Raw genomic sequence first — 57,671 nt, 5'->3', positions numbered from 1 at the left:
ATCATTAAAGGAAATTCAACCTTATCATTGGTATAAGGCATATGAACAATAAAGTAAAAGACATTACAAAAAATGTAATGTCTTTTTTAGCTTCGTCAATATGGCTCAGCGTCGTGTCCTTTATTCATGGCATCTTGAGGTGCTTGATCACCATGGATATTGCCAAGTGGTTTTGATGCAGAGGAATCTTTTTTAGCGTTGTGCAAACCTTCCTTGAGTAAGCGACCATATTCTTCGTCGGCTTCTTGTGCCAAAGCAATCATGGCATTTTGAATATCCTCATGACAGACCGATAGATCACGTATTAAATTTTCAAGAAGTTCTTCGCGTTCCCACTGTTCAAAGTTACGATAGGTTTCACCAGCCTGTTTCGTATTACTTTGACGATCAATCGATTCACGAACAAGGTTCCCTTCAATGTATGGTGTATATTCTTTACCAGCTTGTGTTGCTTCCTTTAATCCATTCAGCATGGATGGCTCATAATTAATATGTGGATTTTGTCCAGGTGCCAAATCACGCTTATACATCATTTGCCCACCATGTTGATTGGTCGCTACACGTTTTTTTGGTGCATTAATTGGAAGCTGTAAGTAGTTGGCGCCTACACGATGGCGTTGTGTATCAGAATAAGAGAAAGTACGACCTTGCAACATTTTATCATCAGAGAAGTCTAAGCCATCAACAAGCACCCCTGTCCCGAAAGTAGCCTGTTCCACCTCAGCAAAATAGTCTTCAGGGTTTTTGTTTAACACCATTTTGCCAACTGGATACCATGGAAATTGATCGTTTGGCCAAAGCTTTGTATCATCCAATGGATCAAAATCAAGCTCAGGGTGTGAACCATCCTCCATAATTTGAACATGTAGCTCCCATTCGGGGAAGTCTCCACGTTCGATAGCATCATATAAATCTTGTGTAGCATGATTGAAATTTTTCTGTTGGATTTCCTCTGCTTCTTTTTGTGTTAAATTTTTAATACCTTGTAGCGGTTCCCAATGATATTTGACAAGGACTGCCTTGCCTTCACTATTCACCCACTTGTACGTATTAACCCCAGAGCCCTGCATCATACGATAATTTGCTGGAATCCCCCAAGGAGAGTAAACGAATGTTACCATATGGAAGGTTTCTGGTGAGCTAGCACAAAAATCAAAAAAACGTTCAACGTTTTGAATATTAGTAATGGGATCAGGCTTAAAAGCATGAATCATATCTGGAAATTTGAGCGCATCACGAATAAAGAAGATCTTTAAATTATTGCCTACTAAATCCCAATTGCCATCCTCTGTATAAAACTTTACTGCAAAACCGCGGGGATCACGCAATGTTTCTGGGGAGTGACCACCATGTATAACAGTTGAAAAACGCACAAAGACAGGTGTTTTTTTCCCTTTATCCTGAAAGACTTTTGCACGTGTATACTTAGAGATAGGTTCATTGCCAACAACACCATAGGTTTCAAAATACCCATGTGCTCCAGCTCCACGAGCATGCACAACCCGTTCTGGAACTCGCTCTCTGTCAAAATGACTCATTTTTTCTAGAAAATCATAATTTTCCAATGTTGCAGGACCTCGATTACCGACTGTTCGCAAATTTTGATTGTTGGTAATTGGATGTCCCTGTCTGTTGGTCAATGTCATATCTTGCTCATGTGTTGCATCATCTTGCTGTGTCATAGTATGACCCCTTTCCTATAGATACTTCCATTTTGTCCTTGAAAGGGGCAAACTAGTCATCCAAATTATCCCTTTGAACTACTTAAAAAAGCTCTCCATACATAAATGTAGGAGAGCCCTGGATGGCGTTTTCAAATGGAATCAAGTTGTTTTGAGTATGGCCATTGCTTATAGTTGGTCATTAGTCATCGGTCATACAGTAACAGGTAACTTGTTATTGGTTTTTAACTAATTAGCTGAAAAGCTAGATTTGAAAACAGCACATCCAACTCGGGTTGGAGTCTCACCGTCCCGAGTCTAGAAATAACGGGAATCGTCAAAGTTAATTTGAATACTGTAATTTTTTGAATTAATAAGATTAGATAGCTTATGTGCATCTTTTTCAAGCTTTGTAGCTCGTTCTCTATATTCATCTGGCTCATACAAAGCAATTTCATATAACATTGTATTTTCGCCATAGCCAAATCTTACACTCTCTTTTTCTCGCATACTGAAATCTTTACACATATCAGCCTCGGCACGAAGTTGTGTTGCTAGTTCGATGGCCTCTACTAGTGCTAGCTTTTGACCTTTAAAGTCTACCGTGTTTTGGATGTTTGCTTCGTAAACGAGGCGGTCTAATGTACGAGTATCTAGACGAACTTGGGCTAAGTCAGCTTCAATAAGGGGGAGTGCTCGATTACTTGTTTTAGGGGCTTGTCCCTTTTCAACTGTTACAAAGGCACTGCGATGTAGTTCGTTTACTAGCTCTTGAGTTTTCTTTCCTAAAATACTTTTTAGTTTAACAGCTTCTGCAAGATTAATCACGAAAACACGTCCTTTTTATAGTGTTATAGAGGGTACATCATTTGATATAATTGCGATTTGATAATGTCCTCCATGAATTTGATTAAACATTTTCCCAGCTGACGCTAGCAGTTCATTCGCTGCATCATTTGTTAAGGAAGGGCGGAAATAAAAAATATGTAACGCATCAGTTGTTTCCTCTGTGACAGCTGTGCGTTTAGAATCAACAAAAGGTGAGCCAAATGCTCCTACCTCATCACGACTATACAGAATATTTTCTAATGTGTTAAAGCGCCCATTCAAACCTTCATAACCAATCTCGTCATGACCAAGATCAATTGTTACAAACCCTTTGATTTGAGCAACATCATATAGCCCAATTGGCATTTCATATTGAAGTGAAAAAAAATTATTTAAATCAACACCTGAATGAATTGGCGTTAAATAGTTTTGCTTACTAATTCGACGCATAAGGCTTTCTGCTGAGTGACGATAGCGGTTTGGATCAGCACCAAGCTTTTTCCAAATCTGTCGCCATTCTGCGATCCCCTCACGCTGTGTTACAGGAAGTTCCTGCATTTCAAGAAAAAGATTTTCCTGATACAATTGCATACGCCCTTTAATCATTTGAGGGGATTCTGCTACAACAATTTTGGTATAATGAATAATGCCGATTTTTAGCTCGGGATGTTGTGTTAATAGAGTTGGGTTAATGGAAATTTCCAATGAACATCACCTACTTTATCTATTTCTAATATTGTACCATGTAAGGAGTTGGAAATAAAATGAACATACACGACCTACAACGTGATTTTGTGGCATATGCGATGTCCATTGGTGTTGATAAAATAGGTTTTACAACAGCAGCTCCCTTTACAGAATTAAAAAACAGATTGCGTCGCCAGCAGGAGCTTGGCTATCAGTCTGGATTTGAAGAAAGTGATATTCAAAAACGTACAGAACCCCTTCAATTACTAGATGAAGCAGAGAGTATTGTAGCGATAGCTGTGGCTTACCCTTCACGTATGCAAAATGCACCAATTGGTAAAAGGGGTGCGAGACGTGGAATTTTCTGCCGTGCTTCATGGGGTGTCGATTATCATACAGCATTACGTGAGCGTTTAAAGCTATTATCCACTTGGCTTGAGGAACATGTCAAAGGTGTACGTATTGAATCAATGGTTGATACAGGAGCCCTTGTAGATCGGGCGGTAGCTGAACGTGCAGGCATTGGGTGGAGCGGAAAAAATTGCTCGATTATAACGCCTGAATTTGGTTCCTATGTGTATTTAGGAGAGCTCATTACAAATATTCCATTTGCGCCAGATAAGCCAATGGAGGATGAATGCGGAGATTGTCGACTGTGCTTGGATGTTTGTCCAACGGGAGCCTTAATTCAAGGTGGACAATTGGATGCACAGCGTTGTATTGCTTTTCTGACTCAAACGAAGGGTACATTACCAGATGAGTTTCGTAGTCATATCGGTAATCGACTCTATGGCTGTGATACATGCCAGACAGTATGTCCTAAAAATAAAGGGAAAATTAATTGGATTCATGAAGAATTTATACCAGATCCTGAGCTAGCCAAACCATTATTGACACCGCTTTTAACGATTACTAATCGAGATTTTAAGGGGAGATTTGGTCATGTTTCAGGCTCATGGCGTGGAAAAAAGCCTATCCAGCGTAATGCCATCTTGGCACTTGCTCATTTTAAAGAGGAAGCCGCCATACCAGATTTGATTGCTCTACTTCATAAAGATGACCGTCCTGTCATTCGAGGCACAGCCGCATGGGCTTTGGGTAAGATTGGCGGAGATACTGCACAAACTGCCTTACATGAAGCAGAAGCTACAGAGCAGGACGAAGAAGTGCGAAGTGAAATTTATAAAGGGTTGCAGTTTTTTAAGTAGTATTGGATGTAGAAGCAATTGACTAACTACAGTTTAATGTAGGGATGAAATCAATTGCTTGGAGTTCCTATGATTGAGAGCGGATCCGCTCTAATTGTGAGAAGAGTCGCTCCAAAAGAGGAAGGCTTCGTTAACTTTTTAAAGAGTCATCTTAAAGAATTTTTTAATAAGGAAGTGTGTCGTTATGCCATTGCATATCGTTTTATATCAACCAGAAATACCAGCCAATACGGGGAATATTGCACGTACCTGTGCGGGTACTAATACATCGCTCCATTTAATTCGTCCGCTAGGTTTTTCAACGGATGATAAAATGCTGAAACGGGCGGGCTTAGATTATTGGCATAGTGTAAATATTGTCTATCATGATTCACTTGAGGATTTTATAGAGTACTCTAAAAATGGAGATGTTTATTTAATCGAAACATACAGTGATGAGCCGTTTACGAAAAATGATTTTAGTGATCAAGACCGAGATATTTATTTTATGTTCGGAAAAGAAACTACAGGTTTGCCGAAGGACTTTGCTTATGAACGCCGAGATATGTGTTTACGTATTCCACAAAGTGATCATGTGCGATCACTTAATTTGTCCAATACGGCTGCAATTGTTATTTATGAGGCATTACGTCAACAAGGATATCCAGGGTTACATTAAAAAGCAGTTCTCCGCTTGTGAGAACTGCTTTTTAATATTAAAACTTTAATAACACAACATTCCCCGCAGGATCCTCTGTTTGGAACCCTCCGACGATTTCCGTAACGGGTGCACCTATACCACGAAGATTATCTTTCATAGTTGCCGCTTGTTCTTCGTTATCTAAACGCAATGAGAACGTTTTTAAGCCAACTTGATTTTTTCCAAGCTTTGGTGCATTCTCTGAGTGCCAAGTATTTAAGCCGATATGATGATGGTAACGGCCTGTAGAAATAAATAATGCTTGGGACCCGTAGCGTGTGACAATATCATAACCTAATCCCTTTGTATAAAATTGCTCGGCTTCAGCCAAGTTAGAGACCGATAAATGAATATGGCCCATTACTGTGCCAGCAGGCAGACCAAGCCAGTTGCTATCGCCCTCTTCTAAAATAGAACGAATATTGAGTGGTTCTGTCACCATATGCACCTGATTGTTATGCCATGTCCATTCACTTTCGGGACGATCTGCATAAATCTCGATTCCATTATGATCAGGATCATTTAAATAGAGTGCTTCACTTACAGCATGATCAGAAGCCCCAAGGTACACACCTTTTTCGTGAAAATGAGAAATAACATTAGCTAAGTCACGTCGACTAGGTAATAATAGGGCGAAGTGATAAAGTCCTGTCGTCATGCTAAGCTTATCTTCTACGGTTTTAGGCTGAACAAGAGTTAATAGAGCTGTTTCTCCATCGGCAGTTAACATAGCTTTATGTGAATCTTGTTGTAACACTTTAAAGCCAATAATTTCTTGATAAAAGGTTAAAGAGCGGTGTAAATCACTCACTTTTATTTCAACATTCGTTACATATGTGTTAGGTTTTTCATGAAAATGCATTTTGAATACCTCCAAATAGTTATCTTTTTTCATTAAGTTACTTTATGTAAGTTAGTTTATTTTAAAAATAAAGGAAAGTCAAGTATTTCTATTGTTCCACAAAAAAAGAAAATCACTAAGCTTTTCGAAAAGCTTAGTGATTTTCTTGAGATATTATTTGTCAGCTTTGTAGTCGCCTTCGTATCCAGCAGTGAAAATAGCTGTTAAGAAAGCAACTGTTACACCAATGATTAATAATAATTTCATGGAAGTAACCCTCCTCATGTTATAAAGAAATCTCTTTTTAGTATAGCCTATCTACTTTAAAAATGAAACGACATAGCAGAATAAAATATGTCAGAAATGGTTCAAACAGCTTGATATCGGGAAAACTAAAAGTGAGGTGATTAGTATGGAAAAAAAGGTGCCAAATATTGAAAATGGGACAATGGTGAGAGATATGAAAGAATTAAAAGATTTGGGCAAGCAGATGGAGCATTTACGTGATGGTCTAGAGCTTGCGGAGGATGAGCGAATCGCTGATCCAATTCAATTGGAAGATGTTGAACAGAAGAAAAAGTAGTATATAAACCAGCCGCTTTATTTTTCTTAAATCCAATTTTTTGTATAATGGAACGAGGATAAGAAAGGGGTTGTGCTTTTTGAATTTACAATCAACGAAAACATTATCAAATGGTGTAGAAATGCCTCGTTTTGGCTTAGGTGTTTACAAAATGACAGAACGTGAGGAAACATTACAGGCTATTGATAAAGCACTTCAATACGGTTATCGAGCTATTGATACAGCATCCTTATATGGGAATGAGGTAGAAGTAGGAGAAGCTATTCGTCATTCAGGCATTCGTCGTGAAGATATTTTTGTTACAACAAAAGTATGGAATAATGACCAAGGATATGATGCAACATTACGTGCTTTTGAGGTTTCGCTAAAGAATTTAAATATGGATTACCTAGATTTATATTTAACACATTGGGCTGTCCCTGAAACATTTGAAGAAACATATCGAGCTATTGAGCGCCTTTACGATGAAAAATTAATTCGCTCAACAGGTGTATCGAATCATCATGAGCATCATTTAGAAAAAATATTGGCTAAGGCAAATACTGCACCGATGGTTAATCAAGTGGAGGTACATCCATATTTACAACAGCAGCCATTAAGGGCATTTTGTAGTGAACACCAAATTGCTGTTACTGCATGGTCTCCACTAGGACGTGGTGGTGTACTTGCTGATCCTACCATTATTGAGATTGGGAAAGAAATCGATAAAACCCCTGCTCAGGTAGTACTGCGTTGGCATTTACAAAATGATACACTCGTTATTCCCAAATCCGTAACACCGAGCCGAATTGAGGAAAACGCACAGATTTTTGATTTTGAATTAACCCAAGATCAAATGGAGAAAATGGCAACATTAAATCGTAACCAACGATTTGGACAAGATCCTGATCATTTTAAATTTGATTTTTAAAAAAAGAATAAATCCCGCACTCCTATAGAGGCGGGATTTTTCTTATTGCTCGTCCTTGACGATAATACGTTTATTTAAAAAAGGATGGTCAAATTCTAATTGAATGGCATGTAGTTCGTAGTCATCACTTACTGTTTCTCGTGCACCATACATTGTATCCCCAATAATTGGATGGCCAATATAGGCTAAATGCACACGGATCTGATGTGTTCGCCCAGTCTCAAGTATGAGATGAACGACACAGGAATTTTTGTAACGCGCCACCACTTCATAGTGTGTTACAGCATGCTGTCCAGTTTTGGACACAACACGTCTTGTGGCATGGTGTCTGTCTTTGCCAATTGGTTCAGCAATCGTTCCAGAAGACGTTCGTAAGTTACCTTGCACCTCTGCTGCATACGTACGAATAATGGTTTTTTCCTCAATCATTCGATCGAAAATGGACTTTGCTAAAGGGTGCTTTGCTACTAGTAATAAGCCCTGTGTCCCTTTATCAAGACGATGAACATGTTCAGCATAAATGCCACCCTGTTCTTTGATATGTGCCATGACATGGTTCATACATGTATGTGTATCACGAGCATCATTAGGATGTGTTGCCATACCTTTTGGCTTTGATACGATTAAACAATGGTCATCCTCATAGACTACATCAATAGCACATACAGGTGTTGGTTTGTAGCTAGAAGTTGGAACAGGAAACGTAAATTTGATTACTGTTCCAGTTTGTAAAGGTGTATTCCATTGAACCAGCTCATCATTTGCCAATGTGATGGCTTTGGCCATACGCAATTCATGAACGAGTTTTTTACCGAGTCTCCAATGATTACGTAGCAATTCTTCCACACTTAAGTTATCTTCAGCAATTTCATAATGAAACATAGATCTTCCTCCGTAGAAAAAACCGTATTCCAAAGGTAGAACACGGTCTTCCGATTATTTTGCAGCTTTAGAAGCTTTGATTAAATAAAAGCTTGCCCCTGCGATTAAAATAAATGCAGTTAATGCTAAAAACGGAATAGTAATAAAGCCTAACCAATTAATATATTGTCCTGTACAAGAAACTGCGCCACAGGAGGGGGCATTTTCAGCTAAAAAGCTAAGCTTTTGAATTCCGTAATGGTAAAGTGAAATACAGCCGCCAACCACAGAAAATACAGCTGTTGTGACAGCAATACGTGCATTTTTTTGTATAAATGCTACTGTCGTCATTATAACAATTGGGTACATAAAAATACGTTGAATCCAACATAATTTACAAGGTTCATAATGACGAATCTCAGAAAAATATAACGAACCTAGTGTTGCTATAGCAGAAACAATCCAAATAAATAATAAGCCATTTTCTTCTTTTTTAGACATATTCAATCTTCCCTTCATAAAACCATGTCCTTGTTCGATTATAGTGGTTCTAGTTTTATATGTAAATCAACTTACACAAAATAAGGTATGTGATGAATTTCAGTCTAAAGTATGAACGGTGGAAGCAGACGCTTTCAATAGCTTAATGGTATCATTAACAATAGTAATGCTAAAGAAGAGGTGTTTTCGTGAGGGAGAATGAGCATTCCAATATCAGTATTTTAAAAGAGATTGCTGAACTATTAAATGAAGAAACTGAAATTGTCACAATGCTAAAAGGTGCTCTCATCAAATTTTTAAATGGCACCAATTTTGAAACAGGCTGGATTTTTTTTATTGATGCAAAGGGGCGTTCAGAACTAGTTGTCCATGAAAATCTACCAGAGGCATTGGAATATAACAATTGCCATTATTTAAAAAAGGGCGGTTGTTGGTGTGTATCGCGTTATCGTAATGAAGAGCTAAAAAAAGCCTCCAATATTATCGAGTGTCAGCGTATTGAAAGTGCGATAGCTGCAAATGTTGGGGATCATGAAGGAATCACACATCATGCGACAGTACCTCTTCAATCTGGACAAGAACGTTTTGGCGTATTAAATGTTGCATCTAAGGATACAGTACGCTTTTCAGAGGAGGAGCTTGCTTTATTAGAATCAGTTGCCTTTCAGATGGGTTCAGCTATTAAGCGAATTTTACTGACAAAGCAGGAGCAGGAAATGGCGCTTGTGAAGGAACGTAATCGCCTAGCTCGTGATTTACACGATTCAGTTAATCAACTACTATTCTCGGTTACGTTAACAGCTAGGGCTGGCATTGAAATGACGGATGATTGCGAAGTGAAAGAAACATTTAAAGAGATTCAGCATTTAACACAAGATGCACTTACAGAGATGCGTGCGTTAATTTGGCAATTGCGACCTAAAGGATTGGAAAATGGTTTACTTGAGGCCATGAAAGTATACGCTGAAATGCTTGGCTTAAAACTACATGTTACGGTTTCAGGCGTATTGCAATTTCCCTCACGTATTGAAGAAACATTATTTCGCGTAGCCCAAGAGGCGTTAAATAATGTACGTCGCCATGCAGGTGTATTAGAGGCAGCATTGTATATTACTGTTAAATCAACAGATATTTTGTTGGTTATTCGTGATGAGGGACGGGGCTTTGTCATTGACAACAATACAAAGTTGCTTTCAATGGGCTTACAATCTATCAAGGATCGTGCAAAATCAGTTGGTGGAACTGCCGACTGGGTAAGTGAAATTGGCAAAGGTACGGAGCTGCTAATCCGCTTGCCATATTAAGGGGGAGAGGACATGATACGTGTATTAATTGCAGACGATCATCACGTGGTGCGTAGAGGACTACTGTTTTTCTTAAAGACACAAAAGGATATTGAGGTTGTTGGAGAGGCCAAAAATGGGCACGAAGCTGTTGCATTAGCAGAAAGCATTCAACCAGATATTATCTTAATGGATTTAGTCATGCCTGAAATGGATGGCATCCAGGCGACTAAACGCATCAAAGCGAAGTTTCCACAAATAGAAATTTTAATGCTCACTAGCTTTTCTGATCGAGATCATGTGGTTCCAGCAATGGAGGCAGGAGCGGCAGGCTATCAGTTAAAAGATATTGAGCCAGATGAATTGGTCTTATCCATTCGTCGTATTATGCGTGGTGAAAACACTCTACATCCTGAAGCAACGACAACGCTTGAAATGGATCGCCAGGAGTCTCAGAATGCACCCCATTTATTAAATCCGCTGACACCTCGTGAGCAGGATGTGCTAGCAGAGCTTACAAAAGGAAAGAGTAATCGGGAAATTGCATCCTCACTATTTGTCACAGAAAAGACGGTGAAAACCCATATTTCGAATATTTTTACAAAGCTACAAGTACAAGACCGTACACAGGCAGCGCTGTATGCTGTTAAGCACGGGCTAACTGAAGGTAGTGGGATATAAATAAACGGCGAGCTTCTACTCACATAGAAGCACTCGCCGTTTTTTACATTATTTATGTTGAACAAATAATTTTTTAGATATCTCTAATAATGTAGAGCTAGGTGTTAGTGCTAAATCTTCCTCTAGTCTTTGCGTATATGTTTGGAAAATTTTGAGTGCCTGTTCATGAAGCCCTGCCTGTATTAACGTATATAAATAGTGCTCAAGTTTTTGTTCATTATAGGGATCATACTCTATTAATGCATGTAAAAATTCCATAGCTCTTTCAGTATCTGAAAAGACCGTTGTTTGAAACCCTTTTTCTAATAGCTCTATGTATGATTTCATTAATTTATCTTTATAGGCAGTTGACCATTCATAATCATCAAAAACAAATAAGCCATTCTTATAAATAGAAAGACATTGATTAATCAAAGAAATAGAAGGAAATTCAAGTCTTGAAAAATCCTCATGAAGTTTTTGAAAATCGTATAAATCACATACGATATTTGGCTTTTCGAAGATATAGTATTTATTTGAAAAGACAATACAGTTTTCGTAGCCAATTGTATTTAGAGTTTTCCTTAAATAAGATAGAGCTGTATGAAGATTTGATTTGGCTCGTACATAATCTAAATCTGGCCATAGAATTTCAATTAAATAATCTCGATGAATCGGTATATTTGGATGCAAAATAAAATAAGCAAACAATTCTTTTGTCTTTTCTGTTTTAAATGCCACTAAACTATTGTTACTATAGACGGCAAATTGATCGAAGCATTGTACAGTTAAGACAGTTTGTGTAGCCTGTTGAAGCATTTGCTGAATTGAAAATTCATGCTCAATACGGGCTACAGTTTTTTCTAAACGGGCATGACTGATAGGCTTTAATACATAGTCGAGACTGCCAATTTCATAGGCTTGTAATGCAAATTCATGATAGGCGGTAATGAAAATTACACTGACTTGTGGACGTTCCGTTTTGATAATATCAGCAACTTCAAGTCCTGATAATTCTTGAAGTTTTACTTCTAAAAAGATAGCCTCAAATTCCATAGTTGGTAGTTCATTCAGAAATACTTCTACGCTTGTAAAGGTTTGCATCACCTGTATTTGTTGAAAGGCATGTAGTTTATTTTGAAAATAGTGTAAAGCTAACGGTTCATTGTCTATTAAAACGGCTCGAATCACATCAAACTCTCCTTTATACAATTAAATTAAAAACATTAAACTCTAGTTCATTTTGGGTGAAAAGACTTCCTATATATAGTGAAGGGCAAGAAAAGTGAAAATCACTCAACTTTTCTATTAAAAATTTGATGCCAGAAAAAAGCAATTTATGGTGTAGTTCTTTCACGGGTGAGAGTCAATGAATCCCGATGTGTTTATCACATCGCGTCAAATCCATTCAAAGAAAATTTCGCCGTTCATTATATAGAAGAAAAAAGTTTTTTAGTTTGTGTTAAGAGAATTGAAATAATTGCTTAGGCGTTAAAATCAAACTATTCTTATACAAAAATGAAACAACATAGTATTGTTAATGAAAGTTGCATATGGGCATAAGCCTTGTTTTTTCTTTTATTGTTAAAATAGTATAATTGTTGTAACAATAATTAGGCGTTATTATAGTACATTTGTCTTAAAAAATACTCAAAAAGTACTTAAAAAATACTTAAAAAGATAGGTTATTAATTAAAATAGAAGTATATATAGGAAAAATGGGATGGCAAGAAAGGAGATTTTACCATGAAATTAGAAAGACTTCTAACCATGACGATGATATTAATCAACCGTAAAAAGGTTAAGGCACAGGAATTAGCAGAGTTATTTAATGTTTCGATTCGTACCATTTATCGAGATATTGAAACATTGAGCTGTGCTGGTGTACCTGTTATTAGTCAGCAAGGTGTAAATGGTGGCATTAGTTTAATCGATGGTTATCGTGTTGATAGGCAAGTGTTGACGAAGGATGAGCTCACGTCACTTTCTATTGCGATTAAAAGTGCTTTGACTACCTATGAAGATTCCCACGCTGAAGCCGTGCTCGAGAAAATAACGAGTATTGCTGATGATCATGTAAAACAATCGATGGACCATCTATTTGTTGATCTTAGTCCATGGGGACCAAACGCTCTCTTTAAAGAGCTTATTACGACGCTCAAGACAGCTATAGAGAATAATCGTTGCATAAGCTTTCATTATTCTACTACTTATGGTGAACAAACAAGCCGAATAGTCGAACCACATACAATTGTTCAAAAAGGGAAGATATGGTATTTGTATGGCTATTGTACATTAAGAAAGGACTTTCGTTTATTTAAGCTTGCGCGAATGAAACATTTGCTTCAAGCTGATTCTACCTTTGAGCGTAAGGAAGTGAATTTAAGTGAACTCCCTTGGGGTAAAGAATGGCATCGACCACAAAACGTAGTCGATTTAGTCATTTCTTTTGATAAAGACATTACAACATTAGTGGAGGAATCCTTTGGTGCAGAACATATAGACCATGAACAATCCATGATTTATATATCTATACCCGAAGATGAATGGCTTTATGGTTTCTTGTTAAGCTTTGGGCATCGCATTAAAATTATGGAACCACTTTATATAAGAGATATTATTCAAAAACGAGCTTTAGAAATTGTTCAATTATATAAAAATCTAAATAATTGATGACAGACAGTTGTCAGGTTTCCTTTGCTATAGTAAGTACAAATAAAGCGAAAGGTGGAATGACGATGCAAAGCTATTGTCAAAGCTGCGGTATGCCTTTAGTAGAAGAGGCATTATTGGGTACTGAAAAAGAAGGGGAAAAAAGTCAGGATTATTGTACATATTGTTACGAGGGGGGCGAGTTTAAACAACCCCAGTTAACAGTAGACGAAATGATTGAAATTTGTGTACCGCATCTTATGGAAGGTGGTATGCCAGAAAATGAAGCACGTAATATGCTGACTTCCTTTTTGCCAAATTTAAAGCGATGGAGAAAATGTGAGTGGCGAGAACCAAAAGTAGTTGAATTAAACTCATTTAACATCGTGGGTATTTCAACTCAAACAAGTAATGCCAATGAAATAACAGAGCAAGCTAAAATTCCGCAATTATGGGATCACTTTTATCAGCAAAATATTACGGACCAAATAGCCGAGCGAAAAAATGGTCATGTCTATGGTTTGTATTCAGACTATGAGACGGATGTGAATGGTAATTATACTCTTACACTAGGTGTAGAAGTAAATAATGATGACATTCAAGCTAATTTAGTAGTAAAAAAGATTCCAGCAGCTAAGTATCTAGTTTTTACATCTGATAAAGGCATGATGCCTGAAGTTGTCATTCAAACTTGGCAAGAGATTTGGGCTTGGTTTGCAAATTCTAAAATTGAACGAACGTATACAGGCGACTTTGAACTGTATGATGAACGATGCGCTAATCCACATGAATCACAAGTGGATATTTATATAGCTATTAAATAAGAAAAGTCTCCTACCAATCAATTGGTAGGAGACTTTTCTTCGTTTTGTGGAGGAATGATATGTGGCTCAATATGCACAAGAACCTGACAAAAGCGATTTTCACGCATAATGGTATGTTCGATTTCTTCAGTTATGCGATGACTTTCAAAGACATTTAAATAAGGATCTACTGTGACAGTTACGTCAATGAAATACATATTGCCATGGGCACGTCCTTTAAAGTCTAAAAGCTCCATTACCCCGTCCACGTTACGGATTAAGACCGATAACGTTTCAACTTCATCAATATCAAATGCATCTGTAAGACTTTGAACAGCTTCCCAAAAAATTTCTACTGCTGTTTTAATAATTAAAAGGGCAACAATGAGAGCTGTAAGTGAATCAATGATCGGAAAGCCGAAAATGGCTCCAAAAATACCAATGGCTGTACCGATGCTGACAAGTGCATCAGAGCGATTGTCAAAGGCAGCAGCTTTAACAGCGGCACTCTTAATTTTCTTTGATAGTGCCAAATTATAGCGATAAACCACATACATGACAACTGCACTACCTATTGCTACATAGGCTGTTAACAGTGAAGGTGTTGTACCAGTGGGCTCCCACAAGCTTTTTAGGGAACTAACTAATACTTGGAGACCGACAACAAGCATAATGAACGATGCGACTAAAGAGGCAACAGTCTCAGCTCGTAAATGTCCGTATTGGTGGTTGGAATCAGGTGGTCTTTGGGCAATGCGTAAACCAACCAGTACCGCGATGGAAGCAATGATATCAGTTGTGTTATTTAAACCATCTGCTTTTAGGGCCTCAGATGTACCAATGTAGCCTATTGTAAGCTTAGCAGAGCTTAGGATTAGATATGTACCAATGGATAGCCATGCACCTTTTTCCCCTTGACGTAAATTTGTATAGAGCTCCATTTTGTTTCCTCCTCGCAAAACTTTCGGACATTAGAAAACGACCCCCTTTTAAAAGGGAGTCGTTTCATCTATTTATTACGGTCGTTGCTCCCACCTATATAAGGTGTGAAGAAAAGATCATATTTATAGCCTAGATTATACAAGCGTGCTTCTAATAGTACCACGACAAGTATGGCAAATCAATTCAATTTTAGTCAATGACTGCGTCATATTCATTTGATAAATCACTGTTAGGTAATTTCAGAACTTCTAAGTATAAAATATGGTGACCATCTAATTCTTTTGCGATAAATTCAAAACCTTGCTCTTCAATACTGTCACCTTCGACTGCATCAAAACGCTTCGTCATGAACCAACCACCGATAGTATCAATATCATCATCTTCTATGTCAGTACCAAGCATATCATTTACATTTTCAAGAAGCATCTTAGCATCTAAAATAAAATGATTTTCTGCAATTTCTTGTACTTCCGGGATTTCGTCTTCATCAAATTCATCTTGAATATCGCCGACAATTTCCTCAATAATATCTTCAATCGTCACTAAACCAGATGTTCCGCCATATTCATCCATTAAAATGGCCATATGAATACGTTCACGTTGAATTTTTAGTAATAGATCGTTAATTTGCGTTGTTTCCATCACTCGAATAATAGGTTGCATATAATCAATGACTGGCTTATCACCATTTTTAGGATCTTTAATGTAAGCGGTTAATAAATGCTTCATGTTAACTAATCCAATAATATGATCTTTATCTCCATCCAGAATTGGATAACGAGTATATTGCTCAACACCCATTAAATCAAACACTTCTTTAATTGTTAGCTCTTTTTCTATGCCGACAATTTCAGTTCGAGGAACCATAATTTCTTTTGCAAGACGATCAGAGAACTCGAAAATACTGTTAACATATTCATATTCTGAGTTATTAATTTCTCCACCTTTTAAACTATCCGACAAAATCATACGCAGCTCTTCCTCTGTATGAGCAACTTCTGATTCTGACATCATTTTTAAGCCGAAAAGACCTGTTAAACCACGGGCAGAGCCATTTAATAGCTTAATGATGGGATAGGTAATATTGTGGAAGATAATTAATGGGCCAGAAAAGTTTAATGTGACAAATTCTGCTTTTTGGATGGCTAATGTTTTTGGCGCCAATTCCCCAATAACAACATGCATAAACGTAACGATTGAGAATGCAAGTATGAATGAAAGGATAGATGTAATACTACCATTCAAATTTAGAAATTCAAACACTGGGTGTAAAATGATTTCAAATGTAGGTTCACCTAACCAACCTAAACCAAGTGCAGTGATGGTAATACCTAACTGGCATGCAGATAAGTACTCATCTAAATCTGAAACAACACGTTTTGCATTTTTCGCTTTTTTATGCCCTTCCGCGAGCAATTGATCAATGCGGGTAGATCTCACTTTTACGATTGCAAATTCAGTTGCAACGAAAAATCCAGTCATTATAATTAGTAGGGCGAATGCCGCCAACCTAATGGTTATCTCCAATATGTCTCCGTCCAAATAATTCCTTTGTTCCCGCCCGAATGAGGGAAGTAAACAAAGTGTACACCTCCTATGATTTAAAAAATTGTTGGATGTTTCAATCATAAATTATTTAAAAGAAAAACACAAATATTGACAACAACTTTTTCACTTGTTTTTCATGGATCTTTTGAAAAAATGCAACTAGATTCAAATACCAAAAGATTGTAATTACCATGGCTATATGCTAACTTTAGAAAGATCAAAGATAGTTTGTTTAGGGAAAGAAGCATTTTGCATCTCATATAATACGACACGTCAAAAATCTCAAGAGTGCTTTAGCTTGCGGATTTTTTTAAATGAATTATTTTTTATAGAAAGGGGGGAGTCTCAATCATCATTTGAGACTCCCCCTTTCTAAATGTTTGACCTATTTATTCTTGCTGGAAGCGTAATTTTAAACACGCTTTTTCAACATCATGAACCGTTTCCTTTAAAGGTATTTCACCTGTAAACGGAGCGATAGATACAGGTGCTTTTTCCGTTATGCCTTGCTGTGTTAAAACATAGTTCTTGTTATTATACGTTAAATAGAACGTTTTAATCGATTTCTTGCCGAAAGAGCTAGTAGAAGAATCAAAGAAGCCCTTTAGTTGACTGCAATACTCATTGTAAAAGTCGCTTTTATAGCCAGAAAGTTCCTCGAATTTCTTACTATTAACAGCACCCGCTTCATCCACTAATTCGAATATTTTAGCGGAAAATTCTGAAAAAAATTCTTTTACTTTTACACGAATTAACGCTTTTGAATTATAGCTATTTAAGTCATCCGAAAGTGTGACTTTACTCATTGAAATGGCCCCCTGCATAAAAAACATTTACTATTAAGCTGATATCATAAATGTATAAGAAAAATATACAAATTTCAACAGGATTCAACATAATTAGCTTAAATGGCGTGCTATTAATAGTAAATATAGGTATTTTTATACGGGATCACAACGAAAAATTGACTATCAAATTCAATCGTATACATGAAACAGCATAAGTTCATGTATCATTTTTTTAACAACCTCCTCGTCTGATGGAATGGCTCCTATCCACTCAATCGTACCGTCCTTTAAATATTCCGCTTGGTATCGTTCTCGTTGATAAAAAAACGAAATAGACCACCCAGGTAGTTGCGTGTTTTCAAATAGTGGTTTAAAACTGAAATGTTGAATCATCATCAAACCTCGCTTCTTATAGTATGTAGTCATATTATTCAAGTATAAAGGTATTTTTGCAACTATTCACTTTTCATAGAAGTAAATAGGATGAGATTGAAATTCTAAAGGGGTATTTCTTTCGTTGAAAATCATTGCTCTGCTATAATGAGTGCAGAAGGCGACAAAATACGCCAATCTTGAATACAATTGAAATGAGAGGATACTAATGGATAATTTTATAGTGACATTACTTTTTATGGCTATCATTGGGGCTGCAATTGGGGGCGTTACAAATCACTTAGCCATTAAAATGCTTTTTCGTCCATATAAAGCGATATATATTAAAAATTGGCGTGTACCGTTTACACCAGGCCTTATACCCAAACGACGTGATGAATTAGCTAAACAGCTGGGTCTTACAGTAGTAAATTATTTACTAACGCCTGAAACATTTAGAAAAAAGTTTTTCTCTAAGGATATTCAAGACAAAGTAGAACACTTTGTGCAAACAAAAGTTGAAGAAACAATCTTTACAAACGACAAAACAATTCAGGATTGGCTAAACTTAGCTGGGTTTGCTCATCTACCTACTACCATTGAACAGAAGGTTGAAGCAATTGTTGAGGGACAATTTTCGTCGGTAAAGAATACACTATCAACAAAATCAATTCGTACGCTGCTATCAGATGATATCCAAAATACAATTGATGCTAAAATTCCAGTAGCAGTTCAGCACATTTTAGAAAAAGGCGAGGATTATTTTTTATCACCAGAAGGTGAAATGACGATTAAGGCAATGATTGATGACTTTTTATCATCAAAAGGGTCTCTAGGCGGCATGATCAATATGTTCTTAGGTGATTCCTCTTCATTAGTTGGGAAAGTTCAACGTGAGCTTGTGAAGTTTTTACAAGCACCAGGAACAACAACATTACTAACAAAAATATTTTCACAGGAATGGGAAAAACTTAAAGATCGACCCGCTATGGACTTTTTGCAAGATGTTCAATTTGACCCCATTTTATCGAAATTACAAGTGTACGTGAAAGAACAATTAGCAATCTCTGAACGTTTAAATCAACCGATTTCTTATTATTGGCCAGAAGGAAATGACTGGGCGAAGTATACCGTGATTCCACAAGCTATAGAAAAAGCTTTTGTGAAGGCAGAGGAAAAACTTGAAGATGTACTAAAACGTTTAAACTTACAAGAGGTTGTGCGAGAGCAGGTTGACTCATTCCCAGTAGAGAAATTAGAGGAGCTTGTATTAGGTATTTCAAAACGTGAGTTTAAAATGATTACTGTATTAGGTGCAGTGCTTGGTGGATTGATTGGGATTGTGCAAGGCTTGATTGTTTACTTTATTTAAAAGGAGATTGTATGAATGATTAATATTTATAATGACATTAATGCGCTAGAAGCAACTTTCCGTAAGATTCCAGAATTTGAAGCGTTAAAAGCTGCTGTTGAAGTTGTTAAAAATGATGAAGAGGCATTAAATGTCTTTAAAAACTTCCGTAAAATCCAAATCGAATTACAGAAAAAGCAATTAGCTGGTGAGGATATTTTGGAGGATGAGCTTGTCTATGCACAAAAAGCGGCACAGCTTGCACAGCAAAATGAAAAAATTTCAACGATGCTTGAGGCAGAAATGAAGGTAAGTAAAGTAATCGAAGAAGTAAATCGCATTTTAATAAAACCTATCCAAGGTTTATATGAAGGAATTCAATAATAGGTATCGCAATTTAAAAAGGAATAATTTTTCTAGGAATTGCACATATAACAAGTGAGAGGAAAACGTGTATCCGCTATTGGTCGGTACACGTTTTTGCTTTATGTACCAGTTAAAGAGTATGGGAGGTTATGAATATGCATGTCATCATTGAATGGACCTATAAAACACCAAAAGGAGCAACAACAGTTTTACGTTCAGCTGAAATGCCTGCAGCTCAAGCACTTTTACTTGCAGAGGATATGGAAAGAACGGGAAGGGTAAAATCGCTACATTGTATGGATCGGCAAGATACAAATTGGTCACTTAAAGAGCTAAAAGCATATTTAAAGGAAATTGATACAGAGCCTCATAATATTACGCTCTATTTTGATGGAGGTTTTGATCGTGGGACAAGGCAAGCAGGACTAGGCTGCGCCATTTATTACGAACAAAATGGTAAACCTTTACGATTGAGAAGGAATGCCTTTTCGTCTGAATTGAAATCAAATAACGAGGCAGAGTATGCAGCGCTTTATTTAGCCTTAGTAGAACTAGAACTTTTAAATGTCCACCATTTGCCTGTGCGTATTATAGGAGATTCACAAGTGGTCATCAATCAACTGAATGGGGAATGGCCAGCATTGGAAAAAGAACTAGCAAGCTGGGCAGATAAAATTGATGCTAAGCTGGAGCAACTTCACATTCAAGCCGAATACCAGCTTGTTTCACGTAAGGATAATTCGGAAGCAGATCGCCTTGCTACTCAAGCTTTAAATGGCATCGATATTACTGGTTTGAGCGAGATTGTTAAAGAATAGGAATAAGAGGTGGCAGTAGATACTGCCACCTCTTTCTCATAAAATCCTCGGTTTGCACTGAAACTTTTTCCATTTTAAAACTACTACTACTATGAATCCAAACAATAAGGAGAGATTTTATGAACATGAAAAAAATAGCACCTGCAGCTATGTCTGCATTATTATTTGGAAGTGCCCTTGTACCGGTAGCTTCAGCAAATGAGCAGCAATCTACAGAAGCAGAGGTACCACAAATACAAATTGATCCCGTACACATTTTTAATGATACTCGTGGTACTGTGGAAGATGTTCGTGTTGGGGAAAATATTACATATTACACAGTAAAAGAAGGCGAGCAAACAAATGTATTAGAAATTACTAAAGATACTCTCGTGTTCGACAATACTGGGAAGAAAGTGGAGCTACAAAAGGGTGATAAAGTATTAGCTTATACCTTTGCTAACAAACCGCAAAAATATATTTATCCACCACAATTCAATCCAGAGGTTGTCATCGTTGAAACAGAAGAAGTTGGTTTTGTAGAAGTGGATTATTTCTTTGAAGATTTAACTAATACGTATGATATTTTAAAATTAAATATTGGGAAAGAAACAGAGCTATTCAATGAAAAAGGTGAAAAGGTGGACGCTAAAGATTTAGCAGAGAAGCATCTGATTGTTTTCTATACGGCCTCTACTAAAAGTATCCCAGCTCAAACAACACCATCTAAAGTAATTGTACTGGACGATGATTCCTCAACTACTAAGAATCCAATAAATGAAGAAATTGATAATATTATCGCATCAGATTCTTATGAAGTAGCTGGTACAAAAATGGTGCCATTACGTGTGATCGCTGAAAAGCTTGGCTTCAAAGTGGATTCTACAGGCAAGGGGGCAATCCTTTCAAAAGGGAATATGTCTTACACAATTACTCGCGGTGAAAAAACATTTGGCTATAATAAGGCATTACGTACACTAACAGTCGCACCGACTTTAAAAAATACAAAGACATATGTACCTGTTGAATTTGTGGATGAATTTTTAAAATAATTAAGAAAATAGTATGCCAACAATGCTTGGCATACTATTTTTATTTGTGGTTACTCAGCCATTGCTAGAGCGTAATGGTTCTTTGAGGAAATAAAGGCTGGATACTTTTTCGCAAATTGTTGGAGACATTGTTTAAAGGATATTGTACTCATGAAGTTTTTAGCTAATACCATTTCATCTGAATACAATAAAAATTGCTGAAAATGCTGTTGAATAAATACCCTTGTCTTTTCATAATGCTTGTTAATTGAAATAGCGCCATAGATTTCTTGTTGATCAATAATATAAATAAAATCACAAAGTACTTTATGTGTGCCGTAATTAAGTTTTACCGTGACATATAATGTTTTTTCGTCACAGCGCTCTAAATCAAAATGGTGGAATGCTACTTTTACTTGATGAATAAAGCTCGAAACAGATGTATAATTGTCATTTTTTAAAATAAACATTCTCGACACCACCTTTTCTGAAAATTATAATGACAAAAAAATAGTTTGTCTATATTTAAACAGAATATTCTGTTATTTTATAGATTCTAATTGTTATTTTGCTTATAGTCATAGAAATTTGTTAAACTTAAATCTGCAATATATAAAAGAAGAGAGCGAAACGAAATGAAAATTATTCATATAGATCAAAAATATCCTGAAGATTGGATTCGCGTATTAAATCATATTGCGAATTTATTTTTTGAGGATTCCAAGCTGAAGGCTGAACCAATGGGAGCAGATATGTCTGCTTCATTTGACTATCAGACTGGAGACGATTTTTCCATTTCTACAAAAGCAAACTTGATTGTAGATGGTAAGCAATACACAAATGAGTACAGTATTCAATATGAGTCCCCAGCAACAGATCGTGAGCTAAATATTCGCATAAAACGTGCATTGTCACATGTATTTTTAGATGTTCTTGAACAGCATACTGGAGTGCATCAGCAATGGGGGATTTTAACGGGTGTACGCCCAACAAAGCTGTATCATAAATTTAGAAAAGAAGGTAAAAGTGAGCAAGAAATTGCTGATCTATTAATTCGAGATTTCCGCTTATCAAAGGAAAAAGTTGGACTATTAAAGGAAATTGTGGACCGACAACTAGTGACCATTCCTGATCTTGATGCCATTGGACAAGAAATCAGTGTTTATATTGGTATTCCATTCTGCCCTACCAAATGTGCATATTGCACTTTCCCAGCCTATGCGATTGGTAGTAATCGTAAGCAAGGGCGTGTTACGACTTTTTTAGATGGCTTGCATATTGAATTGCGCGAAATGGGCAAATGGCTGAAGGACAATGATATGAAAATCACCTCCATTTATTGGGGTGGTGGTACACCGACTTCAATTGAGGCCGATGAAATGGATGCCTTATATCAAACGATGTATGAATCATTCCCTAACCCTGAAACAATTCGAGAGGTGACAGTTGAAGCAGGAAGACCTGATACCATCACACCAGAAAAATTAGAAGTACTAAAAAAATGGGGTATTGATCGTATTAGTGTAAATCCACAATCTTATACTGATGAAACATTAAAAGCAATTGGTCGTCATCACACAGTCCAGGAAACCATTGATAAGTTTTGGCTTGCAAGAGAATCAGGTATGAACAATATCAATATGGATCTTATAATTGGGCTACCGAATGAAGGGATTGAAGAATTCCAACATTCATTAGAGGAATCGGCAAAAATGCAGCCAGAGTCTTTAACTGTTCATACGCTATCATTTAAACGTGCTTCAGAGATGACGCGTAATAAGGATAAATACAAAGTAGCCGACCGTGATACGGTAGCTGAAATGATGGAAATGGCACGAATTTGGACAAAAGAAAATGATTATGTTCCATACTATTTATATCGTCAGAAAAATATTTTAGGTAATTTAGAAAATGTCGGCTATAGTAAAGCGGGAGAAGAAAGTATTTATAATATCGTTATTATGGAAGAAGTGCAGACAATCTTAGGAATTGGCTGTGGGGCATCCTCAAAATTTGTTCATCCCGAAACAGGGAGAATTACACAATTCCATAATCCGAAAGATCCTGCTGCCTATATCATGACCTTTGAAGAGGCTATTGGGAAGAAAATAGAATTTTTAAATGAATTATATAAGGCTTAATGATGAAGGCAATCTGATCTGTTCAGATTGCCTTCATTGTTTGTAGTGTTCGTAATGTACAGGCCATTTTTAGCAGAACAGCATCCTCAAAGTATTGCGGATCATAGCCTGTTAATTCCCTTATTTTATTTAAACGATAAGTAAGTGTATGTCGATGAATATTCAATTGCTGAGCACAATGCTTTAGCTGTAAATTACAATCAAAAAACGATTGTAATGTTTCCAATTGTTTAGCGTCTAAATTTTTGAGTACACGACGGTAAAATGCTTGTACCTCCTCCGATTCACGATGTTTAAAAAGGGAATATAACTCGACATCTTCAAAAAAAGTCAATTCATTATTGATTGCAGCAAATTTTAGAGCTGTTTTGGCACCTTGGTAGCTATAGGGAAGCTGAGATAAATGTTGAACCACAGGCCCTACACCAATTTGAAGGGAGGGAAGTTTCTGCTTCTGCTTACGCAGTGCTTTTATAATAGGACGGCAATTTTGCTCCATACAACTTGTTAGTAGGATATAGTATTCCTGTAATTGGCTATGACCAGCAAGAATAGGCTGTTTGTAAAATAGATCCTCAAAAAAGAAGGGTATTGTATTTTCTGCGTAGGATGCTTCATTTAAGCTCACTAAAATCACCTGAAAAGGGCCAGAAAGAGCAAATGGTAATTTCTGAATCCGTTCAGTTAAGGTTCCGTCTAGCTTACTTCCATGAACGAGTGCTTCAAATATGTAATCGTTATTCTTTCGTTGCCATTCGCTTTTAGATTCAACAATCGCTTGATGGGCCATAATCTCTGTTGTGAGTTGAACGAGATTAGCAATTTCAAGCATATCCTCTGAATCTCCTGTAATACCTATAACACCTACAACCTCATCTTGGTACATAATTGGCATATTGATGCCTGGTTTTGTGTTTGGATAAAGTGCTATATTTTCCTCATTTATAATTAGAGTCTCTTTTGTCTGTGCTACGTATAGTGCACCTTCATGAATATTTTCCACCCTCATTTTATCCCCAGAAGCTAAAATGACTCCACTTGGGCTGATAACATTAATATTGTGACGCAAGCGCAACATCGTTTGATGGACGATGTCTTCTGCTAACTTTTTTGTCAACATGTTTATACACCTCGCATAAAAAACAGCCTGTTATATGACAGATAAATTGTACACCTATTATAATGTTTTCTGAATTTATTGTCATTATAATAAATTGTAAGCGCTTAACTTAGGGATATGAAAATTTACGTAAATGTCAATGGACGACATAAGTGGAGGTATATCATGAAAGTTATCATTAGTCCAGATTCCTACAAGGGTACTCTGTCAGCAGTTGAAGTAGCAAAGGCAATGCAAAAAGGAATCTTAGATGTGGATCATTCAATTGAAACAATTATACTACCAGTGGCAGATGGTGGTGAAGGTACACTGCACTCACTTATTGCCTCTACAGATGGCCGATATTGCTCAGCAACTGTGCTTGATCCATTGGGAAGAGCTATCCAGGCTCAATATGGTGTACTGGGCGATCAAGTAACCTGTGTAATAGAGATGGCTCAAGCATCTGGTATTATGCTGTTACAAGAAAATGAGAAAAATCCTGAACTTGCTACATCTTATGGCACAGGACAATTAATTAAAGCCGCACTTGATCAAGGTTTTAGAAAATTTATTATTGGCATTGGTGGGAGTGCTACAAATGATGCGGGTACTGGTATGTTACAAGCATTAGGTGTGCGGTTATTATCAGCGGAAGGGGTGGAACTTGAGGCTGGTGTTTCTAACCTTATGCAATTAGATGTCATAGATATGAGTCTACTAGATACTAGATTAGCAGAAGCAACATTTACGATTGCCTGTGATGTGGATAATCCGCTTATTGGTGAACGAGGAGCCACTGCTATCTTTGGTCCACAAAAGGGTGTTCAAAAACACCAGGTCGCTGAATTTGATCGTTGTTTAAAGCATTTTGCAGATATTGTTGAAGCTCAATTTGCTATACGATTACATGACTATAAAGGTGCTGGAGCCGCTGGGGGAATGGGGGGCGCATTAATCGCTTTTTTAAAAGGAACCTTCCATGCAGGAATTGACCTTGTGCTGGACGCTGTACAACTTCAGGCTCATTTAGCAGAAGCACAGTTAGTGATAACGGGTGAAGGAAAATCTGATCTTCAAACATTACATGGTAAGGCACCATTAGGTGTAGCAAAAGCTGCAAAGCAAGCGAATGTAGAGGCGATGCTGCTGTCTGGAGGAATTGATACCAAGGCAAATGCAGCATTACAAGCGTATTTTACAGTTGTTGAGTCATTGGTAGATGAGGAGATTGATGTGCAGCAGGCAATGCAAGAACCTGCACACTTTATTCGGTTAAAAACTAAAAGAATGATAGAGCGTTACTTACAAAAGGGGGATGTCTAGATGTTGTTCATTATTATATTAATAGGGGTATTATTTGTTGTCTTAGGAACAGCTAAGTTAAAGCTTCATCCGTTTTTAGCTTTATTAATCAGTGCTTTCTTCGTTGGAATTGCTTCAGGTATGCCATTGTTGACAGTAGTGGAAAGCATTAATACTGGATTTGGAGGCTTAATGACAAGTATTGGTTTAGTCATTATTGCTGGTACTATTATAGGCTTAATATTAGAAAAATCAGGTGCTGCTTATCGAATGGCAGAAGTAGTGTTAAGAATTGTAGGACCTAAACGTCCACAATTAGCGATGTCTTTAATTGGCTATATCGTATCCATACCAGTATTTTGTGATTCTGGCTTTATTATTTTATCCAGCTTGCAAAAATCATTAGCAAAGCGAGCAAATGTTACGATTGCATCTATGGCAGTAGCTTTAGCAACTGGCTTATTTGCGACGCATGTATTAGTACCACCAACTCCAGGTCCTATTGCAGCAGCAGGAAATATTGGCGCAGCAGATTATTTAGGAACAGTCATTGTCATTGGTTTATTAGTCGCGATACCAGCGACATTCGTAGGTTATCTATGGTCAGTAAAAGTTGCGACAAAAATTCGCGTTCCTGAAGATGAGGTAGAGGCATTAGATTATGAGGAAGTCATTAAATCCTTTGGTAAAATGCCCTCAACATTTAAAGCATTTTTACCAATCGTTCTGCCGATTGTGTTAATTGGTTTGGGTTCTATAGCAGCATTAGTTGGTGATACGGAAGCGACTTTCAATACCATCTTTAAATTCTTAGGTTCTCCAACAGTGGCCTTATTTTTAGGTGTAGCAGCAGCCTTTTTATTATTACCTGAAATCAATGAAACGACATTAACAGGTTGGATTGGCGAAAGTCTAAAAGAAGCAGCACCAATTTTACTTATAACAGGGGCTGGTGGTTCGTTTGGAACTGTTATAAAAAATGCTGGTGTTGGAGAAATGCTTCAAGAAATGGATTTAGGTATGTTTGCCTCAGGTACATTATTCCTTCTTGTGCCGTTTATAGTAGCAGCAGCGTTGAAAACGGCTCAAGGTTCTTCTACAACAGCTCTTGTGATTACATCTACTTTAGTAGCCCCAATGCTTGTGACATTGGGAATTGATGGAGCGGTACCATTAGCATTAGTGGTGATGGCAATAGGTGCAGGAGCAATGACAGTTAGCCATGTGAATGATAGCTTCTTTTGGGTGATTACGCAGTATAGTGGTATGGAAGTAACACAAGCCTATAAAGCCCAAACGGTGGCCACATTACTTCAAGGGCTTGTGACTATTATTATTACGATGATTTTATGGTGGATATTTGTTTAAAGTAAAAGGAGAGCAGCCCATGGCTAGCTCTCTTTTTGTATAATAGGAAAATAGAAAGGAAGTTAGTAGATGAAAAAAATAATAAAGGTATTACTCCTTTGTCTTTTTTTATTAGCCGGCTGTAACGAGGCAGTCAAGACAGAGAAAATTCCTGTAACAGCTGGTCATGAAATGCAGGTTCATTTTATTGATGTAGGACAAGGGGATTCTATACTGATCGAATCACCAAGTGGTAAAACGATGCTTATAGATGGGGGAGTGAAGGGCGCAGGGCAACAGATTGTCTCTTATTTAAAAGAACTTGGGATAAATAAGCTTGATATTGTAGTAGCAACACACCCAGATGCTGATCATATTGGAGGGCTTATTCCTGTATTAGATAACATGACGATTGAGCAATTTTATGATTCGGGAAAAGTACATACATCGCAAACCTTTGAAGAGATGCTGACACGTATCGATGAAAAAAATATTCCTTATCATGTGCCAAAAATCGGCGATGATATCGAATTTGATAAGGATGTAAATGTGAAAGTTTTAAATGCCAATGATCAGGCTACAGACAATAACGATGCCTCCATTGTCTTAAAAATGACTTATGGGAATGTCTCTTTTTTATTGACAGGAGATGCGGGAGTGGCATTAGAAAAGGAAATGTTGCAGTATGATGTGAAAGCAACAGTTTTAAAAGCTGGACATCATGGCTCTAACACAAGTAGCTCAGAGGAGTTCATTCAGGCTGTAAAACCAGAGGTCACGATATTAAGTTATGGAGAGGATAATAAGTATGGACATCCACATGCAGAAATTGTGGACCGTTTGCAGGCTATTGGTAGTAAAATATATGCCACCGCGGATTTAGGAACGATTACGGTGTCCACAGATGGGGTAAACTATACGGTGAACGGTAAGGAAACTTCTAGTGTAGAAACTGGTAATATACTATCTAAAGAAGAACCGACAACAGCTATTGAAATCGTTAGCAAGGATCTTGTTACTGAAATTGTAGGAATTAAAAATAGTGGACAACACGCAGTATCTTTAAAAGATTGGCAGCTTATTTCAATTGAAGGGCATCAAGTTTATAACTTCCCTAATCTTTCTTTACAGCCAGGGAAAACGATTTATATTACTAGTGGAACCAATGCACGGGAAGGGCAAAATTATTTGAAATGGACAACTAAACAAATTTGGTTAAATGCTGGAGATGCTGCGCAATTACGGAATGAGAAAGGGGAACTTGTAAGTGAGCTTGAGTAAATACACATTGGACCGTATTGAAGATGGCTATGCGGTTTTCTTAAAGTTTCCAGCAGAAGAGGAACAACTCATTATTTCACAGTCAGCCATGAACAAGCCTGTGCAAGTAGGTGATCGTGTTCAGATAGAAGAAAAAGATGGTATTTACCATATTGAAATTTTAAAAGAAGAAACACAGCAAAAAAGAGCAGACCTTCAGAGTTTAATGAATCGTTTACGAAATAAAAATAATTAATACATGACAAGCTGTAAGATTTGACGTACAGCTTGTTTTTAGATACAGGAATTGTACTTAAATTGTTATCCTAAATATTTTGAAAATATGCTAAAATAGTAGTATTAATCGGGAGCTAGGAGCGGACAAAAATGTCGATAAATACAATTATTTTTGATTTAGATGATACACTACTATGGGATAAAAAATCAGTCAAAACTGCATTTGAAAAAACATGTGACTATGCAGCAACAGTACATAATGTGAATCCTACTGAGCTAGAGGAAGCTGTTCGCCGAGAGGCACGTGCTTTATATGAGGGTTATGAAACATATGATTATACGGTATTAATTGGTATCAATCCATTTGAAGGACTTTGGGGAACGTTTGACGACTCGACAGACTCCTTCCAAAAAATGAAGGAAATTGTTCCTAGCTATCGTGCAGCGGCTTGGACAAAAGGGTTAGCTGCTCTTGGTATTGAAGATACAGCGTTTGGAGAGGAGCTAGGAGAGCGCTTTGTAGCCGAGCGTAAAGTAGCGCCATTTTTATACGAAGATACTTTTGCAGTGTTAGATGAATTAAAAGGAAAATATCAGCTTGTATTGCTTACAAATGGCGCACCAAGTTTGCAAAATTTAAAGCTAGAAATCACACCAGAAATTGCCCCATATTTTGATCATATTATTATTTCAGGTGACTTTGGTAAAGGTAAGCCGGACGCATCTATTTTTGAGTTTGTGATGGAGAAAGCAGGTATTACAGCGGACGAGGCAATTATGGTTGGCGACAATCTTAATACTGATATTTTAGGATCATCTCGTGTGGGAATGCGCAATGTATGGATTAATCGTGAAAGCAATATCGCCAACGGGGCTGTGACACCTACCTATGAAGTGGATTCTTTGACAGCGTTGTTGGAGCTTGTAAATAAGCTATAGTATAAAAATGTACTGACCCTTCATGGAGTCAGTACATTTTTTTATTAAAAATAGACATTCAGTCCAAGGTATAAACATGTAAAAGCTATCGCTATACAAAGCTGAACAAGAGCGCTAGCAATTAAGTAACCCTTAGGTTCACCAGCCTTTTTACGATAATAGATTTGCATAAAGGAGTAGAGTGAGAAAAGGCCATAAATAATTGTTGCATGAATTGTATGGTGGACAAGATAGATACCAAATGAAATACCTCCAAACAACACGAGCATGATGGCATTGGCAATAGCATGCTCAACTGTCGCAGCGAAAAAGCGACGTTCTGTATAAGGCATTCTTTTTTTAGCAATCCATAGGATGAAATGCATAAGTAGGATGAAAATGTTCCCTAAAATAAGTTTCGTCGACCGCTTCTCATCATAAAAATAGCGTAGAGAGTCAATTGATTCTTCAATCAGAAAGGCTTGCTGGGTTTCAATATTGAAGAAAATCTTGTTATTGAGTACCTTCCATTTCTCTTGTGTACGGTCATTATAGAGAATCAAAATATCATAGATAGTACCACTTTTCCATTGACTAGCGGATATTGTTATAGGAGAAGCGTTGTCCCAATTCTGTTGTAGCTGTGTGATAGCCTTTGAATGAGCATAGCATTGCTGAGGAACATAAAGGCAAGAATCCTTTGCTATAAAGGTATCCTTGTTCAGATTCTCCTTTAAGTAGACACGTTGGATGGCTTTGGAGGAATCCATTGTCATAGGAGAATCAGTCGGACGTTGAACAAAAGTTAAAATTAATAAAGAAAGAACTACTATAAATAGCACTGACACAGACGGAATATTCCATCCGTTTCCAGTAGTTTGTTTACTAATTACTGAGGGCTCTGTCATATTGCGTAATAATTTTTTTTGCTGCTGATCAGATAACATTAAATCATCTAAGTGTTGCCATGTCTTCTTATCATTCTTCATCCATCTCACCTCCTAACTGTTTTTTTAATGCGATGAGTGCTCGTTTTAATGTGTTTTTTACTTTCCCCTCATTCCAGCCAAGAATAGCGCAAGTTTCTTCGATGGAAAGCCCCTCTATTTTGCGCAGAATGATCACATCACGATAGGTAATTTTTAGTTTTCGAATTGCAAGATACAGTATCTTGGCATCTTCTCGTTGCATCAGCCATTGATGAGGAGAAGGTGACGCTTGTTCTTCATGCTGTTGTAAAAAAGGGACAAACTGAATAATCCTTTTCCGACGATAATGATCATAGGCAAGGTTACGTGCAGTGCACCGCAACCAAGCGAGATCGGCTCCTTCTTTTATTGTTTGGTGATGGTTCAAATAACGGACAAAGGTTTCCTGTGTATAATCCTCCGCTAATTTTTCATCATTTAGTAAGTAATATAAGTATTTAAAAATGGTGTTATTATGTAAGTAAAATATTTCTTCTATGTTCAAGCTGAACACCTCCTTTTCTTTAAAGACGAAGAACTCATAGAAAAGTATCATTTTCCCAAAATAAAAAGCAGAGAGTAGAGACTCCCTGCTTCTTGCTATTATTAATTATAGGTTAATGGCTTTTACCTCATCAATGTTTTCAAGCTGTGCCACAAAAACTAAATCTTCTTCTGTTACAACATTATCAACCGTTAACATCATAACCGCTGTACCACCAACCTGTGCACGACCAACCTGCATTGTTGCAATATTGATTTCTTTTTCTGCAAGCTTTGTTGCTACACGGCCAATTGCACCTGGTTTGTCAGTATTTTTAATGTAAAGAAGGTGGCCTTGTGGAATGACATCTACAACATAGTCCTCTACTTTTACAATACGTGCACCTAAACCATTTAATAGTGTACCCGCTACAGTATGTGTTTCGTTAGCAGTAATAATTTCAATCGTAATTAAGCTAGTAAAGCCTTTTGCTGTTGTTGTTTTGTGCTCATTAATTTTCATACCAATACGTTCAGATAAGTAACGAGCATTCACATCATTGACATGATTACCGTGATTTTTAGACAGTAAACCTTTTAATGCATTTGAAGTTAATGGACGAACATCATAGTTTGCTACTTCTCCAGCATAAGATAGGTTGATTTCTTTGACTGGCTCTGTTGTCACTTGTGATAGGAATGAACCAAGTTTTTCAGCTAATTCAAAGAAAGGCTCAACTTGTGCAAGAAGCTCTTTAGGTATAGATGGCATGTTTACTGGATTTGTTACAGTACCTGTTTTGTAAAATTTAATGATGTCATTTGATACGTCAACCGCTACAGATTCCTGTGCCTCGATTGTAGATGCTCCTAAGTGAGGCGTTGCGATAACTTGTGGTAAAGTCAGTAGCTTATGATCTGTTGCTGGTTCAGAAACAAATACATCAAGAGCTGCTCCAGCCACTTTACCTGCTACGATTGCATCATATAAATCGTCTTCATTGATGATACCGCCACGTGCACAGTTAATAATACGTACGCCATCTTTCATCATCGCAAATTTATCTTTATTAATAAGGTTGCGAGTTTCAGGTAAAAGTGGTGTATGAACTGTAATGAAATCTGCAGCTACACAGATTTCTTCAACCGTTGCTTTTGTTACACCTAATTCTTTGGCACGTTCATCTGTTAGGAAAGGATCGTATGCCATAACATTCATACGTTGACCCTTAGCACGATAAGCTACTTCAACACCAATTCGACCAAAACCTACAACGCCTAAAGTTTTATTTTTTAGCTCCACGCCAACAAAAGATTTGCGATCCCATTTGCCATTTTTTAATGTATTAAAAGCTTGTGGAATATGACGGGCAAGTGAAGTCATCATCGCAATTGTATGTTCGGCAGCTGAGTTAGTATTACCATCTGGTGCGTTTACCACGATAATGCCGTGTTCTGTAGCAGCAGCAAGATCAATATTATCGACACCAACACCAGCACGACCAATTAATTTTAAGCTTTTTGCTGCTTCAATTACTTCACGTGTTACCGTTGTTTGAGAACGAACAAGTAATACATCTACATCAGCAATTTTAGCGATTAATTCTTCCGGTGCTAAACCTGTGTCTACAATAATGTTTAAATCTAAATCTTGTTCCTGGCGTAATGGGAAAATACCATCCTCACTTAGTGGATCAGCGATAAATACGTTAATAGTTCTTGTTTTTGTTGCAGTAGTCATTATAATTAGCTCCTTTTTTATCATTATTGGCTATGGCTTTATCTACGATAGTCTGAAATTTGTAAAATTCGAACATCTTACAGCATACAAACAATCTCCTTTCTAAATCGAAGACAATATAAAAAGCCTTCCACGCCTTACAAACACAGTTAGTGTGTTGTAAGGGGCGAAAGGCTGTATAAACTTTGGTTCGCGGTACCACCCTTAATCACTGCTGGAAAATTTATTCTGGCAGTCTTAGCTATATGCGTAACGTGCATGAGACGGATAAGCATACTTTTAAGTTGTTCAGCCTATCTATTCAGGAGTGGAACTATTATCGTAGAAATCACTGATTTGCACCAACCATCAGCTCTCTTTGGATTTTCTTGCGACTAGTGTGTCTCCGTCATTATATTTTTTGTGATTAAATTTGTTAACATCATAATCCCTATTGTTCACCTTTGTCAACGATATTTCTTAAAAACTTTAAAAATACTGACTTCAAAAGTCTGAAAAATAACTAAAAACGAATATTATTTATATAATAATGTTGTATTGTTCGTCTTTTTGGGGAATACAATGAAAGCGCTAACGATATTTGAAAAGTCCGATAGTATCAGGTTTCTGTGTAGTTTTAGCATGAAAAATTATATGGGAATTAAATGGAATAAAATAGAGGGTTTATGCTAATTATCCATGGATTTGTTCTAAGAAAGCGAACGTTTTTGTTTGTCACATTTTAGACAAAAATATAAAAAGTAGAAGGTAAACAGACTGTGAGAGAAGAATGTTAGTTAAGGATGATTGATTTGGGGGTGTAAGAATGAAGTACGATGTTGCAATAGTCGGTGCTGGTCTTGCAGGATTAGTCGCAGCTTGTGAATTAATCGATGCAAAGAAAAAAGTTCTTTTAGTAGATCAAGAGCCTGAAAATTCAATCGGAGGACAGGCATATTGGTCTTTTGGAGGAATATTTTTAGTAAATTCTCCAGAGCAAAGAAGGCTTGGAATTAAAGATAGTAAGGAGCTTGCATGGCAGGATTGGCAAGGAACTGCAGGCTTTGATCGTTTAGAAGATGAGGATTCCTGGGCGTATAAATGGGCAAGAGCATATGTCGATTTTGCTGCAGGTGAAAAATACGACTGGTTAAAGTCAAAAGGTATAAAGTTTTTCCCTGTTGTTGGATGGGCAGAGCGGGGAGGCTCATTGGCAGGAGGGCATGGCAATTCAGTACCTAGATTTCATATTGTCTGGGGAACAGGCCCTGGCATTGTAAAGCCATTTGTAGATAAAGTAAAACAGGCTATGAAAGAAGGATTCATTGACTTCAAGCCAAGACATCGTGTGGATGAATTTGTGCAGCAAGAAGGGAAGATTATAGGAATTAGCGGAACGGTGCTAGCTGAAACCTTTATTAATCGAGGTGAAAAGAGTTCGAGATTAGGAATCGGTGAATTTTCCTACGAAGCTAAAGCTGTGATTGTGGCAAGTGGTGGTATTGGGGCAAATTTTGATTTAGTGAGAAAAAATTGGCCTGCTCGATTAGGAACCCCTCCCAAAAATATGGTATGTGGTGTACCAGCTTACGTTGACGGAAGAATGCTAGAGATCACGGAACATGCTGGGGGACGCATTGTAAACCGTGATCGCATGTGGCATTACACAGAGGGTTTAAGAAATTGGGATCCAATATGGCCCAACCATGGAATTCGGATATTGCCTGGTCCCTCCTCCCTGTGGTTTGACGCAGAGGGGAATCGTTTTCATGCACCCAACTTTCCAGGGTTTGATACACTCAGTACGTTAGAGGCGATTCAAAAAACAGGTTATGACTATTCCTGGTTTATTTTAACGGAGAAAATTATTGAGAAAGAATTTGCTTTATCTGGCTCGGAGCAAAACCCAGATTTAACAAACAAAAGCATTGGCGATGTTCTAAAACGCATTTTACCAGGCCCACCTGCTCCTATCCAAGCTTTTAAAAATCACGGAGAGGATTTTGTGATTGCACATGATCTAAAGGAACTTGTAGATGGAATGAATAAACTTGCTGGGAATGAGCTACTTGATTTCATGAAGATTAAAGAGCAAATCTTGGCAAGAGATCGGGAAATGGACAATAAGTTTACAAAGGATTTGCAAGTAAACGCTATTCATGGAGCAAGAAATTATATTGGGGATAAATGGGTGCGTGTTGCCAAGCCACATAAAATTTTAGATACCAAAAATTGGCCTTTAATTGCTGTTCGCTTAAACATTCTAACAAGGAAAACTTTAGGTGGCTTACAAACAAATTTAAATGGCGCTGTTTTGGGCATGGACGGTCAGCCAATTCCTGGGTTATTTGCTGCTGGTGAAGTAAGTGGTTTCGGTGGCGGTGGCGTCCATGGCTACCGCGCTTTAGAAGGGACATTTGTTGGTGGTTGTTTATTTAGTGGACGCCAGGTAGGGCGTTATTTAGGGCAAGGATAAAGTGCATAAATGAATGAAGAGCATCGTTTTGATGAACGATGCTCTTTTTAAATGGATTGATAATGTTGGAGTAGATCACTATGCTGAAGTTTTGAGCAGAAATCCAACAGCAATGCGCACCTTGATTAAATTATGAAATGGATTAACAATTTGATTGTTGGACCTCTGCAATCTTAGCAATTTGTTCTTCAACCTGTTCCTTTGTCCAACCGTTTTCCTCCACGAAAAAGTTGCGTTCTGCACGGCGACAATCATCTGAACAGCTTCGCATGTAAAATGCCTCATGTTTTTCTTCACAAAGCATTAACTTATGACACGCTGGGTTTGCACAGTTTGTGTATCGTTCAGAAGGCTCCCCGGTGAAATAATCCTTCCCAACAATAACATGTTCCACCTGATTAATCGGTACACTTCGACGGCGGTCAAAAACAAACATTTGACCATCCCATAATTTACCTTTTACCTCAGGATCCTTCGCATATGTAGCAATACCGCCGTGTAATTGACCTACGCTCTTACCATAGCCCTCGCGTTTTAGCCAACCAGAGAATTTTTCGCAGCGAATACCACCTGTACAATAAGTTAAGATTTTTTTATCTGCAAAATCTTCTTTATGCGCCTCCATCCAAGCAGGTAGGTCACGGAAGTTTTCAATATCTGGTCGAACAGCCCCTCGGAAATGACCGAGATCATATTCATAGTCATTACGGGCATCGATAACCACGGTGTTGTCATCTTGCATCTGTTCCATAAATTCTTTAGGTGTTAAATAATCACCTGTGATTTCTAACGGATTGATATCCTGTTCTAAACCGAGGTGAACAATTTCTCGACGAGGACGTACATGCATTTTTCTAAAGGTATGCCCTTCAGTCTCATCAATTTTCCACATCATATCGCTAAAACGAGCATCTGCCTTCATATGATTCATGTAAGCATCTGTTTGCTCAATGGTACCTGATACAGTTCCGTTAATACCTTCGTAACCTACTAAAATACGACCAAGAAGCCCTATCTCTTTACACAATGCTAAATGTTCTTCTGCGAACGCTTCAGGATCTTCAATCGTAATATATTTATAATAAAGTAATACACGATAGTCTTTTTGTGTCAAAATACATTACCACCTTTATCTCGATATTCGTCCTTTAATATAGCATAACAGGAGCAATTTTGCTTAGAGAGAAGGAGTTTTCTAAAAAAACACGAATTATACATAGTGAATGACTATTCATATTTGGGGGTTATAGAGATGGAATTTTCAACGATTACATTAGAAAAATTAGAGCGTCGAGCAACCTTAACATTGAATCGTCCACAGGCGATGAATGCAATGGATGATGTCATGATGCGTGAACTTGCAGAATGCTTTGAGGCTCTACAGCAGGAAAAAGATATTCAGGTGCTTGTTATTCGTGGAGAAGGAAAGGTCTTTTCTGCGGGTGGTGATATAAAAGCAATGCTAGATGAAAGCAAACCACTGAATATTGATGAGGCAATGGTTTATCTGACACGTATCGTGAAGGCATATTATCAGCTACCAATGATTGTGATTGCAGCGGTTCATGGTGCATCAGCAGGTTTAGGATTTAGTCTAACACTAGGGGCAGATATTATTGTAGCCTGTGAAAATAGTAAACTTGCTATGAATTTCATTGGAATTGGACTGATCCCAGATGGGGGCGGTCATTTCTTCATGAAGGAGCGTGTAGGTACTGTTAAAGCGAAACAAATGATATGGGAGGGAAAGGTATTAACAGCAAAAGAAGCATTAGATGCAGGGTTAATTGATTATATTGCACCAGAGGGCACTGTATTTGCAATGGCAGATCAGGTGGTGGGGAAAATGCTTGCATCCCCGATTTCTTCCATGATTACAACGAAAAAAATTCTACATGCACAAAATATGCCACAGCTAGAAAATATCTTAGCATTAGAGGCTGAGGGCCAGTCTGCAATGCGTAAAACAACAGATCATGTCGAGGGCATTCATGCATTTGTAGAGAAAAGAACGCCTGTCTTTGTAGGCAAATAAAAATAATAAAAGGCGCGTAGCAAACCATTGACTACGTGCCTTTTATTAGCCACTAAACATGGAATAAAATTAATTTACCTGAAGCGTTTACAAGACGATGAGTTTTATCGGCAACACCTTTTTCCTCAATTTGTTGTTGTCCATTTAGTTTAGCAGCCTCATCATTTTCAAAAGTCCAAGTTTCATCAAACAATGTTTCCCCTGTTTTTTCAAAAGCTGTAAAACGATAATTCTCCATACAGACCCCACCCTTTTACTTGAATATATTTCTATTATACATAGAAGATTTATAAACTTCACGGTAAAACTAGTGAATTTTTTGATAAATTACGAAAATTGTGGAAAAAGTAAGGCAATGTTGTTTTTTTCCGTAATAGCATTTTTCATCAAACATGAGTTATGATAAAATAGAACAAATATTCGGTTTTGAATAAACAACATATTATTACTTTGGTTTTGTACTAAAGAGAGAATTATCTACTATTTGAGGTGATTGGATGTCAGCAATTCGTTTTTTCCATATGGCAGATTTACATTTAGATAGTCCATTTAAGGGCTTATTTGGTCTACCCGAACCCATTTTAAAGAAAATACGGTCAAGCACTTTTGAAGCGTTTGATAAAATTATCCTTAAAGCGATTCAGGAAAAACCTGATTTTTTACTAATTGTTGGGGATATTTATGATGGTGAAAATCGTAGCTTGCAAGCACAACGAAGATTTCAAGATGCAATGGAGAAGCTTTTTCAACACAATATCCCTGTCATTGTGAGCTACGGAAATCATGATCATTTAAATGGTACATGGACACGCTTTTCTTTACCAAGTAATGTCTATGAATTACCAGCTGAAACGAGTGTAGTTCAATTAAAAATACGGGGTCAACAAGTGAATATATATGGTTTTAGCTATCCTGAACGTCATTTAAAGGAATCTGTTATTGAAAGCTATCCAACTGCACATGATCAGCATGCCATTCATATTGGTATGCTTCATGGCAGTGAGGCAGGCAATACAACACATGATGTGTATGCCCCTTTTACAAAACAACAGTTACTTGAAAAGAACTATCATTATTGGGCGCTTGGCCATATTCATAAACGACAGCTTTTACATCAAAACCCTCCAATTGTTTATCCAGGCAATATTCAAAGTCGACATCGTAAAGAACAAGGAATGAAAGGCTTTTATGATGTTACGCTATCCAAAACATCGACTGAGCTTGATTTTATCTCTACCTCTGCTGTTGTTTATAGCACCATTGAGGTGGATTGTACGAATGTGGTACACGCCAATGAATTATTGAAGAGATGTGCAGAAGCTATTACAGCTAATAGGAAGAAGTATGGCGCATCGGTAGTAGAGCTTCATTTGCAAAATATTGACGAACAAACGGAAGCTTTATTTGAACATGCAACAGTAGATGCATGGTTAGAGACTATTCGAGAGGCTGAGGAAGGTATTGACCCAATGTGTTGGGTACAAAAAATGGTGTTGCAAAAGGCAGCGAGATTTTATGAGCATACAGCAACAACTCAATCCGTTGTGAGCTTAATGGAACAATGGAACAGTAATGAATGGAAGGATATTCTAAAAGATTTGTACCAATATGCTGGTGGTGCGAGGCTGATAGAGCCACTTAGTGAAAAGGATATTGAGAACTTAACCCATCGTGCACAGACATTATTAGCAGAAGAAATTCAAAGGGCGTGATTACATGCTGACAATACAGAAAATCCAAATTTATGGCTTTGGTAAGCATGAAAATATCTCCATTTCGTTAAATGATGGTGTCACTATTTTTTATGGATTAAATGAAGCAGGAAAAACGACGATACAGCAGTTTATACTACAAATGCTTTTTGGTTTCCCAACAAGGCAGCAGATACAGCGCAAATATGAGCCGAAAATTTCAACGAAATATGGAGGTCAGCTGACACTTTTACACCCTATTTATGGTCAATGTACAGTTGAACGTGTGAAAGGAAAGGCTGCTGGTGATGTTACTGTCTACCTAGAGGATGGAACGACGGGGCAAGATGAGTTGTTAGTAAAGCTTTTATATGGATATTCTAGCGCATCCTTTGAAGCCATTTTTTCTTTTTCGCTGCATGAACTACAAGGTATTGAAAAAATGTCTGAAGAGGAGCTAACCCATTTGCTACTTGCCTCAGGTACAACAGGTATTCAGTATTTATCCGCACTTGAAAAGAAAATGGATAAAGAGGCTAGTGAGCTGTTTAAAAAGACAGGTAAAGTGCCATTGATTAATCAAAAGATTGAACAACTAAAGCAGCTTGAGCGGACAATTAAACAGGAACAGGTGAAGATTCAAACCTTTGAGGATAAATTACAGCAATTACAATTACTTGAGCAAAATTTACAACAGCTATTTGGTACGCAAAAACGGCAACAGCAACAATGGCAGCAATTAACTATTCAAAAGCAAGCACTCCCTCTCCTTAAGCAGCAACAGACATTGCAACAGACAATGACCAATTTTCAACATGTTCAGTTTCCATCAGAGGGTATCAGACGGTATGAGCAGGTAAAGGATCGTCTGTTACATGAAAGTCAGCAACTGATGCAATTAAAGGAGCAGCATCAAATATTGCAGGAGAAAATACTTGCAACAGTGGATGAGCAAAAGGTCAATGAAATGGCTTACCTTATGCAAAAAGAGGCAACATGGCACCAGCTAATGGTGAAAGAGCAAAATTTACAGGATGATCTATTTTTGCTCGAACAAGAAATTGAAGCACAGTTTCGTTTACTAGGTGTAACAGAGAAAGAAGCACAAGAAAATCTTTTGAACGAAACAGTTTCACTTCAACAGGAGCAACAATTTCAGCTTCAATTAAGTAAATTAGACGAGGCGGAGGAAGAGCTAAAATTTCATCTACGTTCACTAGAGCAAGTACACCTAGAATTAGATGCAATAGCCAAACAGAAGCAACAGCTAATGCGTGAGTCATTAACAAGTGAGGAAGAACATATTTTAGCACAATGGCCTCAACAAAAGCGGAGGCTTGAGCAACTACGTTCTGCCAAATCGCAACGCAGTAAGCAGAAGCAGCCTCATGACTTTATCTGGCTTGTACTACTGATTTGCTTCATGTCGTTTGCTTATGGTGTATTTGAAAAAAACATAGTTGTAATTCTAATTGGAGCAGTTTTATCATTGCTAACTTTTTTGTTTATTCGATATGTTAAGCAAGCAAATGAACCTACTAATAAAGAGCATAGCATCCTCCTACGGGAGTTAGAGCAAGAGGAATTGACAGTACAAGCAGTTCTTGCAAAGAAGCAAAGATATGAAGATCGCTGGTTGCACATCAATGAACAGCAGAAAGAGAAGGAGCAGCAATATACTTCTCTTGAATATAAAATTCAACTAACGGAGGTAGAGAGTGAAGAGGCCACTCAAACGCTCCAACATTTTTTAAAGCGTTATCGCTTACAAGGAACGATAGCCAGATCGCTAATGCCCGAATTATTTATGCGTATTCGTGGTGTACAAGAATTAGCAGCTAAAAGAAACAGTACCTCAAGTCTGTTGCAAGAAACGCAGGTAGAAAAGAACAACATTTATGAGCAGCTTCAACGGGTTTTAGAGGGAGCCTATAATGAACATGAAATTTATATGCATTTACGAACAGCCTACCTTGAAGCACAACAGCAACAGCAACAAGCACAGCATGCAAAAGATCAGCTAGCCAGCGTTCAAATAAAAATAGAAGGTGGACAATCAAGAATGGATCGTTATACTGCTGAAATGTACGAGCTATTCAAAGAAGCAAAGATCCAAAATGAACAGGCTTATTATGAAATGCATGAGCAATTTGAACAGAGAAGAAAAATTGAGACAGAATTGCAAACCGTCCAGGCTCAATTATCTTCACTCGATCTTCAACAGAAGGAAAATCTGATTGAGGACTCTGTTAGCGAACGCATATGTGCTTTAGAACAAGAGCAGCAATCATTGCAACTAGAAATTGATCAATGTCTGGAACAACGTGCTGCTTTGCTAATGGAAAAAGAACAGCTATTAAATGATGAAAAGTATGGTCAATTACTTCAACAGTTTGAGCAGGAGAAAACGGAATTGCAGCAGTTAATTGAGCAGTGGGCAACTAAAAAAGCTGTGGCGACAGCTATTCATGAAACCCTATTCCGTCTTCGTGAAGAAAAATTACCTCATGTCCTTGAAGAGGTAAATGCTATATTCCGTTTACTAACAGGAGGAAACTATGACAAAATTTCGATTCATGAGGATGGTTATTTTGTAGCGCAGGATGCTGCTGGGATACGTTATCAAATGGTGGAGTTGTCCCAGGCTACCAAAGAGCAAGCTTATATTGCATTGAGAATGGCTCTAGCAAAAACCCTAGTGAGCGCTGCACCATTTCCAATGATTATGGACGATCCTTTTGTCCATTTTGATCGAAACCGCACAGACAAAATGGTACAATTAATGAAAGAAGTAGGATATGAACGTCAAATTTTATATTTTACTTGTCATGACACAATGCTCAACTATTGGCAAAAAAACCAGATTGTCGATATAGGAGCATTAGCAAATGAAAGGGGAGTGGCGTCAACATGAAAGGGATTACGACGCTCCAAGTTGGAGAAGTAGTTGATCAATTTTTATTAATAAAACAAGCGACAAAAGGGGTTACAACCGTTGGGAAGCCATTTATGTCGCTAATATTACAAGATAAGAGTGGGGATATAGAGGCAAAGCTATGGGATACGAATGAGGATCATGAAAAGATGTACCATGCGGAAGCCATTGTACGTGTTGGCGGAGAGATTCATGACTATAGAGGAAAGAATCAATTGCGTATTAAATCTATCCGTGTTGCTAAGCCAGAGGAAGGAATTGCTATTCACGATTTAGTGCCATCCTCTGCAACACCAAAAGAACAACTATATGAAGAATTAACGCAATTTTTCTTTGACATTAAAAACCCTAATATCTCACGGATTACAAGAGCAGCAATTAAAAAACATCAAGAGGCTATTTTAGTTTTTCCAGCAGCGACTAAAAATCATCATGACTATGCATCAGGTTTATTAGATCATATGGTCTCCATGCTCAAACTAGGTAAAGCCATTGCTGACCTATATCCAACATTAAATCGTGACTTATTATATGCTGGAATTATTTTACATGATGTAGGCAAGGTTGTAGAGTTATCAGGCCCAGTTGCCACAATGTATACAGTGGAGGGCAATTTATTAGGTCATATTACGATTATGGTAAATGAAATTGCTAAGATTGCTAGTGAGCTTGAAATTGAAGGTGAAGAAGTCATGCTGTTGCAGCATATGGTATTGTCACACCATGGGAAAGAAGAGTGGGGTAGCCCGAAAAAACCTATGATTCAGGAAGCAGAAATTTTGCATTATATCGATAACATTGATGCAAAGATGAATATGTTAACAAGGGCATTAGGTAAAACGACACCGGGCGAATTTACAGAGAGACTCTTCCCACTTGATAATCGTTCATTCTATAAGCCTACTATTTAAAAAGCAATATCAATCGTCCCATAAACTAACGTTGCTGTCTAGCTATTCGATATTAATTTCTCTGAGTCTAAGTATTCATATATTTAATTGTAGTGCCTAACTATTGTACCAATGTGAATATTTAATTTAGAATAGAGAGAGAAATTATAGGAATGGGGAAAAGTAATGGATACAGAGGGACTTTTTTCACGGAAAATTAAGTTTTGGAAAAGTTTAATTTTCAAAATGATACTAGCTATCGGCATAAGTTTATTTATTAGCTCCCATATTTCAGAATTTGTTAGTCGTCAATTCGAGAAGGTAGTGCATTTGAATGGAAGTGCTGGGGTTGCCATTAATACATTTATTTCGTTATTTATTGGCACAGTAATTATTTCGTTATGTACAAGGTATATTGTCTTAAGGCGTGTAAAGCGTGTGTTAAATGCTATGACCCAGGCTGCTGATGGCGATTTAACTGTTCGTATTGATGATCGATTAAAAGATGAAATTGGTCAATTATCGACTGAATTTAATCATATGCTAGAACAAATTGGGACGGTCATTGAAAAGACGAATAAAGCATCGACAGATGTATCAACCTTTACAAAGGAATTTACAACGATTACCGAACAAAGCAGTCAAACAGTTGAAACTATTTCGGGTGCCATTGGGGAAATTGCCTCCAGTGCAGAAGGACAATTAAGGCAAATGGATTTATTATCTGAATCAGCACATTTAATTACTAAAGATATGGATCATGCATCTTCTGCTATACAGGAAGTTGCCTCAATAGCAAATGAAACGAACCAAAAGGCTGATTTAGGATTACAGTTAATTGAGCAAACGATTGCAAAAATGAATACCATTAATGAATCTGTTCATCAGTCAACTGCAGTTGTAAATGCTTTAGGCGAAAAATCGAAGGAAATCAGTACGATTGTAGCGTTGATTACAAGTATTACAGATCAAACAAACTTGCTTGCATTAAATGCATCTATTGAAGCAGCTCGTGCAGGAGAGGCTGGAAAAGGCTTTGCAGTAGTAGCAGATGAAGTAAGAAAGCTAGCAGAGGAATCTGGAAAGGCTGCAGATAATATTCGAACATTGGTGGATGATATCTTAAACCAAACCTCCAGTGCTGTTTATGCTATTAATAGCGGTACACAGTTTGTGGAGGAAGGCCGTGAGTCTGTTGAACAGACAGGCGATACCTTTAAAAATATAGTCGTATATTTGCAACAGATAAGTCATCGTACAACGGAGGTAAAGGATATTGTCTTGCGTGTCAATGAGAAAGCTAGTCAAACAGATGAGGCTGTAAAAGAAGTCGTTGGCATAGCAAATGGTACATCTTCGGGCATACAGCATATTGCTTTATCTATCGAGCAACAAAGTGCTTCTAATGAGGAAATAGCAAGTGCTGCAAATGTTCTTCAGACAATGTCAAATGACCTACAAACTGAAATTAGCCAATTTAAAGTAAAATAGAGTAAAAAAGAGAAGCATCTGATGTATCAGGGTGCTTCTCTTTTGTTATATACTAGACTCTAATTATTTAGATTCCTTGTCAGTATCTTCTGCTTTATCTTCGGAATCCTCTTTTGGCGCATTTTCTTCAGCTTTTTTAGCTGCTTCTTCAGCTGCTTTTGCTTGTTCTTCACTTGTTGTTGTAAAGAATTTAAGCGGTTCTTTTAAATCTTTATCAGATGTTTTCACATCGGCATCTTTAGCCATTTTTGCAACGATATCTTTAAGAATCGTTTGAGCTTCACCAGTTTGGTTCAGTTTACTTAACATAGTTGAACGAATGTTTTCTTCTTCGTCTTTAAATGAACCAACACCTTTTACATCACGCTTGTCCGTAATTTCAATTACATGGTAACCAAAGCTAGATTTTACTGGTTCACTTAATGTATTTAATTCAAGAGCATAAGCGGCATCGTTAAATTCATCTACCATTGAACCTACAGAGAACCATCCAAGCTCTCCACCTTTTTGAGCAGAGCCAGTATCTGTTGAGTACTCTTTTGCAACGTCCTCAAACTTAGCGCCACCCTTAATTTTTTCAATTACTTCTTTTGCTGTTTTTTCATCTGCTACTAAAATATGACGACCATTTAATTCTGTTTTCATTTGCTCGTAGTATTTTTTCACATCTTCTTCTTTAATGGCTTGATCTTTTAAAGCTTTTTCTTGAAGAAGTTGAACACGTAAAGAATCTTTAAAGCCCTGTTCTGTTAAACCACTTTCAGCAAGCGCTTGTGTAAAGCCATCACCAAATTGTGATGCAGTTGTGTCATACGCTTCTTTGATTTCTTTATCTGTTACTTCATATTTGTCAGCTAAAACTTTTTCAGTCACCATTTGCTGCATTACATATGAGCCTGTTAAAGCTTTTGCCTTTTCATTAAAATCAGCTACTGAAATATCGCCCACTTTAGAAGTAACGATTGCTTTGCTGTCTCCGCCGCTACAAGCACCAAGCGCTAATACAGATGCAGCTAAAGTTAAAGATAAAACTGTCTTTTTCATAGTGGATATTCTCTCCTAACATGGTTTCGTCCATTTTTTACTATAACATAAACGTTTTAAAAACAAAATGGTTCCCCCTTGAGTATTGCCTATATTTCAAATTTTGAAGCGCATAGGATATAGAAAAGAAAGGGGGTGAAGTTATGGGCAACGGAGGATACGGTGGCGGTGGCTACGGCTCAGGCTTTGCTTTATTAGTTGTGTTATTTATTTTATTAATTATCGTTGGTGCAGCGTTCCTATACTAATTAATAAAACAGCGAAAAGCTAAGAGCTTTAACTCTTAGCTTTTCTTAACAATGTTAGACATTCGCGCCGCACGCCTTGGTTCTAAACAATTTATTTGTTTAGTAAAAGTTGTTGCATGGGGGGCTCGACTTATCTTCAAGCGTGCGGACGGGCGCGGATGGTGCACATGTTTTGAAAGGGGCTTTTCAAAAAAGCCCGAAAAAATTTAGATTCCATTACGCCGAGGCGTAATGGAATTTTCTGTTAAACTGCATATAAAATTTCAATGTAGAATGAGACAAGTAGGATAGTAATAAGTATATTTATAGTTCGGAATATTTTTGGTTGGTTTTCTTCGGGAATTTCACGTCGCATGCATAGAGCATATGTCATGCGGTTAATTTGAAATAAATAGAATACCGAGAATAGAACTACAATCATTAATAGCAAGTCTATTCCTCCCCTCTTTCAATAGTAATAGCATAACAAAGAACGTCAATAAAAAACAAGTACAAGCAATTTAGTGAACGGTCGGTGGAACTAAAATTTCATAGCCTTTAGGTGTTTCCTCTATTTGTGAATTTTTAGGTGAATTCAAGAGATACTTTACGTAAAGGATATCAATCAGGCATAGACTACAGTGATAGGCTAACAGCAATGTCCCATAATGGGTATAGGCTGGTAAAAGCCATGTTCCAACTATAATACTAGTATTTAGAACGATAAAAGGCGTAAGTAATGCTAAGATGTATCGATTTTTAGATAATGGCTCTCGAATTCGCATGTGTAAAACAGGAATTATATAAAACTGACTACGTACACGTAATTTTAAATGTTGGCGTAAATCAAATAGGGCCACAAAGTGCAAAAATTTGTGAATGGGATAAAGTGTTAGCACAGCTATCACAAAGAGCCAGAATAGTCGATCTGTATAATGCTCTTCATTAAATAAATTAAACGTTACATACGAAACAGAAAAGACCAATAAAAAAGTAATGACACCCATTATAATAATACGCGTAGTACCGTAATGATGTTCTAAATTTAAAATTTTCCAGCAATGCATGGTTTTTTATCAACTCCGAATAGGAAGTGTCCTATTTAATGTAAATTGAATTATGTTAGAATGCAAGAAAAAGGAGGTACTTCAGAAATATTTCTGAAATACCTCCTTTCACATGACTCATTCCTGAATGAACAGTAGTATAACTCATTTTTGTTCAACTTATAAATAATTGCAGGAAAAATTATGTGCAGTTTGAAGCTTCGTCTTATCCTTTTACAGGTGTGCGTTCTTCTAGTGTGTCAAAGGAATCACGGAAATGTTGGAAAGAGCGTTCGAAAATATCGATGAAATCTTCACCATAGATATTACGAATAACAGCCATTACATCTAAAAAATCAGGGAAACGGCCATATAAATCTTTTAATGCTAATGATCCTTCCAGTACGGAATGATACGTATTATGGTAGTTTTTATTCATCTCTATAATGAGCTCTGTGCCAGCTTCTGTAAGTTCAACATACGTATTACGTTTATCGTCATCACGCTTGGAAAACTTAAGAAAGCCACGCTCTTCTAATTTTTTGGAGAAATTAAATGCTGTAGAAACATGCATCACGCCAAATTTCGCAACATCAGAAATGGAAGCGCCTTTTAAATGGTATGAAATCCATAAAATATGGTGTTCATTAATATTTAAATCATAAGGTTTAATCCATTGTTGCCAATCCTTTTCAACCGCTTTCCACAGCGCTTTTGATAACTGTGCGATTCTTTGACTATAAAGCATCGCTTCTTTTTGTGTATATAATTCCTCTGACAAAGCCATCACCTACTGCTTTCTTTCACATTTTTAAAAATATTATAGCAGTAAAGGAAAAAAGTTTAAAGTTAGAAAAATTAAAAAATTGAAAAGTGGCTAAAAAATAATATTATAGCAATAGTTTTTGATAAAAATACAGATTATCTAACTATCGATAAGGACTTTAGTCGCTAACTTTTTCTTGAGGTTTTTTCTTATTTTCTGTAATTTGTGCAATGTTTTTCTCGATTTCGCTTATCGAATTCTGTAAAGCATCTAATTCTTGTTGTAAATTATTTTTCGTTGGTTCGATTTCTTCAGTAAAAGTCGTAATTGTTTGCTTTAAATCATTTATTATTTGTGGGATATTATTTTTTACTTCATTTGTTAATGTATTAACAGATTGTTTAACAGTTCCTACTTGTTGTTTTACATCAAGGAGCATACCCTTTGTTTGGTCAACATTTTGTTTAACAGAAGCACGTAGCTGTTGCCCAGATTGTGGCGTGGAGAAAAGCACAGCGATTGTCCCACCGATAATTCCTGTCGTTAGTCCAAGTAAAAATGGTTTTGCTTTCATATTAGATACCTCATTTCTAGTCATGTTTATTTACTATTAAACCATGAAATGCACCAATACAAAAAGAAAAAGAAACTAAACGAGTGATTTGACCGTCACAGTTTAGTTTCTTTTGATTATTTAAAGTGTTTATTTATGAAATTTGAGAAATAGCTGTATTGAATTTAGAGCGCTTCACTAATTTTGAAACAATTGGATAAATAATGGCAAACGCAACAACGTTAAATACGACAGCTGGAAGGACAACGCCAATAAATAGCATCGCAAACGTCGCGCCAACATTTGCATTAAACACAAAAAGCGCTACTGCTAAGAAGACAGTTCCTGAAAGAATTGTTCCCAAGCCAACTAAGACAGCAGATACGGCGAAATGACCTGCCAGTTTTTTGAGAATGATTAAAGCAGCTAAAAATACAAAACCAGTAACAGCTTTATCAATAATATTTGGAACTAGACCTGCTGGGAATGTTGTAAATAAACCTGAAAGCACCCCTGTTGAAAGAGAAAGTAGGAACGTTTCTTTCACTGTTGGGAATAATAGAATACCAATAAACATCATGGTTAACATAAAATCAGGCTTCATCCCATTCACCATTCCTGGTGTAACCACATAAAGTGCAGCACCGACACCTACTAACAGTGCCATTAATACTAAATTCTTTGTATTCATTTGAATCTCTCCTCGACTATGCTAATCTATTTGTCTCCTAACGTGTCCTCTTGACCGCTAGCGAAACTTATTTGTGATTGTACGCTAAATTTTAAAAATTTGCAATACAGCATTCTGAACATTCAGATGTTAATATATTACAAATGGCTTATAGATTGGCTTTAATACTTTCTGCTACTTCTGACAACTGCTCTGGTGAGTACTTTTGTGTTTGCCAAATTAAGCCTAGCCCTTCTTTTTCATCGTAACGCGGAATAAAATGTAAGTGGTAGTGGAAAACAGTTTGTCCAGCTGCAGCACCGTTGTTATTAATGGTATTCAAACCAATCGGCTGAAATGCTGCTTTAATTGCATTTGCAATTTTTGGTGCCACAGCATATAGATTACGAGCCACTTCCTCTGGCATTTCAAATAAATCTTTGCAGTGATGCTTTGGAATTAATAGTGTATGGCCTTTTGCAACAGGTGAAATGTCTGTGAATGCATAGACATGATCGTCTTCATAAATTTTTGTACTTGGAATGGAACCATCAATAATTTTGCAAAATAGGCAATCGCTCATAAGAATTTCCCCCTTAACGTATATGTAAGTACATTCTATCATACTCAAACCTGTATCATTTGCTAATTTTTGATAAAATATAATACAAGAAGAGGAGTGAGAATATGTCAGTATTAGAGGTACAGCATGTGACAGGTGGTTATACAAGAAAACCTGTTATTAAAGATCTATCTTTTACGATTGGAGAAGGTGAACTAGTTGGCTTAATCGGCTTAAATGGAGCTGGGAAAAGTACAACGATTAAACATATTATAGGAACAATGTTGCCAAAGGAAGGGGACATACGTCTAAATGGTGTAACATTAAAGGAAGATACGGACAAGTATCGTACAGCCTTTTCCTATATTCCTGAAACCCCTGTATTATACGATGAGCTAACATTAAGAGAGCATTTAGAATTAACTGCAATGGCTTACGGTATTGACAAAGCAACACTCGATGCTCGTTCTGATGTACTGTTAAAAGAATTTCGAATGGAGAAAAGATTAAATTGGTTCCCTTCACATTTTTCAAAGGGAATGCGTCAAAAAGTTATGATTATGTGTGCCTTTTTAGTGAATCCAAGTTTATATATTATTGATGAACCTTTTGTGGGATTGGATCCATTAGGTATTCAATCGTTATTAGATCAAATGGATGAAAAGAAAAAAGAAGGCGCTTCTATATTAATGTCTACACATATTCTATCAACAGCTGAAAAGCATTGTGATCGCATTATCTTATTGCATGAAGGAAGAGTTCGAGCACAAGGAACAATGGCTGATTTACGTCAATCATTTGCTATGCCGTATGCGACATTAGATGACCTCTATATTGCTATGACAAAGGAGCGGGACCATGAAGAACTTGCGTGATGTATGGTCCTCTCGCTTCATGCATTATATAGGAGAAGTACAAAAATATATGCAATTTATTTTTACAGGGCATATTGCTATCGTACTTGTATTTCTAATAGGAGCAGGGGGCTATCAATATAGCGAATGGCTGAAAGTTGTTCAAACAGACTTTCCAGCAGAAGTCCTGATAGCTGTTATCATCGGGATTTTATTGGCCTTTAGCCGTCCGACTACATTGTTGAGAGAGCCAGATCAAGTATACTTATTACCTTTAGAATCAAAGATGTCTTTGTACTTCAGCAAGGCGTTGGCTTGGACGTTTTGGTCTCAGGTGTGGATTGTAGCGATTGTCTATATTGTTAGTATCCCTTTATTAAAAGCCGTGACTGAATTAACAACGGTCGAAATATGGACAATATTTTTACTTACTATTGTGTTGAAATATCTAAGTGTTCGAGGAGAATTCAGCTATCGTTATAGTGAACGAGGGCAGATGGTTTGGGTGGATAGGTTTATTCGAGCTGTCATTTTTGCAGCTGCTATTTATATGGGGCTCCATGCACAGTTGTTATTAGCAGTAATCGCGACAGTTATTAGTGTTATTTATATGATAGTCTTTAGTAAAAAATCAGTTGGTGAACCAGTGCCGTATGAGCATTTTGTCAAGCTTGAACAGAATCGTATGATGAGCTTCTATCGTTTTGCAAATTATTTTACAGACGTACCTCATTTACACGGTAGCATTCGGCGTCGAAGCTGGATGGACTGGCTCTATAAATTTGTACCATATGGTAAGGAAAATGCTCAAAAGTACTTGGTATTTCGTACCTTTATTCGAACAGATGACCATTTCTATTTATGGGTACGCCTTACTGCTATTTCAGCAATCATTGCAGCATTTGTAGATATTCCTGTCGTTACATGGATTGTAGCAGGTGCACTCAGCTTTGCGACAACTATTCAGTTAAAACAAGCTCTGTTATCCAGCGGCGAATTTCGAATGGACATGCTCTATCCGTTACCAGATCATGCTCGTCAACTAGCTGTGAAGCAAATTGTGCGTTTAGCCATGATTACACAAGCTATTGTTGTGGGCTTATGTGCTATGACACAACCAATGTTTTATATTGCCTTTATCATTGTTTTGGTAATTAGTGAATTAACGTCGAAGGTTTCAAAGTAGAATAGAATACTAAAAAGCTCATTTACCAATGATATTGTTGGATAAATGAGCTTTTAATTATTTAAACTTATTGTGAATCTTCTTCTTTCGGTATAGCACTATAGGTTGTTACATAAGAAGCTGCTGAGAAGATGTTTTGCTGGCGTATCCCAGTTGAATCATCTCTTCTAGCATGGGCAGTTTCATAGGCTTTAGAGCTCTTCCATGCGTCAAATGAATGAGGTCCATGCCATTGAGTCATGACAATGTAAGTATCACTCTTGATAGGCCTTAATAAACGGAAGGCAACAAAGCCAGGCTCGTTTTCAATAGCGCGTGAACGTTCTAAAAAGCGATGCTCGAAAACTGGTCTTCCTTCATCTGTTACAGGAATATTGTTGAAAACAAAGAAACCGTGTTCCTCTAAATCATTTACTGAATCTAGCACTTCAAATTTACGAGGTGTCGCAAATACTGTTTTTCCTTCTGTTTCATGTATCAGTACAGAGTTACCTTCCCCATGAATTAAAATCATATGTTCATTAGGATACTTATTTTTTACCTGTTCCAAAAAATCGCCAGTACCAGAAGTTAAATAAATATACATGAATTTATCCTCCTTATGAATCTTACTAATATAGCGTGATTATACCCTTTCTGGCGTAAGTCTAACGCTCCGCTCAAAAAGAATATGCCGAGAAAGAACAATTTTATGACATTTCACTAGGAAAACTATACAATAACAGAGGAAGCGTTTACTATTGGAAACGGATATCAATAATAAAGGAATAAACATGCGATTTTTTATAGTAAGAATTTAACGAGGGGAAGGAACTATTCATGACAACTTTTAATGATACACTTCTACGTGCTGCACGTGGAGAAAGGACCGCACATACACCAGTTTGGTATATGCGTCAGGCAGGACGTTCTCAGCCAGAATACCGTGCCATTAAAGAAAAGTATTCCTTAGAGGAAATTACACATCAACCTGAGCTATGTGCGTATGTCACTCGTCTACCTGTAGAAAATTACAATGTAGATGCTGCTATTTTATATAAAGATATTGTCACACCTCTCCCTGGAATTGGGATAGATGTGAAAATCAAGGCAGGTGTTGGTCCTGTTATTTCAAATCCTATTCGTTCAGTAGCGGATGTAGAAAAATTAGGTGAATTCAATGCTAAAGAGCATACACCATTTGTATTAGAAACAATCAAGTTACTTGCAGAAGAGCAATTAAATGTACCTCTAATCGGTTTTGCTGGAGCCCCATTCACACTTGCAAGCTACATGATTGAAGGTGGTCCTTCAAGAAACTATAATAAAACAAAATCATTTATGGTATCTGAACCTCAAGCTTGGTTTGCTTTAATGGATAAACTCGCTGACATGATTATTGCAGATGTAACGGCTCAAATTAAAGCTGGTGCAAAAGCTATCCAAGTGTTCGACTCATGGGTTGGAGCCTTAAATGTAGAGGATTACCGTGTATTTATTAAACCGATTATGACTCGTATTTTTGCAGAGTTGCAAAAAGAAAATGTACCATTAATTCAATTTGGAGTGGGTGCTAGCCATTTAGCAAAGGAATGGAATGATTTACCGATAGATGTTGTGGGCTTAGATTGGCGTTTACCGATTAAAGATGCACGTGCCAATGGTATTACCAAGCCTGTACAAGGAAACTTAGATCCATCCCTATTACTTGCAGATTGGTCAGTTATTGAAAAACGAACGAAAGATATTATTGATCAAGGTCTAGAAATGCCAGGTCATATCTTTAATCTTGGTCATGGTGTTTTCCCAGAGGTTGACCCAGATGTCTTAAAACGTCTTACAACACTTATTCATGAATATAGTGCTCAACAAATTCAAGCTCGTTCTTAATGGAAGTCAATCAAGCGTGAATAATATGTCCTTTTCTACATAGGGAATTTTAATTTCAATGTAGAAAAGGAGCTGTCCAGCAATCAAGATTGGGCAGCTTCTTTTTATCACATAATGTATGAAAAACATAAAACAATTTTAGAGGTGAAAAGGGTAATGAAAGAAGTTAAAGGCTTACTAGTAATGGCATATGGAACACCTTATAAAGAAGAAGATATTGAACCTTACTATACGCATATTCGTCATGGACGTAAACCTTCTGCAGAGCATTTAGAAGATTTGCGTAGCCGCTATGAAGCAATCGGTGGTTTATCCCCATTAGCTGCGGCAACACAAGCACAAGCTGAAGCATTATGTACACGTTTGAACGAAGTACAGGATGCTGTAGAATATAAATTGTTTATTGGTTTAAAACATATTCATCCATTTATAGAAGATGCAGTAGAGCAAATGGTGGAGGAGGGCATAAAAGAAGCGGTTTCTATTGTTTTAGCTCCTCATTTCTCTACTTTCTCAATTAAGTCTTATAATGGTCGTGCTGAAGAGGCCGCAGGAGGTCGCTTAAAGATAACTTCTGTGGAATCTTGGTATGACGAGCCAAAATTCATAGAATACTGGAAACAACAAGTGAATGAGACATTCAATGCAATGTCAGAAGAAGAACGTGAGACAGCTTGTCTAATTGTATCAGCACATTCATTGCCTGAAAAAATTAAAAACTTAGGTGATCCATATGAAGATCAACTAATTGAAACAGCTCGTCTTATTCAAGCTGCGACCGGTTTAAAAAATGTAGAGGTTGGCTGGCAATCAGCAGGCCAAACACCAGAGCCTTGGATTGGTCCAGATGTTCAAGACTTAACACGTGAGCTATTCGAAGAAAAAGGTTTCCGTTCATTTGTTTATACACCAGTAGGTTTCGTAACAGAGCATTTAGAAGTGTTGTATGACAACGATTTTGAATGTAAAGTTGTTTGTGATGAACTTGGTGCAAAATACTATCGTCCAGCGATGCCAAATACACATCCTTTATTTATTGATGCGATGGTAGAGGCGATTCATAAAAAATTAAGCTAAGCGAAAAGAAAGTGATGATGTTGGTGACTCAGAAAAGACGAAAGGTAGTTGTCGTAGGCGGTGGCATTACAGGCCTTACAGCTGCGTTCTATATGCAAAAAGAAGCAAGCGCAAAAGAATTGCCATTAGATATCGTACTTGTCGAGTCGTCATTACGTCTTGGCGGAAAAATTCAAACTCTAAGAAAAGATGGCTTTATTATTGAGCGTGGGCCAGAATCTTTTTTTGATCGTGAAAACTATGTCAATGATTTAGCAAAGGATCTTGGGATCGAACAGAAACTATTAACAAGTAATGCGGGTCCAAACTATATAGCTGTTGGTAGTCAGTTATATCCAATACCTAGTCATCTCTTATCTGGAGAGACACCACATATCTCTTCATTCATAACTTCAGGCTTGTTTTCACTAAGTGGTAAAGTTCGTGCGGCGGGGGACTTTTTCATTCCCCGTTCTACACAGGATGACGATCAACCGTTAGGCGCTTTTTTTAGAAGAAGATTTGGTGCTGAGATAGTGGAAAATCTAGTAGAGCCCCTACTAGCAGGTACATTTGCAGGGGATATTGAGCAGTTAAGTATGAGCTCAACCTTCCCACAGCTTTATAGTTTAGAACAACAATATCGTAGTTTGCTGATTGGTATGAAGAAGTCAGGCACGAATTTCTTAAGCAATCATCACATAGCTGAAAATAAAGGTATCTTTCAAACCTTTAGCAATGGCCTTGAAACACTCATTGAAAGTATAGAAGAATCACTACTACCGGGGACAGTGATGAAGGGTGTCAAAGTAGAGGAAATAGAGCATGGCAAGGATGGTTCAGTTCAGGTAATGCTCAATAATTTTTCACATATCAAAGCAGATGCTGTTATTATTGCCACCCCCTTTAATATGGCTGAAAAAATGTTTAGTAAGTTAAGTCTATTACATGAATTGGGCACAATGAAGGCTGCTACTATTGCAACCGTTACAATGGCCTTTAAAAAGGAACAACTAGGGGATTTAGATGCACTTTCTTTTTATGTCTCTCGAAATAGTGATTTTTCAATTACTTCCTGCACTTGGATGAATCGAAAATGGCCAGGTACTTCACCAAAGGATTTTGTATTATTACGCAGTTATATTGGTCGAGTGGGCGACGAAGCGATTGTGGCTTTATCGGATACGGAGATCGAAAAAACCGTGCTACAGGATTTACAGAAAACGATTGGTATCGATGGCGCACCTGTCACAACGGTTGTAACACGTTGGAAAAATGCGATGCCACAATATACAGTTGGCCACGAGGCGAAAGTCCTTCGTATCAAACAAGAATTACAAGAACATTTTCCAACTGTAAAGCTTGCAGGAAGCTCGTTTGAAGGAATATCAATTCCAGAATGTGTACAGCAAGGTAAACAGGTTGCGAATGAAGTATTAATGGAAATGTTCAAGTAATGCAAATCAGATAGTACAAACATTTATTATCAATGTTTGTACTATTTTTTATATTGTTACATGAAAAAGAAATAGCAAACCACAAATAGTGGTTTGCTATTTCTACTAAGAGCTGTATTGCTGATTAATGTCCTAACTCTAAGAAATTCGATGACATGACCAAACAATACCACCAGAGTTAGCGCCGCCTAGTGTAAGAGAGATAGTCAATCCATTTGCTTCATAGAACAAATCAATCGTATCTCCAGCATTTAAATTCACTTCTCCTGCTAAAGTGATTGTGCCATTTCCAAGAACTGCGCGTAAAGTTAATACAAGCGCCACATTGACATTTAGTACAGGGAACAAGCCACTAATTAAATTTGTAGTAGCATTTTGTCTAATTGCAAATGAAGGGTTTATTCCTGCTCCTAAAGTAACGGTAATAGCCGCAGCAGTGGAGTAGTTAATGGTTGCTTCAAAGGAATACCTACCTGTAGTTGGTACAGTGAATATCCCAGTTGTTGGATTGAAAGCAGGTGTTGTAAAGTATGGTGAAGCAACACTCCAGTTAGTGATTGAAGTAGATCCACTAACAGCCAACGTGTTTTTAAAGGCAGAGAATCCTTCAGTAAACGCAGGCCCAGTAGCACCCGTAGCGCCAGTTACACCAGTAACGCCGGTAGCGCCAGTTACACCAGTAACGCCGGTAGCCCCGGTTACACCAGTAACGCCAGTAGGTCCGATTGCGCCAGTCGCGCCCGTAGAACCAGCAACACCGGTAGCCCCAGTTACCCCAGTAGCGCCAGTAGGTCCGATTGCACCAGTAACGCCAGTAGTGCCCGTAGAACCAGTAACGCCGGTAGCCCCAGTCTCACCCGTAGAACCAGTCACGCCGGTAGCCCCGGTTACACCAGTAACGCCGGTAGCGCCGGTAGAACCAGTAGCGCCAGTAGGTCCGATTGCGCCAGTAACGCCAGTAGCCCCAGTCTCACCCGTAGAACCAGTAACGCCGGTAGCCCCGGTTACCCCAGTAGCGCCGGTAGCCCCAGTTACCCCAGTAACGCCAGTAGCCCCGGTTACTCCAGTAGCGCCAGTAGGTCCGATTGCACCAGTCAAGCCAGTAGCCCCAGTAACGCCGGTAGCCCCGGTTACACCAGTAGCGCCTGTAGCCCCAGTTACCCCAGTAACGCCAGTAGCGCCGGTAGAACCAGTAGCGCCAGTAGCGCCAGTAGGTCCGATTGCACCAGTAACGCCAGTAGTGCCCGTAGAACCAGTAACGCCGGTAGCCCCGGTTACTCCAGTAACGCCGGTAGCCCCGGTTACACCAGTAACGCCGGTAGCCCCGGTTACTCCAGTAGCGCCGGTAGCCCCGGTTACCCCAGTAGCGCCGGTAGCCCCAGTTACCCCAGTAACGCCGGTAGCGCCGGTAGAACCAGTAGCGCCAGTAGGTCCGATTGCGCCAGTAACGCCAGTAGCCCCAGTCTCACCCGTAGAACCAGTAACGCCGGTAGCCCCGGTTACCCCAGTAACGCCGGTAGCCCCGGTTACTCCAGTAGCGCCAGTAGGTCCGATTGCACCAGTCAAGCCGGTAGCCCCAGTTACCCCAGTTACCCCAGTAGCCCCAGTAACGCCGGTAGCCCCGGTTACTCCAGTAGCGCCAGTAGGTCCGATTGCACCAGTCAAGCCAGTAGCGCCGGTTACCCCAGTAGCGCCAGTAGGTCCTATTGCACCAGTCAAGCCAGTAGCGCCGGTTACCCCAGTAGCACCAGTAGGTCCGATTGCACCAGTAGCTCCAGTTACCCCAGTAACGCCGGTAGCCCCGGTTACACCCGTAGAACCAGTAACACCCGTAGCGCCGGTCTCACCCGTAGCCCCAGCAACGCCAGTAGCACCAGTAACGCCAGTAACGCCGGTAGCGCCAGTAGAACCAGCAACACCAGTAGCGCCGGTTACTCCAGTAGCGCCGCTTACCCCAGTAGCCCCAGTCTCACCCGTAGAACCAGTAACGCCGGTTACCCCAGTAGAACCGGTTACCCCAGTAGAACCAGTTA

General features: G+C 37.8%; 57 protein-coding genes, 1 pseudogene and 1 other annotated feature (1 of these 59 running past the window's edge). Of the genes and pseudogenes, 32 read left to right on the top strand and 26 right to left on the bottom strand.

What is annotated here, in order from left to right; translation table 11 throughout:
* Window positions 1–52: the 3' end of a cytidine deaminase gene (locus tag VK91_RS06410; protein ID WP_048391850.1), read on the top strand. It extends 350 nt beyond the left edge of the window; only the last 52 of its 402 coding nucleotides appear in the window; the start codon falls outside the window, past its left edge; its stop codon occupies window positions 50–52.
* 43 nt (window positions 53–95) lie between these two features.
* Here VK91_RS06410 and VK91_RS06405 read toward each other — a convergent pair whose 3' ends face one another.
* The 3 genes from VK91_RS06405 to VK91_RS06395 all read right to left on the bottom strand — a co-directional run bounded on the left by VK91_RS06405 (window position 96) and on the right by VK91_RS06395 (window position 3,194).
* Entirely contained in the window at window positions 96–1,682 is a 1,587-nt protein-coding gene (locus tag VK91_RS06405; protein WP_048391822.1) for a catalase, read from the bottom strand.
* A gap of 297 nt (window positions 1,683–1,979) precedes the next feature.
* Window positions 1,980–2,489 (bottom strand): hypothetical protein, encoded by a 510-nt coding sequence (locus VK91_RS06400; RefSeq protein ID WP_048391820.1) that lies wholly within the window; start codon window positions 2,487–2,489, stop codon window positions 1,980–1,982.
* A 15-nt stretch (window positions 2,490–2,504) separates the two neighbouring features.
* Window positions 2,505–3,194: a B3/4 domain-containing protein gene (locus VK91_RS06395; protein WP_048391818.1), complete on the bottom strand. Its 690-nt coding sequence runs from the start codon at window positions 3,192–3,194 to the stop codon at window positions 2,505–2,507.
* Between the two features lie 59 nt (window positions 3,195–3,253).
* Between VK91_RS06395 and queG the strand changes: the two genes are divergently transcribed.
* Both queG and trmL read left to right on the top strand, forming a co-directional pair.
* Window positions 3,254–4,384: a tRNA epoxyqueuosine(34) reductase QueG gene (gene queG, locus VK91_RS06390; protein WP_048391816.1), complete on the top strand. Its 1,131-nt coding sequence runs from the start codon at window positions 3,254–3,256 to the stop codon at window positions 4,382–4,384.
* A 184-nt stretch (window positions 4,385–4,568) separates the two neighbouring features.
* Complete coding sequence (gene trmL, locus VK91_RS06385) at window positions 4,569–5,042, top strand: tRNA (uridine(34)/cytosine(34)/5-carboxymethylaminomethyluridine(34)-2'-O)-methyltransferase TrmL (RefSeq protein ID WP_004230835.1); 474 nt, start codon at window positions 4,569–4,571, stop codon at window positions 5,040–5,042.
* A 37-nt stretch (window positions 5,043–5,079) separates the two neighbouring features.
* Here trmL and VK91_RS06380 read toward each other — a convergent pair whose 3' ends face one another.
* Window positions 5,080–5,925 (bottom strand): VOC family protein, encoded by an 846-nt coding sequence (locus VK91_RS06380; protein ID WP_048391814.1) that lies wholly within the window; start codon window positions 5,923–5,925, stop codon window positions 5,080–5,082.
* A 391-nt stretch (window positions 5,926–6,316) separates the two neighbouring features.
* Here VK91_RS06380 and VK91_RS22825 point away from each other — a divergent pair, with 391 nt between their 5' ends.
* Window positions 6,317–6,487 (top strand): hypothetical protein, encoded by a 171-nt coding sequence (locus tag VK91_RS22825; RefSeq protein WP_004230831.1) that lies wholly within the window; start codon window positions 6,317–6,319, stop codon window positions 6,485–6,487.
* Window positions 6,488–6,566: 79 nt separating this feature from the next.
* On the top strand, window positions 6,567–7,397 hold the full coding sequence (locus VK91_RS06375; protein WP_048391812.1) for an aldo/keto reductase: 831 nt from the start codon (window positions 6,567–6,569) through the stop codon (window positions 7,395–7,397).
* Window positions 7,398–7,439: 42 nt separating this feature from the next.
* Here the strand turns inward: VK91_RS06375 and VK91_RS06370 are convergent, their stop codons facing one another.
* Window positions 7,440–8,279, bottom strand: a complete 840-nt coding sequence (locus tag VK91_RS06370) for an RluA family pseudouridine synthase (protein ID WP_048391809.1) — start codon at window positions 8,277–8,279, stop codon at window positions 7,440–7,442.
* Between the two features lie 54 nt (window positions 8,280–8,333).
* Window positions 8,334–8,759: a disulfide oxidoreductase gene (locus tag VK91_RS06365; protein WP_048391807.1), complete on the bottom strand. Its 426-nt coding sequence runs from the start codon at window positions 8,757–8,759 to the stop codon at window positions 8,334–8,336.
* A gap of 188 nt (window positions 8,760–8,947) precedes the next feature.
* Here VK91_RS06365 and VK91_RS06360 point away from each other — a divergent pair, with 188 nt between their 5' ends.
* Together VK91_RS06360 and VK91_RS06355 are read left to right on the top strand one after the other, a co-directional pair.
* Window positions 8,948–10,063, top strand: a complete 1,116-nt coding sequence (locus VK91_RS06360; RefSeq protein WP_048391805.1) for a GAF domain-containing sensor histidine kinase — start codon at window positions 8,948–8,950, stop codon at window positions 10,061–10,063.
* A 12-nt stretch (window positions 10,064–10,075) separates the two neighbouring features.
* Window positions 10,076–10,723: a response regulator transcription factor gene (locus tag VK91_RS06355; RefSeq protein WP_048391803.1), complete on the top strand. Its 648-nt coding sequence runs from the start codon at window positions 10,076–10,078 to the stop codon at window positions 10,721–10,723.
* Window positions 10,724–10,771: 48 nt separating this feature from the next.
* Here the strand turns inward: VK91_RS06355 and VK91_RS06350 are convergent, their stop codons facing one another.
* On the bottom strand, window positions 10,772–11,893 hold the full coding sequence (locus tag VK91_RS06350) for a response regulator (protein WP_048391801.1): 1,122 nt from the start codon (window positions 11,891–11,893) through the stop codon (window positions 10,772–10,774).
* 555 nt (window positions 11,894–12,448) lie between these two features.
* Between VK91_RS06350 and VK91_RS06345 the strand changes: the two genes are divergently transcribed.
* Together VK91_RS06345 and VK91_RS06340 are read left to right on the top strand one after the other, a co-directional pair.
* Window positions 12,449–13,375: a YafY family protein gene (locus tag VK91_RS06345; protein WP_048391799.1), complete on the top strand. Its 927-nt coding sequence runs from the start codon at window positions 12,449–12,451 to the stop codon at window positions 13,373–13,375.
* Between the two features lie 65 nt (window positions 13,376–13,440).
* Entirely contained in the window at window positions 13,441–14,178 is a 738-nt protein-coding gene (locus VK91_RS06340) for an effector binding domain-containing protein (RefSeq protein ID WP_048391797.1), read from the top strand.
* Between the two features lie 17 nt (window positions 14,179–14,195).
* Here the strand turns inward: VK91_RS06340 and VK91_RS06335 are convergent, their stop codons facing one another.
* The 4 genes from VK91_RS06335 to VK91_RS06320 form a co-directional block, all read right to left on the bottom strand.
* Complete coding sequence (locus VK91_RS06335; RefSeq protein ID WP_048391796.1) at window positions 14,196–15,098, bottom strand: cation diffusion facilitator family transporter; 903 nt, start codon at window positions 15,096–15,098, stop codon at window positions 14,196–14,198.
* 190 nt (window positions 15,099–15,288) lie between these two features.
* A complete protein-coding gene (locus VK91_RS06330) occupies window positions 15,289–16,608 on the bottom strand; it encodes a hemolysin family protein (RefSeq protein WP_004230815.1) in 1,320 nt (439 codons plus the stop codon).
* Window positions 16,609–17,036: 428 nt separating this feature from the next.
* Window positions 17,037–17,453, bottom strand: coding sequence for a hypothetical protein (locus VK91_RS06325; RefSeq protein WP_048391793.1), 417 nt, complete (start codon window positions 17,451–17,453; stop codon window positions 17,037–17,039).
* A 171-nt stretch (window positions 17,454–17,624) separates the two neighbouring features.
* Window positions 17,625–17,828: a YheE family protein gene (locus VK91_RS06320; protein ID WP_048391848.1), complete on the bottom strand. Its 204-nt coding sequence runs from the start codon at window positions 17,826–17,828 to the stop codon at window positions 17,625–17,627.
* Between the two features lie 208 nt (window positions 17,829–18,036).
* Between VK91_RS06320 and VK91_RS06315 the strand changes: the two genes are divergently transcribed.
* The 4 genes from VK91_RS06315 to VK91_RS06300 all read left to right on the top strand — a co-directional run bounded on the left by VK91_RS06315 (window position 18,037) and on the right by VK91_RS06300 (window position 21,373).
* Window positions 18,037–19,179 (top strand): DUF445 domain-containing protein, encoded by a 1,143-nt coding sequence (locus VK91_RS06315; RefSeq protein WP_048391791.1) that lies wholly within the window; start codon window positions 18,037–18,039, stop codon window positions 19,177–19,179.
* A gap of 15 nt (window positions 19,180–19,194) precedes the next feature.
* Entirely contained in the window at window positions 19,195–19,542 is a 348-nt protein-coding gene (locus VK91_RS06310; protein ID WP_004230811.1) for a YlbF family regulator, read from the top strand.
* Window positions 19,543–19,679: 137 nt separating this feature from the next.
* Complete coding sequence (locus VK91_RS06305; RefSeq protein WP_048391789.1) at window positions 19,680–20,342, top strand: ribonuclease H family protein; 663 nt, start codon at window positions 19,680–19,682, stop codon at window positions 20,340–20,342.
* Window positions 20,343–20,461: 119 nt separating this feature from the next.
* A complete protein-coding gene (locus VK91_RS06300; protein WP_081010923.1) occupies window positions 20,462–21,373 on the top strand; it encodes a copper amine oxidase N-terminal domain-containing protein in 912 nt (303 codons plus the stop codon).
* Between the two features lie 50 nt (window positions 21,374–21,423).
* Here the strand turns inward: VK91_RS06300 and VK91_RS06295 are convergent, their stop codons facing one another.
* Window positions 21,424–21,822, bottom strand: a complete 399-nt coding sequence (locus tag VK91_RS06295) for a hypothetical protein (RefSeq protein ID WP_048391788.1) — start codon at window positions 21,820–21,822, stop codon at window positions 21,424–21,426.
* Window positions 21,823–21,987: 165 nt separating this feature from the next.
* On the opposite strand from VK91_RS06295, the gene VK91_RS06290 reads away from it, so the two are divergent.
* Window positions 21,988–23,493, top strand: coding sequence for a coproporphyrinogen III oxidase (locus tag VK91_RS06290; protein ID WP_048391787.1), 1,506 nt, complete (start codon window positions 21,988–21,990; stop codon window positions 23,491–23,493).
* Window positions 23,494–23,515: 22 nt separating this feature from the next.
* Here VK91_RS06290 and VK91_RS06285 read toward each other — a convergent pair whose 3' ends face one another.
* Window positions 23,516–24,613 (bottom strand): sugar diacid recognition domain-containing protein, encoded by a 1,098-nt coding sequence (locus VK91_RS06285; RefSeq protein WP_048391786.1) that lies wholly within the window; start codon window positions 24,611–24,613, stop codon window positions 23,516–23,518.
* Window positions 24,614–24,778: 165 nt separating this feature from the next.
* Here VK91_RS06285 and VK91_RS06280 point away from each other — a divergent pair, with 165 nt between their 5' ends.
* From VK91_RS06280 to VK91_RS06260, 5 genes are all read left to right on the top strand, one after another.
* Complete coding sequence (locus tag VK91_RS06280; protein ID WP_048391783.1) at window positions 24,779–25,918, top strand: glycerate kinase; 1,140 nt, start codon at window positions 24,779–24,781, stop codon at window positions 25,916–25,918.
* Window positions 25,919–27,265, top strand: a complete 1,347-nt coding sequence (locus tag VK91_RS06275; RefSeq protein WP_048391781.1) for a GntP family permease — start codon at window positions 25,919–25,921, stop codon at window positions 27,263–27,265.
* 69 nt (window positions 27,266–27,334) lie between these two features.
* Complete coding sequence (locus VK91_RS06270; RefSeq protein WP_048391779.1) at window positions 27,335–28,525, top strand: MBL fold metallo-hydrolase; 1,191 nt, start codon at window positions 27,335–27,337, stop codon at window positions 28,523–28,525.
* Window positions 28,512–28,760: a DUF3006 domain-containing protein gene (locus tag VK91_RS06265; RefSeq protein ID WP_048391776.1), complete on the top strand. Its 249-nt coding sequence runs from the start codon at window positions 28,512–28,514 to the stop codon at window positions 28,758–28,760. Before VK91_RS06270 ends, VK91_RS06265 begins: the two co-directional genes overlap by 14 nt.
* A gap of 131 nt (window positions 28,761–28,891) precedes the next feature.
* Window positions 28,892–29,680, top strand: a complete 789-nt coding sequence (locus tag VK91_RS06260) for an HAD family hydrolase (protein ID WP_048391774.1) — start codon at window positions 28,892–28,894, stop codon at window positions 29,678–29,680.
* A gap of 44 nt (window positions 29,681–29,724) precedes the next feature.
* On the opposite strand, the gene VK91_RS06255 is transcribed toward VK91_RS06260, so the two are convergent.
* From VK91_RS06255 to serA, 3 genes are all read right to left on the bottom strand, one after another.
* On the bottom strand, window positions 29,725–30,648 hold the full coding sequence (locus VK91_RS06255) for a hypothetical protein (RefSeq protein WP_048391771.1): 924 nt from the start codon (window positions 30,646–30,648) through the stop codon (window positions 29,725–29,727).
* On the bottom strand, window positions 30,638–31,141 hold the full coding sequence (locus VK91_RS06250; RefSeq protein WP_231595599.1) for an RNA polymerase sigma factor: 504 nt from the start codon (window positions 31,139–31,141) through the stop codon (window positions 30,638–30,640). The genes VK91_RS06255 and VK91_RS06250 overlap by 11 nt, the downstream gene beginning before the upstream one ends.
* Before the next feature lie 96 nt (window positions 31,142–31,237).
* On the bottom strand, window positions 31,238–32,851 hold the full coding sequence (serA, locus tag VK91_RS06245) for a phosphoglycerate dehydrogenase (RefSeq protein ID WP_016992109.1): 1,614 nt from the start codon (window positions 32,849–32,851) through the stop codon (window positions 31,238–31,240).
* A gap of 159 nt (window positions 32,852–33,010) precedes the next feature.
* Window positions 33,011–33,252, bottom strand: a binding site (T-box leader).
* Window positions 33,253–33,656: 404 nt separating this feature from the next.
* On the opposite strand from serA, the gene VK91_RS06240 reads away from it, so the two are divergent.
* Together VK91_RS06240 and VK91_RS23185 are read left to right on the top strand one after the other, a co-directional pair.
* Window positions 33,657–35,306, top strand: coding sequence for an FAD-binding dehydrogenase (locus VK91_RS06240; protein ID WP_048391767.1), 1,650 nt, complete (start codon window positions 33,657–33,659; stop codon window positions 35,304–35,306).
* A gap of 13 nt (window positions 35,307–35,319) precedes the next feature.
* Window positions 35,320–35,442: a hypothetical protein gene (locus VK91_RS23185; protein ID WP_255349860.1), complete on the top strand. Its 123-nt coding sequence runs from the start codon at window positions 35,320–35,322 to the stop codon at window positions 35,440–35,442.
* 6 nt (window positions 35,443–35,448) lie between these two features.
* Here VK91_RS23185 and VK91_RS06235 read toward each other — a convergent pair whose 3' ends face one another.
* Window positions 35,449–36,420 carry a rhodanese-related sulfurtransferase gene (locus VK91_RS06235; RefSeq protein ID WP_048391765.1) on the bottom strand — a complete coding sequence of 324 codons (972 nt, stop codon included), beginning with the start codon at window positions 36,418–36,420 and terminating at the stop codon, window positions 35,449–35,451.
* Window positions 36,421–36,558: 138 nt separating this feature from the next.
* On the opposite strand from VK91_RS06235, the gene VK91_RS06230 reads away from it, so the two are divergent.
* The gene (locus VK91_RS06230) at window positions 36,559–37,341 is read left to right on the top strand and encodes an enoyl-CoA hydratase (RefSeq protein ID WP_048391764.1); all 783 of its coding nucleotides are present in this window, start codon (window positions 36,559–36,561) and stop codon (window positions 37,339–37,341) included.
* Window positions 37,342–37,393: 52 nt separating this feature from the next.
* Here the strand turns inward: VK91_RS06230 and VK91_RS06225 are convergent, their stop codons facing one another.
* The gene (locus VK91_RS06225; RefSeq protein WP_036075853.1) at window positions 37,394–37,579 is read right to left on the bottom strand and encodes a YhzD family protein; all 186 of its coding nucleotides are present in this window, start codon (window positions 37,577–37,579) and stop codon (window positions 37,394–37,396) included.
* A gap of 259 nt (window positions 37,580–37,838) precedes the next feature.
* Between VK91_RS06225 and VK91_RS06220 the strand changes: the two genes are divergently transcribed.
* From VK91_RS06220 to VK91_RS06205, 4 genes are all read left to right on the top strand, one after another.
* Window positions 37,839–39,053, top strand: a complete 1,215-nt coding sequence (locus tag VK91_RS06220; RefSeq protein ID WP_048391762.1) for a DNA repair exonuclease — start codon at window positions 37,839–37,841, stop codon at window positions 39,051–39,053.
* A gap of 4 nt (window positions 39,054–39,057) precedes the next feature.
* A complete protein-coding gene (locus VK91_RS06215) occupies window positions 39,058–41,946 on the top strand; it encodes an AAA family ATPase (protein WP_048391760.1) in 2,889 nt (962 codons plus the stop codon).
* Window positions 41,943–42,878 carry a 3'-5' exoribonuclease YhaM gene (yhaM, locus tag VK91_RS06210; RefSeq protein WP_048391758.1) on the top strand — a complete coding sequence of 312 codons (936 nt, stop codon included), beginning with the start codon at window positions 41,943–41,945 and terminating at the stop codon, window positions 42,876–42,878. The genes VK91_RS06215 and yhaM overlap by 4 nt, the downstream gene beginning before the upstream one ends.
* 165 nt (window positions 42,879–43,043) lie before the next feature.
* Window positions 43,044–44,348, top strand: coding sequence for a methyl-accepting chemotaxis protein (locus VK91_RS06205; RefSeq protein ID WP_048391756.1), 1,305 nt, complete (start codon window positions 43,044–43,046; stop codon window positions 44,346–44,348).
* Window positions 44,349–44,411: 63 nt separating this feature from the next.
* On the opposite strand, the gene VK91_RS06200 is transcribed toward VK91_RS06205, so the two are convergent.
* Window positions 44,412–45,392 carry a peptidylprolyl isomerase gene (locus VK91_RS06200; RefSeq protein WP_048391754.1) on the bottom strand — a complete coding sequence of 327 codons (981 nt, stop codon included), beginning with the start codon at window positions 45,390–45,392 and terminating at the stop codon, window positions 44,412–44,414.
* A 143-nt stretch (window positions 45,393–45,535) separates the two neighbouring features.
* On the opposite strand from VK91_RS06200, the gene VK91_RS22385 reads away from it, so the two are divergent.
* Entirely contained in the window at window positions 45,536–45,640 is a 105-nt protein-coding gene (locus tag VK91_RS22385; protein ID WP_004230765.1) for a YjcZ family sporulation protein, read from the top strand.
* Between the two features lie 500 nt (window positions 45,641–46,140).
* On the opposite strand, the gene VK91_RS06195 is transcribed toward VK91_RS22385, so the two are convergent.
* From VK91_RS06195 to VK91_RS06175, 5 genes are all read right to left on the bottom strand, one after another.
* Window positions 46,141–46,686 carry a DUF3267 domain-containing protein gene (locus VK91_RS06195; protein ID WP_016992098.1) on the bottom strand — a complete coding sequence of 182 codons (546 nt, stop codon included), beginning with the start codon at window positions 46,684–46,686 and terminating at the stop codon, window positions 46,141–46,143.
* Window positions 46,687–46,891: 205 nt separating this feature from the next.
* A complete protein-coding gene (locus VK91_RS06190) occupies window positions 46,892–47,452 on the bottom strand; it encodes an HTH-type transcriptional regulator Hpr (protein ID WP_004230760.1) in 561 nt (186 codons plus the stop codon).
* Between the two features lie 157 nt (window positions 47,453–47,609).
* Window positions 47,610–48,005: a YtxH domain-containing protein gene (locus VK91_RS06185; RefSeq protein ID WP_048391751.1), complete on the bottom strand. Its 396-nt coding sequence runs from the start codon at window positions 48,003–48,005 to the stop codon at window positions 47,610–47,612.
* Between the two features lie 133 nt (window positions 48,006–48,138).
* A complete protein-coding gene (locus VK91_RS06180; RefSeq protein WP_048391749.1) occupies window positions 48,139–48,675 on the bottom strand; it encodes a tryptophan transporter in 537 nt (178 codons plus the stop codon).
* 148 nt (window positions 48,676–48,823) lie between these two features.
* Window positions 48,824–49,237, bottom strand: coding sequence for an HIT family protein (locus VK91_RS06175; protein ID WP_048391747.1), 414 nt, complete (start codon window positions 49,235–49,237; stop codon window positions 48,824–48,826).
* 104 nt (window positions 49,238–49,341) lie between these two features.
* Between VK91_RS06175 and VK91_RS06170 the strand changes: the two genes are divergently transcribed.
* On the top strand, window positions 49,342–50,091 hold the full coding sequence (locus tag VK91_RS06170) for an ABC transporter ATP-binding protein (protein ID WP_048391745.1): 750 nt from the start codon (window positions 49,342–49,344) through the stop codon (window positions 50,089–50,091).
* Window positions 50,075–51,256 carry an ABC transporter permease gene (locus VK91_RS06165; RefSeq protein WP_048391743.1) on the top strand — a complete coding sequence of 394 codons (1,182 nt, stop codon included), beginning with the start codon at window positions 50,075–50,077 and terminating at the stop codon, window positions 51,254–51,256. Before VK91_RS06170 ends, VK91_RS06165 begins: the two co-directional genes overlap by 17 nt.
* A 67-nt stretch (window positions 51,257–51,323) precedes the next feature.
* Here the strand turns inward: VK91_RS06165 and VK91_RS06160 are convergent, their stop codons facing one another.
* The gene (locus VK91_RS06160; RefSeq protein WP_048391740.1) at window positions 51,324–51,842 is read right to left on the bottom strand and encodes an antibiotic biosynthesis monooxygenase; all 519 of its coding nucleotides are present in this window, start codon (window positions 51,840–51,842) and stop codon (window positions 51,324–51,326) included.
* 233 nt (window positions 51,843–52,075) lie between these two features.
* Here VK91_RS06160 and hemE point away from each other — a divergent pair, with 233 nt between their 5' ends.
* From hemE to hemY, 3 genes are all read left to right on the top strand, one after another.
* Entirely contained in the window at window positions 52,076–53,125 is a 1,050-nt protein-coding gene (gene hemE, locus VK91_RS06155) for a uroporphyrinogen decarboxylase (protein WP_048391738.1), read from the top strand.
* A gap of 156 nt (window positions 53,126–53,281) precedes the next feature.
* The gene (hemH, locus tag VK91_RS06150; RefSeq protein WP_048391736.1) at window positions 53,282–54,202 is read left to right on the top strand and encodes a ferrochelatase; all 921 of its coding nucleotides are present in this window, start codon (window positions 53,282–53,284) and stop codon (window positions 54,200–54,202) included.
* A gap of 14 nt (window positions 54,203–54,216) precedes the next feature.
* Complete coding sequence (gene hemY / locus VK91_RS06145) at window positions 54,217–55,638, top strand: protoporphyrinogen oxidase (RefSeq protein ID WP_048391734.1); 1,422 nt, start codon at window positions 54,217–54,219, stop codon at window positions 55,636–55,638.
* Window positions 55,639–55,776: 138 nt separating this feature from the next.
* Here the strand turns inward: hemY and VK91_RS23315 are convergent.
* A pseudogene (locus VK91_RS23315) lies at window positions 55,777–57,671 on the bottom strand (S-layer family protein); the annotation flags it as partial.

The sequence above is a fragment of the Lysinibacillus sp. LK3 genome (assembly GCF_001043675.1).
GTDB classification, from domain to species: domain Bacteria; phylum Bacillota; class Bacilli; order Bacillales_A; family Planococcaceae; genus Lysinibacillus; species Lysinibacillus capsici.
This window is presented reverse-complemented; position numbering and strand designations above follow the sequence as displayed.

Coding starts and splice junctions, on each gene's coding strand:
- VK91_RS06405 (WP_048391822.1), bottom strand. CDS start 1,682: ATGACACAGCAAGATGATGCAACACATGAGCAAGATATGACATTGACC.
- queG (WP_048391816.1), top strand. CDS start 3,254: ATGAACATACACGACCTACAACGTGATTTTGTGGCATATGCGATGTCC.
- trmL (WP_004230835.1), top strand. CDS start 4,569: ATGCCATTGCATATCGTTTTATATCAACCAGAAATACCAGCCAATACG.
- VK91_RS06380 (WP_048391814.1), bottom strand. CDS start 5,925: ATGCATTTTCATGAAAAACCTAACACATATGTAACGAATGTTGAAATA.
- VK91_RS22825 (WP_004230831.1), top strand. CDS start 6,317: ATGGAAAAAAAGGTGCCAAATATTGAAAATGGGACAATGGTGAGAGAT.
- VK91_RS06370 (WP_048391809.1), bottom strand. CDS start 8,279: ATGTTTCATTATGAAATTGCTGAAGATAACTTAAGTGTGGAAGAATTG.
- VK91_RS06365 (WP_048391807.1), bottom strand. CDS start 8,759: ATGTCTAAAAAAGAAGAAAATGGCTTATTATTTATTTGGATTGTTTCT.
- VK91_RS06355 (WP_048391803.1), top strand. CDS start 10,076: ATGATACGTGTATTAATTGCAGACGATCATCACGTGGTGCGTAGAGGA.
- VK91_RS06345 (WP_048391799.1), top strand. CDS start 12,449: ATGAAATTAGAAAGACTTCTAACCATGACGATGATATTAATCAACCGT.
- VK91_RS06340 (WP_048391797.1), top strand. CDS start 13,441: ATGCAAAGCTATTGTCAAAGCTGCGGTATGCCTTTAGTAGAAGAGGCA.
- VK91_RS06335 (WP_048391796.1), bottom strand. CDS start 15,098: ATGGAGCTCTATACAAATTTACGTCAAGGGGAAAAAGGTGCATGGCTA.
- VK91_RS06325 (WP_048391793.1), bottom strand. CDS start 17,453: ATGAGTAAAGTCACACTTTCGGATGACTTAAATAGCTATAATTCAAAA.
- VK91_RS06320 (WP_048391848.1), bottom strand. CDS start 17,828: ATGATTCAACATTTCAGTTTTAAACCACTATTTGAAAACACGCAACTA.
- VK91_RS06315 (WP_048391791.1), top strand. CDS start 18,037: ATGGATAATTTTATAGTGACATTACTTTTTATGGCTATCATTGGGGCT.
- VK91_RS06310 (WP_004230811.1), top strand. CDS start 19,195: ATGATTAATATTTATAATGACATTAATGCGCTAGAAGCAACTTTCCGT.
- VK91_RS06305 (WP_048391789.1), top strand. CDS start 19,680: ATGCATGTCATCATTGAATGGACCTATAAAACACCAAAAGGAGCAACA.
- VK91_RS06300 (WP_081010923.1), top strand. CDS start 20,462: ATGAACATGAAAAAAATAGCACCTGCAGCTATGTCTGCATTATTATTT.
- VK91_RS06295 (WP_048391788.1), bottom strand. CDS start 21,822: ATGTTTATTTTAAAAAATGACAATTATACATCTGTTTCGAGCTTTATT.
- VK91_RS06290 (WP_048391787.1), top strand. CDS start 21,988: ATGAAAATTATTCATATAGATCAAAAATATCCTGAAGATTGGATTCGC.
- VK91_RS06285 (WP_048391786.1), bottom strand. CDS start 24,613: ATGTTGACAAAAAAGTTAGCAGAAGACATCGTCCATCAAACGATGTTG.
- VK91_RS06280 (WP_048391783.1), top strand. CDS start 24,779: ATGAAAGTTATCATTAGTCCAGATTCCTACAAGGGTACTCTGTCAGCA.
- VK91_RS06275 (WP_048391781.1), top strand. CDS start 25,919: ATGTTGTTCATTATTATATTAATAGGGGTATTATTTGTTGTCTTAGGA.
- VK91_RS06270 (WP_048391779.1), top strand. CDS start 27,335: ATGAAAAAAATAATAAAGGTATTACTCCTTTGTCTTTTTTTATTAGCC.
- VK91_RS06260 (WP_048391774.1), top strand. CDS start 28,892: ATGTCGATAAATACAATTATTTTTGATTTAGATGATACACTACTATGG.
- VK91_RS06255 (WP_048391771.1), bottom strand. CDS start 30,648: ATGAAGAATGATAAGAAGACATGGCAACACTTAGATGATTTAATGTTA.
- serA (WP_016992109.1), bottom strand. CDS start 32,851: ATGACTACTGCAACAAAAACAAGAACTATTAACGTATTTATCGCTGAT.
- VK91_RS06240 (WP_048391767.1), top strand. CDS start 33,657: ATGAAGTACGATGTTGCAATAGTCGGTGCTGGTCTTGCAGGATTAGTC.
- VK91_RS23185 (WP_255349860.1), top strand. CDS start 35,320: ATGAAGAGCATCGTTTTGATGAACGATGCTCTTTTTAAATGGATTGAT.
- VK91_RS06230 (WP_048391764.1), top strand. CDS start 36,559: ATGGAATTTTCAACGATTACATTAGAAAAATTAGAGCGTCGAGCAACC.
- VK91_RS06225 (WP_036075853.1), bottom strand. CDS start 37,579: ATGGAGAATTATCGTTTTACAGCTTTTGAAAAAACAGGGGAAACATTG.
- VK91_RS06220 (WP_048391762.1), top strand. CDS start 37,839: ATGTCAGCAATTCGTTTTTTCCATATGGCAGATTTACATTTAGATAGT.
- VK91_RS06215 (WP_048391760.1), top strand. CDS start 39,058: ATGCTGACAATACAGAAAATCCAAATTTATGGCTTTGGTAAGCATGAA.
- yhaM (WP_048391758.1), top strand. CDS start 41,943: ATGAAAGGGATTACGACGCTCCAAGTTGGAGAAGTAGTTGATCAATTT.
- VK91_RS06205 (WP_048391756.1), top strand. CDS start 43,044: ATGGATACAGAGGGACTTTTTTCACGGAAAATTAAGTTTTGGAAAAGT.
- VK91_RS06200 (WP_048391754.1), bottom strand. CDS start 45,392: ATGAAAAAGACAGTTTTATCTTTAACTTTAGCTGCATCTGTATTAGCG.
- VK91_RS22385 (WP_004230765.1), top strand. CDS start 45,536: ATGGGCAACGGAGGATACGGTGGCGGTGGCTACGGCTCAGGCTTTGCT.
- VK91_RS06195 (WP_016992098.1), bottom strand. CDS start 46,686: ATGCATTGCTGGAAAATTTTAAATTTAGAACATCATTACGGTACTACG.
- VK91_RS06190 (WP_004230760.1), bottom strand. CDS start 47,452: ATGGCTTTGTCAGAGGAATTATATACACAAAAAGAAGCGATGCTTTAT.
- VK91_RS06185 (WP_048391751.1), bottom strand. CDS start 48,005: ATGAAAGCAAAACCATTTTTACTTGGACTAACGACAGGAATTATCGGT.
- VK91_RS06180 (WP_048391749.1), bottom strand. CDS start 48,675: ATGAATACAAAGAATTTAGTATTAATGGCACTGTTAGTAGGTGTCGGT.
- VK91_RS06175 (WP_048391747.1), bottom strand. CDS start 49,237: ATGAGCGATTGCCTATTTTGCAAAATTATTGATGGTTCCATTCCAAGT.
- VK91_RS06170 (WP_048391745.1), top strand. CDS start 49,342: ATGTCAGTATTAGAGGTACAGCATGTGACAGGTGGTTATACAAGAAAA.
- VK91_RS06165 (WP_048391743.1), top strand. CDS start 50,075: ATGAAGAACTTGCGTGATGTATGGTCCTCTCGCTTCATGCATTATATA.
- VK91_RS06160 (WP_048391740.1), bottom strand. CDS start 51,842: ATGTATATTTATTTAACTTCTGGTACTGGCGATTTTTTGGAACAGGTA.
- hemE (WP_048391738.1), top strand. CDS start 52,076: ATGACAACTTTTAATGATACACTTCTACGTGCTGCACGTGGAGAAAGG.
- hemH (WP_048391736.1), top strand. CDS start 53,282: ATGAAAGAAGTTAAAGGCTTACTAGTAATGGCATATGGAACACCTTAT.
- hemY (WP_048391734.1), top strand. CDS start 54,217: ATGATGTTGGTGACTCAGAAAAGACGAAAGGTAGTTGTCGTAGGCGGT.